The following is a 54,871-nucleotide window of genomic DNA, read 5'->3' on the forward strand; positions in this document are numbered from 1 at the left end:
CGGCGGGCTGGCGCTGGGCGCGGGCTGCTTTTTCGCGTTGGGCGTCGCGCATTTCTTCACGGCGGTTCTTGCGCCAAAGCCAGATTGCCACCCACAGCACCGCGAGAACCAGCAGGTATTTCATGCCGTGCCGCGCGCCAGCACCACTTCGAGCACAAAGCGCGAACCCACATAGGCCAGCAGCAAAAGGGCAGAGCCGGCATACAGCACGCGGCGTGCCGTGCGGCCGCGCCAGCCGAAGCGAATGCGCCCCACCAGGAGCACGGCAAAACTCATCCACGCCAGCACCGAGAACACGGTCTTGTGATCCCACTTCCAGGCGCGGACGGTGGCGCCGTACAGGGTTTCGCTGAACAGCAGTCCCGCGAGCAATGTGGCGGAAAGCAGCACGAAGCCCGCTGTGACAAAGCGGAAGGTAAGCCGTTCAAGCGTGAGCAGCGGCACGCCCGCTTGCGGTTCGGTGGCGAGGCGAATCTGTTTTTCGGCCCGCGTGATCAACCACGCATGCACCACCGCGGCGCCGAACAATCCATACGAGGCGATGCCCAGCGCAAGGTGGAGCGGCAACCAGGGCGACGCCGAAACATGCAGCGGCGTACCGGGAAACATGACCGCCAGCAGCACGGCGGCCGCGCCCAGCCAGGCCAAGACCCGACGAACCTTCAGCTGCGGGTACATACGGCTTTCGACCGCGTAGACGGTGAGCACCAGCCATGCCGTGACCGAGAGAGCCGGCGCAAAGCCGAACCTGGGCTCGCGGCCAATGAGGCCGTGGGCCAGCACCGCGGCGTGCAGCAGCCAGGCGAGCCCCAAGGCCCACTGGGTGGCTTTTCGGCTCAGGCGGGCACCCGCGGCGGCGGCAAATCCGTAGGCAGCCGCGGTGGCGATGCCCAGCGCCACGGCAAGTGGGGAGGGGATCGCTAAAATCATTGCAGGAGTGTAATAGGCTCGCCCCCCGTCTTCGCGCAGTTCGTGGCGCGTCGCCAACCCCCTCCAGGGGACAACGGGGACCACACCTGCGGCCCGGCACTCAAATCAGTTACGACTTTCCAATGACCCGCCGCGGCGGGCAGCAAGGCATCCCTTTCATGGCCACCGCCCTCTCAGAAAAGTTCTCCCGCCTCGTCAAGACGATGAGCGGCCAGGCGCGCATTACCGAAAGCAACGTGCAGGACATGCTGCGCGAGGTGCGAATGGCGCTGCTCGAGGCCGACGTGGCGCTGCCGGTGGTGCGCGACTTCGTTGCCCGCGTGAAGGAAAAGTCGCTCGGCCAGGAAGTGCTGGGTTCGCTCAAGCCGGGCCAGGCGCTGGTGGGCATCGTCAATCGCGAACTCGCCGCCACCATGGGCGAGGGCGTGTCCGACATCAATCTTGCGGCCCAGCCGCCCGCGGTGATCCTGATGGCCGGCCTGCAGGGCGCGGGCAAGACCACCACCACCGCCAAGCTGGCCAAGCACCTGATCGAAAAGCGCAAGAAGAAGGTGCTCACTGTGTCGGGCGACGTATATCGCCCGGCCGCCATCGAGCAGCTCAAGATGGTGACCAGGCAGGCAGGGGCCGAATGGTTTCCGAGCACACCGGACCAGAAGCCGCTCGACATTGCACGCGCCGCACTCGACCATGCCAAGCGCCATTTCTTCGATGTGCTGCTGGTCGACACCGCCGGCCGCCTGGCCATCGACGAAGTGCTCATGACAGAGATCAAGCAGCTGCATGGCGCGCTCGATCCCGTCGAGACGCTGTTCGTGGTCGATGCCATGCAGGGCCAGGACGCGATCAACACGGCCAAGGCGTTCAAGGACGCGTTGCCGCTCACCGGCATCATCCTGACCAAGACCGACGGCGATTCGCGCGGCGGTGCGGCGTTGTCGGTGCGGCAGGTCACAGGCGTGCCCATCAAGTTTGCAGGCACCAGCGAGAAGATCGACGGCCTGGAGGTGTTCGACGCCGAGCGCCATGCCGGGCGCATCCTGGGCATGGGCGACATCGTTGCGCTGGTCGAGCAGGTCACGGCCGGCGTCGACGTGGCGGCGGCGCAGAAGCTCGCGGCCAAGGTCAAGAGCGGCGCGGGCTTCGACCTGAACGACTTCCTCGGCCAATTGCAGCAGATGAAGCAGATGGGCGGCCTCTCCAGTCTCATGGACAAGCTGCCGCAGCAGATGGCCGCAAAGGCGACCGAAGCCGACATGACCCGTGCCGAGCGCGACATCCGCCGCAAGGAAGGGATCATCCAGAGCATGACGCCGCTGGAACGCCGCAAGCCCGAACTGCTCAAGGCCACGCGCAAGCGCCGCATTGCGGCCGGCGCCGGCGTGCAGGTTCAGGAAGTGAACCGCCTGCTCAACGAGTTCGAGCAGATGCAGGGCATGATGAAGAAGATGAAGGGCGGCGGCCTCATGAAGATGATGAAGCGCATGGGTGGCATGAAGGGCATGGGCGGGATGGGTGGCCCGGGCGGGCCCAAGCTGCCGTTCTGAGCCCCACACATATATATAGATAGATAGAAGCCCGCCGGAGGATGCTCCGGCGGCCTTCGTCATTTCAGGTCTGCACGTCGTAGACCGTCGCGTGCGCCTCCACGGGCGCCGGCAGCTCCCAGCGATGCAGCATTCGCTCGATGCCTGCGTTCGACAACGTTGTGTCGCGCTCGCGGTTGCGGCGCATCAGCTCGGGATGCGGCACCTCCAGGTACACCAGTTCGATCCGGGCGTGATACGCCCAGAGCAGGTCCAGCGTCTTGGTACGCATCTGCTGGCTCAGGTGCGTGGCATTCCAGACGAAGCGCTCCTGCTTGCGCAGCAGCGCCTTGGCCCCATCGACTGCATGGTGCGCGGCCAGCCCGTCGTTCTCGCCGTGCTTCAACCCCAGTTCGGCACGTGCATCGTCGAATGACACCACCGGCCAGCCCTTGCGGTGCTGCGCCACCCAGTGGTTCTTGCCGCTCGCGGGCAGGCCGCACATTACCGTTACCTGCGAACCCGCGGTCTGGAACAACGGGTAGTCTGGACTGGTGTCCGCGCCACGGAAGTAAGCCAGCCGCGTATGGGCATCGGCCATCTGGCGAGGGCCTTCCCAGCCGCCTTCTTCCCGGGCCAGTTCCTCGAAAAGCGCGATGTCGGCCATGCTGTCTGCTCGCTTCTCGTAGTGGCGCCCGAGCATGTCGCAGCGGGCCACGCAGCACAGGTCGGGCAGGCTCAGTTCCCACGAGAGCTTGTGCACCAGCCACTCGGGCCGCACCCCCTTGCGCGAGGCAAAGGCATGGAACGGCAGTTGGTGCACCGCGATGATCCGGCATACGGCTTCGCGCAGCGCGAACGGCACGCGGGCCCTCCACATCAGCACGCGCACATCGACCGAACCGCGGCGCGAATGGCCGGGCTGGCCGATGCGGCCGCTGGCTTCGTCGATCACCGTGGTGTCGGGCTTGGCGATGTCGTGCAGCAGGCAGGCCATGAACAGCACGAAACGGCCGTCGGGGCCGGCGCGCTGGTAGTGCGCATCCTGCAGCAGCGCGTCGAGCACCATGCGCGTGTGGATGCCGACGTTGCCTTCGGCGTGGTAGTACGGGTCTTGCGGCGTCTCTTCGAGGCGCAGCAGGGCCGGCAGCAGTTCGCAGCACTGCCGCCAGTCGGTGCCTTTGCCAGGTGCGGGCACCAGGGCGCACAAGTCGTCGTAGGTCATCGCGTCCTCCCGGTAATTGCGAGTTCGGCCGGAGAGTGCAAGGTGCGCAGTCCCAGGTCTTGCCATGTGGTTGTTGGCGTGGGGGCATACGGGTCCACGCCTGCCGCCAGTCGATTGGGCAGCACTGGCCGGCGGCTGTGGTGCGAGCCCGAGTCGAGGATGGTCTGCACGAAATCAGGGCGCACCCACTTGTAGCGGCCAGTCACCTCGCCCTGCGATTCGGTCTTGAGGTACAGGCCCTCGGCCAGGTCGGACAGGTCGGTCTGTTGCCGCACGAGGTCGAGCGGCTGGCCTTCCTGCATCACGGCGTGTTCGAAGGCCGCTTTCCAGTCGGCACTGCGCGCGAGCGATGGTCGTACGAGGGAGCGCAGTGCTTTCGCCTGGCGCGGCATCTCGCCTTCGTAGAGCACCGGCACCGAAATGACCGGGCTGCCGTCGAGCAGCGCGTGCCGCGCCGGTGTCGACAGGAAGCACTGCCGCCGCCGGTGGTAGAGGTCGAACTCCAAGAAGAACGCGGGTAGCCGGTCGTACCAGCAGCTGTGCTTTGCAAAGCACCACTCGCCGTACATCACGTAGCGGTCTTCGAGCCGTTCGAGCAGCGTTGGCTCGTGCGCGGCGGCCCAGTGCTTGAACAGGTTGAACTGGCGCTCGCTGGCGCCGCCCGCGAGATAGTGACCACGCGACTGCAGCAGCAGTTCACCCCCGGAGGTGAACGACACGGCCGCATTGGCGCCATCGAGCTTTTCCTCGATGACCACATGCTGGCCCTGCAGCGCGGACAACGGCGTCTGGCCATCGTCGGCGTCGCCGACCTGCAAGCGCGAGCCTTCCAGATGCGCAGTACGCGGGTACTTGAGCAGTGGAACGGATGAAAGGGAAGAGAGAGGGAACACGTTGTTCTCCAGATGCAAATCAGGAAGAACCGACAACGTGCGGGAGCGAAGCTGGAAGAGAGATCGACTCGGCGGCTGAAGCGGGCCGTGTCTGGTCAGTGAGGGAACGCAGCCAGGCGCCCGACATGACCAGCGAGTGGTGTGTTGTCGGCGTCAGAGGGTGGTGACGGCGAATCGGGGCACTTGGCGCTCCAGGGGATCGAGGGATCCGTAGGTTGAAAAACGAAGGCGCGATTCTAGCCACGCACCATGAAAAAAGCCGGCCTTGAGGCCGGCTTTTTTTCGAGGCTGTGTCTTCAGCGCATCAGGCCGTGGCCAGAGCCGCTGGGCGCGCAAGGCGCACCGCATGCATCCACGCGCGGCGCAGCACGGCCGGCGAACGCGATTCCTCGGGAATCAGCAGGAAGCCGCGGTCACGCAGCGACGTGCCCAGAGCGATCTGGCTGGTCAGCACCGTGAGCGGAATTGCCAGCAGCAGCGGCAGGCCCACTGGCATGAGCCAGATGAGGGCGCTCGGGTCGATCATTGCCACGCCCAGGGCCAGCGCGCCGACCACGATGCTCATGGGAGCGAGTTGCGACACGGCAACCTTCCACGGCACGGCAGCGGCTTCGCGGGGGGGCGACTTCCAGTCGAGCTTGATGCCGGTGAGGGCGACCAGCACGAACAGCGAGTGAGCCAGCATGCGGACCGGCGCTTGCACGATGGCAAGGCCGCTCTCGAGCACCGAGCTCTTCACCAGGCCCCACAGGCCGCCGTACTGGCGTTGCTCGCCGCGCATCAGCACTGCGGCAATGCCGAGCACACGGGGCAGGAACAACAGGCACAGGGTCCAGACCCACAGGCCGGCCAGTTCCGCCGGCAGCACGCTCCAGCTGGAGATAAGGCTGGAGCCGCTCAGCCACAGCGCGGTGCCCAGCGTCAGGAACGCGAGCCACAGCGGTGCCGAGACATACGCCATGGTGCCGGTCACGAACATTGCGCGGTGCACCGGGTGAATGCCGGGCTCGGCCATCAGGCGGGCGTTCTGCAGGTTGCCCTGGCACCAGCGGCGATCGCGCTGCAGTTCGGCCAGCAGGTCTGGCGGTTGCTGTTCGTAGCTGCCGACCAGGTCGGCGCACAGCCACACGTTGTAGCCGGCGCGGCGCATCAGCGCGGCTTCGACGAAGTCGTGCGACATGATGCCGCCCGACATGCCGCCGGTGCCCTTGATGGGGGCCAGCGCGCAATGCTTCATGAAGGGCTCGACGCGGATGATGGCGTTGTGGCCCCAGTAGTGCGATTCGCCCAGTTGCCAGAACTGCATGCCCAGCGTGAACAGGCGGCCGGTCACGCGGGAGGCGAATTGCTGCGCGCGGGCATGCAGCGTCACGTGGCCGATGGCCTGCGTGGCGGTCTGGATGATGCCGGCGGTCGGGTTGGCTTCCATCAGCTTGACCATGGAGGTCAGGCAGTCGCCGCTCATCACGGAGTCGGCGTCCAGCACCACCATGTAGCGGTAGTCCTTGCCCCAGCGGCGGCAGAAGTCGGCCACGTTGCCGGCCTTGCGGTGCGTGCGGCGGGTGCGCAGGCGGTAGTACACCTCGACCTGCGGCTGGTTGGGGCTGTCAGCCAGTGCGGTGCGAAGGTCTTCCCAGGCAGCGCGCTCGGCGGCGGCGGTTTCGGGGTTGTAGCTGTCGGACAGCACGAACACATCGAACTGCTTGGCGTGGCCGGTGGCCGCGACCGATTCGCAGGTGGCGCGCAGGCCGGCGAACACCGTGGCAACGTCTTCGTTGCAGATCGGCATGATGATCGCGGTGCGTGCCTCGGGGTTCATCGGGTGGTTGGCCACCTGCTTGACCGAAAGTGCATGCTTGTCACCGCGCACCGAGACATAAAAGCCCATGAGCGCCGTGACGAAGCCGGTGACGACCCAGCCCGAAAGCAGGCCGTACAGGCCGATCTGGCCGTATTCGAGCCAGATGTTGTCGTAGTCGGGCTGCACGCCGGCAAATAGCGAAGACGCGATCACGGTGCTCAGCAGCGTGAGCGCCATGAAGGCGAAGCGGCGTTGTGCCGCGGCGCGCTGCCACGGCTGCTTGACCTGTGCGCCGGCTTCGGCGGTTTCGGTTTCAGGCTTGCCGCCGGCGCCGAGCTTGACCAGCAAGGCGGTGCCGATGCTGTTCCAGAAGCCGCGCCAGGGGCGCGGCGCCATGGAGCCGCGGTTGACCGGCGGAGCGGTCACGGAATTGGGATGGCGTTCTTCGCGCACCGGGCTGCGGTGCGAAAAGTCGGCTTCGGTCAGCACGTTCAGTTGGGAGAAGTCGTTCGGCTTCATGTGTGATTTACCAACGTTGCTTGTCGAGGGAAGGGGTGTCGCCAATGGCAGGAAAGCGCTTGATCACGCAATCCGGTTCGGCGCCGCCAGCGCTTGCGAGCGCGGCCAGCGAATGACCGGCGGCACGGGGCCGCGCGGGGGAAAACTGCTTTTGACGCAGGCCGTCGCGCTGCTGGCGCAGTGCGAAAGATGGGCTGTTGAGTGCTGTCATGCCTGTACAGGGGCAAACCCTGTGCCAGGTAGAAAAAACCCTTTCAGATCAACAACTTGGAGCGATCTGAACGTGGTTTTCGGGGTTGGAGTCGGCTGGAAGGCCCCGAAACCCCTGTTTTTGTCGCCGAATCCCGACAAGCCTTGTGTGCTGGTGGGAAACGGCCTTTTAAATCAATGACTTAGCAGCGTCGCTACTCGGCGACAGGCTCGCTGCCCGGAGCGACAGCGTCGGCCTTGAAGTGCCCGGGAGTGAGCTCATGCTTCTGCAGCAGGCGGTAGAACTCCGTGCGGTTCCGGTCGGCCAGCCGGGCCGCGTCGGCCACATTGCCGTCGGTGAGCTTCAGCAGCCCGACCAGGTAGTCGCGCTCGAAGCGTTGCTTGGCCTCGGCATAGGTCTGTACCTCGACCGTCGGCACGCGCAGCGCCCGCTGCACCAGCGCCAGCGGAATGAGCGGTGAACTCGACAGCGCGCAGACCTGTTCCACCACGTTGTAGAGCTGCCGCACGTTGCCGGGCCAGGCGGCGGTGGCCAGCGCCTTCAGCGCCTCGGGCGCGAAGCCCGAAAGCCGTTTGCCGTACTTGGTCGACAGCTTCTGCAGGAAGTGGTTGGCCAGGAGCGGGATGTCCTCGCGCCGGGCCGACAGCGGTGGCAGCGTGAGCGTGACGACGTTCAGGCGGTAATAAAGGTCTTCGCGGAACTGGCCCGCCTCCATGGCCGCGTCCAGGTCTCGGTGGGTGGCAGAGATGATGCGCACGTCGACCTCGATCGACTGGCTGGCGCCGAGCGGCCGCACCGCGCGCTCCTGCAGTACGCGCAGCAGCTTGACCTGCAGCGCGGGCGGCATGTCTCCAATTTCGTCGAGCAGCAGCGTGCCGCCGTCCGCCTGCTGGAACAGGCCCTTGTGGTTGGCATGGGCGTCTGTGAAGGCGCCCTTCATGTGGCCGAACAGTTCGGACTCGAGCAGCGCCTCGGGGATGGCGCCGCAATTGACAGCCACGAAGGGCTTGTCAGCGCGTGCACTCGCACGGTGAATGGCGCGGGCCAGCAGCTCCTTGCCGGCGCCGCTGTCGCCGCGCAAAAGCACCGAGGCGTCCGACTTGGCGACCATGCGCGCCTCGGCCAGCAACTCGGACATGCGATTGCTGCGGCTCACGATTTCAGCGCGCCAGCTTTCGTCGCCCGCCTTGGCGGGTGTGCTTGCAGGCGCGCCGAGCGCCAGCGCCTGGGCAATCTTGTCGAGCAACTCGCGGCCGTCGTAGGGCTTGGTGAGATAGGTGAAAACGCCGCGCGCCGTGGCCTCGACCGCATCGGGAATGGTGCCGTGGGCGGTGAGCAGGATTACCGGCAGCGAGGGATGGCGCTTCCTGATTTCGTCGAACAGCTGGAGCCCGTCGCGTCCCGGCAGCCGCACATCGCTGAGCACGAGTTGCGGATGCTCGATCTCCAATTGCGTCAGCGCGGTTTCGGCCGACGTAACAGCCGTGACCTGGTAGCCGACCGAACTCAGACGCATCGAGAGCAGCCGCAGCATGTCCGGATCGTCGTCCACCACCAGCAGGCGCGCACCGGTTGTGCTCATCGATGGAATTCCTTCTGCAACCGCTGGATTTTCATGGGCTGGGCTTGGTGCCGTTGGGTGGGGGCAGGGTGGGCGCCGGCGCGTTTGGCCGCGCAAAGCTGCGTTCGATCGCGCGCAGCGCTTCGATGCGATCGTTCAACTGGTCGATGCGGCGCTGGCTCTCGCGCAGCTGCTGCACCTGCTTGTCGCGGTCGTCTTCAACGCGGCGCTGCTCCACATAGCGCGCGGCCAATGCGCGTGCAAGCGGCTGCAGGGGCTGCGCCTCGGGCGAGGGGTTGGACGCCACGCGCTGCATCAGGCCCAGGGCACGCGCCAGGTCGGCCGGCACGCGCGTCTGGGCAAGCAGCAGCGCCAATTGCATCTGCGCGCTGGGCGAATCGCCCGGATCGCCGGCACGGGTGATTTCAGCCGTCAGCTCGGCACCCCCCAGCGGGCGGACCTTGTCGGCATACGCCAGCATGGCCGCCACGGGGCCTTGAGTCATCAGTGTGAACAGTGATGCCGGCTGCGTGGCGGGCGCCGTGGGCTCGGCCTCCACGGGCATCACGCGCGGCACCGTGGGCGGCGGCGGCAGTGCGTTGGCCTCGGCGGGCGGCTCGGGCTGCGTCGCGCAGGCGGCCAGCAGCAGGACGAAAGGCACGGCCACCGCCCCGGAGAAGGTCGAACTGCGGACGAACGAGAAAGACATGGGTCGGCGGAAAAAAGACAAGAGGCAGTATTTCAGGTGGATGCCCGAAGGCTTCACGATGGATTCGCGACGGGTTCTGGAGGCTGGATCCGGGTTCAGGCCGTACGCGGCAGTTCGATGCGAAAGCGCGCGCCAGGCCCGCTGGGCTGCAGAGTGATGCGGCCCCCATGGGCAGCAATGTACTCCTGCACGATGGAAAGCCCGATGCCGGTGCCCTTGACCGCGTGCTCGGGCTGGCGTTCGCCCCTGTAAAACGGTTCGAAAATACGGTCGCGGTCGCCTTCGGCAATACCTGGGCCCGCATCATTGACATCGATGCAGGCCGAATCCGGCGTGCTCGACACCACGATATTGATGACTCCGCCGCGCGCCGAATAGCGAATGGCGTTGGAGAGCAGGTTGGCAATGGCGGTGCCAAGTTTGGTGCGGTCGACCGTCACCGTGAGCGGTTCGCCCTCGGCGCGCACGCGCAAGCCGTGCGCTTGCCACTGCAGGCGCTGCGCCTCGATCTGTTCTTCGATCAGCGGCAGCAGCTCGGTGCGCTCGCGCCGCAGCTCGCGGGCCTCGAAGGCCGCGGCGTTGAACCGCAGCAGCGCTTCGATCTGGCCTTGCAGAGACACAGTGTTCTGGTTCAGGATTTGCGCAACTTCCAACTGGGCCGGATTGAGCGGGCCAGTCACCCCGTCTTCGAGCAGCGACACACCCTCCCTCAGCGCGGCGAGCGGTGTCTTGAGTTCGTGCGACACGTGGCGCAGAAAGCGCGCCTTGTCTGCGTCCAGCTCAGTAAGGCGCAAGCGCAGCCATTCAAGTTGCTGCGACACGCGCCGGATGTCGGCCGGGCCGCGAATGTCGATCGGTTCGTCGAGCCGGTTTTGTCCAAGGCCGACGATGGCATGCTCGAGCCGCTTGAACGGGCGCGCAAGCCAGATACCGAAAGCCAGCGCCAGCGAAACCGCAAGCACGCTGGCCGCCACCACTTCGCGCATCAGGCGGCGGCGTGCGTTCTCGATGCGCTTGGCCAGCGCGTCGTTCTGTGTCTCGATCAGGAACTGCGCCTGCTGCGCAAGGTTGGTGTTCAGCGAATCGAGTTCGCGGAACTGCATGGCCATGGTGCTTTCTCGCGCGAGAGCGCTGTCCGGGCTTCCGCTCATCAGGCCTTCGATCACGCCGAGCTGGGCGCGCCACATTTCGATGCCTGCGGGCGCAAGGCCGTTGTTTTCGAGCCGCTCGAGCACCTGGTGCGCCTCGCGCGCGGCATCGTCGAAACGGCGGCGCAGCACCGCGTCGTTCAGCACCAGCGACTGGCGCCCGGCGCGCTCCATGGCTGCGCTGCGCTCGGCCAATGACTGGGCCGCGCCCGAGAGCCGCAGTGCACGGGCGGCTGCGTCGCGGCTCTGGCTCATGAGCGCGTCGTACTGGAAAACCGATCGCAGTACCACGCCCACCAGCAGGGCGGTGATGAGCAGGAATGCAAAAAGAAGGAGCTGCTGGAACGAGCCCCGCGTCGATGGCCGCTTCGCCATCAGGCGGCGAGCGCGGCCGGAGCCGGCGCCGTCGTCGACGATTCGCGCGTGGCCACTTCGCCGCGCAGCGTGTAGGCGAGTGAACGCGTGATGCGCAGGTCGGCCATCTGGCCGACGAGCCGCGCGTCGCCTTCGAAGTTGACGACGCGGTTGCATTCGGTGCGGCCCATCAGCTCGTTCGCGTCCTTGCGCGAAGCCCCTTCGACCAGCACGCGCTGCGTGGTGCCCACGAGCGCATCGCCAAAGCGGCGGACATTGCCGTCGATCACGCGCTGCAAGGTTTGCAGGCGCGCGAGCTTCACCGCATGGGGTGTGTCGTCGTGCAGCGCCGCGGCGGGCGTGCCGGGGCGCGGGCTGAAGATGAAGCTGAAGCTGTTGTCGAACTGGCAGTCGTCGATCAGCTTCATCATCTTGGCAAAGTCTTCATCGGTCTCGCCGGGAAAGCCGACGATGAAGTCGCTGGAGAGCGCAAGCTCGGGCCGGATGGCGCGCAGCTTGCGCACCGTGCTCTTGTATTCCATGGCGGTGTAGCCGCGCTTCATGGCCATCAGGATGCGGTCGCTGCCGTGCTGCACGGGCAGGTGCAGGTGGCTAACGAGCTGCGGCACCTTGGCGTAGGCCTCGATGAGCCGCGGCGTGAACTCGTTCGGATGGCTGGTCGTGTAGCGAATGCGCTCGATGCCGGGGATCTCCGCGACGTATTCGATGAGTAGCGCAAAGTCGGCAATCTCGGCCGTATCGCCCATGCGGCCGCGGTAGGCGTTCACGTTCTGCCCCAGCAGCGTGACCTCGCGCACGCCCTGGTCGGCCAGCCCTGCAATCTCCACCAGCACGTCGTCCAGCGGGCGGTTCACTTCTTCGCCGCGGGTGTAGGGCACCACGCAGTAGCTGCAATACTTGGAGCAGCCTTCCATGATCGACACGAACGCCGTCGCGCCCTCCACCCGAGCAGGCGGCAGGTGATCGAACTTCTCGATTTCGGGAAAGCTGATGTCCACCTGCGGGCGGTCGAGCCGCTCGCGGTCTTTCAGCATTTCGGGCAGGCGGTGCAGCGTTTGCGGCCCGAAGACGATGTCGACGTAGGGCGCGCGCGCAATGATGGCCTCGCCCTCCTGGCTGGCCACGCAGCCGCCCACGCCGATCTTCACGCCCTTGGCTTTCAGGTGCTTCACGCGGCCGAGGTCGGAGAACACTTTTTCCTGGGCTTTTTCGCGTACCGAGCATGTGTTGAACAGGATCAGGTCGGCTTCGTCCACGTTCTGGGTGGGTTCGTAGCCCTGCGCGGCGTTCAGCACATCGGCCATCTTGTCCGAGTCGTACTCGTTCATCTGGCAGCCGAAGGTTTTGATAAAGACTTTTTTGCTCATGGAGTGCTCTCTTGGCCCTCCCGAGCGGGAAGGCGAAACGCAGGGTGCTCGTGCGGCGCCCTGCAGCACAGCGGGCGAGGGCCCGCTGGCATTTTTATTGCGTATTGAGGGTGTCGTTCGTGGTGAACGGCCAGATGTTCAAGAACGGCTTGTCGAGCGATTCGCGCCTGGCAACGGCTTCGTCGGGCGTCAGGATCCAGACCTCGCGCAAAAGGCCTGCCGAGTCGCGCGTGTAGTTGACCAGGAATTTCTGGCCGGTGATGGCACCCGACGTGACCAGCATGTTCTGCGCGCTGCGGATGCGTCCGCCGGGCGCCATGCGGTCGGGCTTGCCGTCGAGTTCGACATCGACCCCGTCGATCACCATGAACTTGCCGCGCAGCGTGCCGACCGGGAACGTACGGCCGCCTACCAACGACTCGTTCTGGGTCTGCGGCCGGGGCACGTCGGACTGGGCCGCGGCGTCAACGGAAAAAACGCTTGCAGCTACTGTGCAAAGCGCTATGAAAGTGAGAGCATTCGTGGGTTTCTTGCAGCGGTTCATGGGGTATATCCAGAGGCTGTGGAGCGGCGATTTTAGCGGGGGTGCTGAATCCGCCTTGCGCTTGCCACAGCGGGTTGTGCACGGGCCATTGCGTTGCCGCTTTACTTATCTTTACGGAAGCCGTCGACACTGTGAACTGGCCGCTGATCCAATAGCCGCTGTCAGCCCAAAGTGCACAAAAAATCCATGAAGAAAAAACTCGTCTTCGCCCTTGCAGGTGTGTTGATCGTAGCCGCCGCAGGATGGTGGTGGAGCGGATCCGGCGATCGGCTTGCCGGGGGCAATGCCAAGCCCGCCGCGGGCGCCAAGGGCTCAGCACCTGCCGACGGGGCGCCGGCCGCGCTTGTGACGCTCGCAACCGCCGTGCGGCAGGACGTGCCGGTCACGGTGCAGGTCAACGGCAGCGTGGTATCGCTCAACAGCGTCGACCTTCGGCCACAGGTAACCAACACTGTGGCGGCCGTGCACGTAAAGGAAGGACAGTTCGTCAAGGAAGGCCAGTTGCTCTTTACGCTGGACGACCGCAACGACCAGGCCAACCTGGCCCGCGCCCGCGCGCAGCAAAAGCGCGACGAGGCCACCCTGGCCGACCTGGAGCGCCAATACAAGCGCAGCCAGGAACTGCTGGCGCAAAACTTCATTTCCAAGAGCGCCAGCGACGCCACGCTGTCGCAACTCGAGGCGCAACGCGCCGCCGTGGCCGCCGACCGCGCCGCAGTACAGTCGGCGCAAGTGGCGCTCGGCTATGCCACGCTGCGCGCGCCCATTGCGGGGCGTATCGGCGCCGTCAACATCTATCCCGGCACGCTGGTGCAGCCCACGCTCTCGCTGGTCACCATCACGCAGCTCGATCCCATTGCGGTGAGCTTCCCCGTGCCCGAGGCCAATCTGCAAGACTTGCTTGCCGCCGCGCGCAGCCGGGCCAGGGTCGAGGCCCTTGTTACCGGGCGCCGCGAGCCACTGAGCGGCGTGCTCAACTTCGTCGACAACACGGTCGATCCCCAGATCGGCACCGTGCGCGCAAAGGCAGTGTTCGACAACGCCGATCAAAGCCTGTGGCCCGGCCAATTCGTCGGCACGCGCATCACCGTGCGCACGCTGGCCGGCGCCACGGTGGTGCCTGCCGCGGCGCTCATGATGCTGACGGACGGTGCTTCGCTCTACGTGGTCGACAAGGCAGGCGTTGCCGCCCGCCGCAAGGTCCAGGTGCTCTATACCTTCGGAACGAAGGCCGCTGTGAACGGTGTAGAGCCCGGTGAGCAGGTGGTCATCGAGGGCAGCCAGAACGTGCGCCCGGGCGGCAAGGTCCGCATCGACGCAAAGGCCGCGCCGGCAGGCACGACCGGAGTTACGCCCGGCAGTGCGGCCTCGTCGGACACCAAGACCCCGCGGGAACGCGCATGAACATCTCGGAGCTGTGCATCCGTCGTCCCGCCATGACGGTGCTTTTGTCGGCCGCCGTGGTGGTGGCGGGTATCTTTGCGTATCTCAGCATTCCGGTGGCCGCGCTGCCGAGCTACAACACCCCGGTCATCAACGTCAACGCCCAGTTGCCCGGCGCAAGCCCGGACACCATGGCTTCGTCGGTCGCGCTGCCGCTCGAAAAGCAGTTCTCGACCATTCCGGGCCTGCAGACCATCAGCTCGGTCAACACGCAGGGCGTGAGCTCGATCACGCTCGAGTTCGTGAGCAGCCGCGACATCGATGCCGCCGCCGTCGACGTGCAAGCTGCATTGCTGCGCGCCCAGCGCCAGCTGCCGCAAGAGCTGACACAGTTGCCTTCGTACCGCAAGGTGAACCCGGCCGATGCGCCGGTGCTGTTCATCGCGCTCATTTCGCCGTCGATGAACCCGTCGGAGCTCAACGACTACGCCGAGAACCTGATCTCGCCCACGCTTTCCACCATCGATGGCGTGGCGCAGGTGGCCGTGTACGGCCGCAAGGCATTCGCGGTGCGCATCAAGGCCAATGCCGACTTGCTCAACGCGCGCAACATCACGCTCGACGAGCTTGCCAGGGCGGTGAATTCGGCCAATGCCAACACGCCGGTCGGCACGCTCGACGGCCCGCGCCAAACGCTCACCATCCAGGCCAACCGGCAGCTCACCAAGGCAGAAGACTTTGCCAAGCTCATCATCGGGCAGCGCAATGGTGCGCCGGTTCGGCTCGACGAGGTGGCCACCATTGAAGACAGCTTCGAGTCGGTCAAGACCGCCAGCAGCTTCAACGGCCAGAGCTCCATATCGCTGGCCGTGCAGCGCCAGCCCAACGCCAACACGGTGGAGGTGGTGGACGCGGTGCGCGCGCTCATACCGCGCTTCAAGGCAGAGCTGCCGCAATCGGTCGAGATCCACATGGTGAACGACCGCTCGCTGTCCATCCGCGAGGCGGTGCACGACGTGCAGCTCACGCTGCTGGGCACCATTGCGCTCGTGGTGCTGGTGATCTTCCTGTTCCTGCACCGGCTGGTGGCCACGCTCATTCCGGCGGCCACCATTCCCATTTCGCTGATTGGTGCGGTGGCCCTGCTCTACGCCTTCGGCTACAGCCTGGACAACGTGTCCCTGCTCGGCATCACGCTGGCGGTGGGCCTGGTGGTGGACGACGCCATCGTGGTGCTCGAAAACATCATGCGCTACGTCGAAAAAGGCATGGAACCGTTCGCGGCGGCGCAACGCGGGGCGCGCGAAGTGGGCTTCACCATCATCTCGATCTCGATCTCGCTGGTGGCGGTGTTCATTCCCATCTTCTTCATGCCCGGCGTGATCGGCCTGCTGTTCCACGAGTTCGCGGTGGTGGTGGCCCTGGCCGTGCTGGTGTCGGCCGTGGTGTCGCTCACGCTGGTGCCAATGCTCGCGAGCCGGCTGCTCAAGCATGTGCCGCGCCCTGAAGGCGCCATCGACCACGAAGAAGAGCATCCGGAACCCGGCACCGCCATCGGCCGTGCCTTCGAGCGCGGCTACCGCTGGGTGCACGGCACCTACATGCGAACGCTCGACTGGACACTCGGCCATCGCACGCTGATGCTGCTGATGGCCGGCGCCACCTTCGTTGTCACGGCCTGGTTGTTCATTTCCATCCCGAAGGGGTTCTTTCCCGAAGAAGACATCGGGCAGATCCAGATCACCACCGAAGCGGCCGAGGACATTTCATTCACCGCCATGAACGCGCTGCAAGAGCGCGTGGCCGCTTCGCTCCAGGCCGACCCCAGCGTTGCCTACGTGAGCTCGTTCGTCGGCGTCGGCGGCCCGACCGCCACCCAGAACTCCGGCCGTCTTTTTGCCGTGCTCAAGCCGCGCAGCGAGCGCCCCAAGATGGCCAAGGTGCTCGAATCGCTGCGCCAGCGCTTCCGTGAGATTCCGGGCATTGCGGTCTACATGCAGCCGGTGCAAAACCTGCGCCTGGGCGGCCGCCAGAGCAAGGCGCGCTTCCAGTACACGCTGCAAAGCGTGAACGCTGGCGAAATGGTGCCATGGTCCACGCGGCTCATGGAGCGCATGCGCGCCGACCCGGTCTTCCGCGACGTGACCAGCGACTCGCAGAATCGCGGCCTGCAGGCCACGCTCGAAATCGATCGCGACAAGGCCGGCGTGCTCGGCGTTGCAGTGGGCGACCTGCGCCTGGCGCTCTACAACGCCTATGGCGACCGGCAGATCGGCAGCATCTACGGCGCGAGCAACACCTACCAGGTGATTCTTTCGGCCGCGGACAGCGACCGGCAGTTCGAAGACGATGTTTCGCGCCTCTCGGTGCGCAGCACCACGGGCCGGCTGGTGCCGCTATCGGCCTTTTCAACCGTCAAGCGCACGGTGGGTCCGACCTCGGTCAACCACCAGGGCCAACTGCAGGCGGTGACCGTGTCGTTCAACCTTGCGCCTGACGTGCCGCTGGGCAACGCAACTGCGAAGATCGACCAGTTCAAGGAAGAGCTGAAGATGCCGCAGTCGATCATCACCACCTATGGCGGCGATGCGGCGGTGTTCCAGAGTTCGCAATCGAGCCAGGCCGTGCTGCTGGTGCTGGCCGTGCTGGTCATCTACGTGCTGCTGGGCGTGCTGTACGAAAGCTACATCCACCCGCTGACCATCCTGGCCGGGCTACCGTCCGCGGCCGTGGGCGCGTTGATCTCGCTGAAGATATTCGGCTTCGACCTGACGCTGATCGCGACCATCGGCATCCTGCTCTTGATCGGCATCGTCAAGAAGAACGCGATCATGATGATCGACTTTGCACTCGACGCCCAGCGCACCGAAGGCATGAAGCCGGTCGACGCCATCCGCGAAGCCTGCCGGCTGCGCTTCCGACCCATTCTCATGACCACGCTGGCAGCACTGATGGGCGCGCTGCCGCTGGCGCTGGGGCTGGGTGCCGGCGCCGAGTTGCGCCAGCCGCTCGGCGTGGCCGTGGTGGGCGGGCTGATCTTCTCGCAGGTGATCACGCTCTACATCACCCCTGCGATCTACCTGGCGCTCGACCGCTACAGCGGCACCGGGCCAATGGTCGAGCTGCCGGGCGAGGCAAAGGCCGAGGCCGCCGCGGCGCACACGACCGCGTCGCACGCCTAGGTTGTCGTTTCGTCCAGAACGTCGTCGTCCGCTGCCAGGTGGGCGGTGTCGCTCCAGCCGACCAGGCTGAAGCCCTCCGGTGTCCAGAGCATGCGGTTGATGGCCGCATTGCCGAGCTGCCAGGTGCGCGGCGCCTGCAGCTCCTGCCGGGTGGCGGCGCGGTAGAGCACGTCCATCACTCCGCCATGCGCCACCAGCGTGACCAGCTGGCCCGGATGGCGCGCGGCAAGTGCCGATGCAATGCGCGTCACGCGGTCGCGAAAAACCAGCAGGCTTTCGCCGCCTTCAGGCTCGAACTCGGGATCGCGCTCGCGCCAGCGCCTGGCCTGCTCAGGGAGCGTTGCCTCTATTTCGGCAAAGCTCATGCCCTCGAACCGGCCGAAGGCGCGTTCGCGCAGGCCCGGCTCGGGCAGCACGGTGAGCCCGTGGGGTTTTGCGATTTCCTGCGCGGTCTGCCAGGCGCGCGACAAGTCGCTTGCATAGATCACGCCGATGTCTTCGTCGGCCAGCGCCTGCCCCACGCGCTTGGCCTGCCACAAGCCGGTGGCGTTGAGCCCGATGTCGAGCTGGCCCTGGATGCGCGTATCGACATTCCAGGCGGTTTCGCCATGGCGAACGGCAATCAGGCGGGTAATTTCTTCCATCCGGCGGGATTCTAGAAGCGCGCTATTTCCTGGCTGGCCGCAACTCGATATTCACCCGGCGCTCGCCCTGCGGCGGGTTCGGAAATCCCTGCAGCGCGGCATCGAACATCACGGGCAGGATGGCCGCGCTCGCGTTGTACGGTCCGTCGTTGCGGGCCCGCGTTTCATAGACCACCCGGTTCGAGCCGATGTCGCGCAGCACGATGCTCACCTCGCGCTCGTACCAGGGGTTGGCAGCCGGTGGCATGAAACCCGGGCCGCCGTACCAGCCCCCGCCGTACCAGCGGCGTGCATAGCCGTGATAACCGTAGCCGCCATATCCCCATGGGCCATCGAAGAGCCACGGGTCGGCCCAGGGCGAAAGCCCGAGCGTGACGCGCGCGCCAATCTGCGCGCTGTAGGTCGGGCGGGCATCGTCGCGGCGCAAGCCCACTTTTTCGAGAGCCGCCGCAGCCATTGCCTCCAGCGACTCCTGCCGGGCGGCGTCGGCCTGCTGCGACGGCAGGCGCTCGAAGCGGTAGGTTGCGCCGGATGGCACCGCGCCAATCGAGGAAAAGCTCTTCACATCGCTGTCGACCACCCAGGAGGTGGCGCAGCCGCTCAGTGTTGCTGCTAAAAAGAGAGCAAAGAACGCACGTTTCATGAGGGTCTCCGGGCTCCGCGGCCCAAAATTCCCCTGGGTTGCCGGGTCAGCCCTGAAGAATGCGAAGGGCTGCGGGTGCCTGGGAGAGCAAGTCGAAGGAGGGCGCGTCGAACGCCTTGTCGCCGTCTTCGTCGGCCACGCCCGTCGCCTTCAGACCCTTGAAGTCGTGCCGCGTTCCGTCCAGCAGGTGCGAAGGCACCACGTTCTGCAGCGCGGTAAACATGTTCTCCACCCGGCCTGGGTGCTTCTTGTCCCATTCACGCAGCATTTCGCCGACCTGCTTGCGTTGCAGGTTTTCCTGGCTGCCGCACAGGGTGCACGGAATGATCGGAAATTCGCGGTGCTGCGCCCAGCGCACCAGGTCTTTCTCGGCCACGTAGGCGAGCGGCCGAATGACGATGTGCTTGCCGTCGTCGCTCACCAGCTTGGGCGGCATGCTCTTGAGCTTGCCCGCAAAAAACATGTTGAGAAAGAAGGTCTGCAGCATGTCGTCGCGGTGGTGCCCCAGTGCCACCTTGGTGGCGCCGAGCTCGTCCGCCACGCGGTACAAAATGCCGCGCCGCAGGCGGCTGCACAGCCCGCAGGTGGTCTTGCCTTCAGGAATCACGCGCTTGACGATGCTGTAGGTGTCCTGGTTCTCGATGTGAAAGTCCACGCCAAGCTCGCTCAGGTACTTGGGCAGCACTTCTTCCGGAAAGCCGGGCTGCTTCTGGTCGAGGTTCACCGCGACGATGTCGAAGTGAATCGGCGCGCGGGCCTTGAGCTTGAGCAGGATGTCCAGCATGGCGTAGCTGTCCTTCCCGCCCGACACGCACACCATGACCTTGTCGCCCTCTTCGATCATGTTGTAGTCGACGATGGCGCGCCCCACCTCGCGGCACAGGCGCTTTTCGAGCTTGTGCGTTTCGCGCTCGATCTTCAGGGAATTGGTGGCGGCGGCGCCGGCGACGGGCGCCTCGTCGATCCAGACGGCGTTCATTGGTGGGCTACTTCAGTCAAAACGAGGGGAAGACCCCCGATTTTGCCTTGGATCACCATTCCCCGGCTTCGATGCGGATAGCCACCTCGCAGTCGTCGAAGATTTCGAGCTTGGCAATCTTCACCCGCACGCCCCGCACCCCGGGCAGCTGCAGCAGCCGCTGCGCGAGCTTGCCAATGAGGCTTTCGAGCAGGTTCACATGCTCGGCGGTGCACTCGTCGATGATGATGCGGCGCACCTTGCGGTAGTCGAGCACATGAAAGATGTCGTCGTCCTGCGGCAGCAGCGGCTGCGGGCCGAGGTTGAGCTCGGCGTCGACCAGGATCGGCTGGGGTGCCCGTTTTTCCTGCTCGAGGATGCCAAGGTTGGCGTCGAAGCGCAGCCCCTGGAGGGTGAGTGTCTGGTGGCCGTGCGGTATGGAGGACATGGTGTTTTCCGGGTGCTCACATGAGCGAGAAATCGCGCTCGAATCTCATCAGGTGCTGGCCGCCGTCCACCAGCAGCGTGGTGCCGGTGATCGAGTTGTTTTCCAGCGCAAATTTCACCGTGGCCACCACATCGGCCGGCGTGGACGAGCGGCCCAGCGGCGACAGCTTGTGCAGTTGCGCAAACTTTTCGTCGTCCAGCATGTGGCTCGAAAGCGTGAGGCCGGGTGCCACGCCGACCACTCGCACCCGCGGTGCAAGCGCCAGCGCCAGCATGGGCGTGGCGGCCTCCAGCGCGGCCTTGGAAAGCGTGTAGCTCAGAAAGTCGGGGTTGGGATTCCAGAGCTTCTGGTCGAGCATATGCACCACCGCACCTTGCGCGTCTCGCAGCGCCAGGTGGTCGCGTAGCGCCTGCGCCAGCAGAATGGCCGCGCCCGTGTTGCTGCGGGCATGGCGCTCCATGAGCGCATAGCTGAAGCTGGCGGCGTCGTCATGTTCGAAGAGCGCCGCGCTGTGGACCACCGCATCGACCCCGCCGAAATGTGCCGCCACGCGCGGCAGCAGGGCACGGGTGGCGCCCTCGTCGAGCAGGTCGGCTTCGAAAACCGCCGAGTTGCCCGAAAGGCCCGCGCATTCGGCGGACGTTTGCTCGGCCTCCGCGCGTGAGCTGCGGTAGTGCACCGCCACCTGCCAGCCCCCCGCAGCAAGCGCCAGCGCAATCTCGCGGCCCAGCCGGCGGCCCGCACCCGTGACAAGGACGGTGCGGGGGCCTGAGGAAAGCGGTGCTGTGCTCATGCGGGCAGAGAAGGGAGAATCGGGGGGTGACGACAAAGACGACGAACAGTTTACCCATCGCCCTCGACACCCTGATCGCCCGCGCCGTGGAGCGCGCCGGTGGCTGGATCGGGTTCGACCGCTTCATGGCGCTGGCCCTGTATGCCCCGGGGTTGGGCTACTACGCCAACACCTCGGCCAAGTTCGGCCACATGCCGTCCTCGGGCAGCGACTTTGTGACCGCCCCCGAACTCACACCCATGTTCGGCCAGGCGCTTGCCGCGCAGGTGGCCGAGGCGCTGCAGAAGACCGGCACCGACACGGTCTGGGAATTCGGCGCCGGCTCCGGCGCCCTGGCCGTGCAGTTGCTGCACGCATTGGACGAAATCGGCCGCAGCGACGTGCGCTATCGCATCGTCGATCTTTCGGGCACTTTGCGCGAACGCCAGCAACAGGCGCTTGTGCGCTATGCGGACCGCGTCGATTGGCTGGGCGAGTTGCCGGAGTCGATGCAAGGCGTGGTGATTGGCAACGAGGTGCTCGATGCAATGCCGGTGCAATTGCTGACGCGCGTGGGCGGCCGGTGGTTCGAGCGCGGCATCGTGCGCAATGCGCAAGGCACGGGCTGGACCTGGGCCGACCGCACCACCGCGTTGCGGCCGCCGCTGGAGGTGCCCGGCGAGCACGACTACCTGACCGAAATCCATCCCCAGGCCGAGGCTTTTGTGGCGACCCTGGCAGACCGCCTGACCAAGGGCGCGGCCTTTTTTATCGACTACGGTTTTCCGGAGCGCGAGTACTACCACCCGCAGCGCCACATGGGAACCGTGATGTGCCACCGCGCGCACCAGGCCGATGGCGATCCGCTGTCCGACGTGGGCTACAAGGACATCACCGCGCACGTCAACTTCACGGGCATCGCGCTTGCGGGGCAAGAAGCGGGGCTCGAAGTGCTGGGCTATACCAGCCAGGCCCGGTTTCTACTGAACTGCGGGTTGCTGGCGAGGATGGAGCAGGGCTCTGCTGCGGAGAGGGGAATGGCGGCTCGGCTCATTCATGAGCATGAGATGGGGGAGCTGTTCAAGGTTGTGGGGTTTGCTGTGGGGGAGGCCTGGGAGGCGATGGGGTTTGGGGAGGGGGATCGGAGTCATACGCTCTGAGTCTTTGAAGCTGCTGCTGGCTTGGTTTGGGTTCCGGGGCCGGGATTCCGCCCGGCGGCGGACTCACTTTCTTTTGCTTCGCCAAAAGAAAGTAAGCAAAGAAAAGGCGACCCCACTGTCTGCGACCCCTGCGCTACGCTACGGGGCAACCTGCGGTGCTCAGGTTTCGCGGGGTCCGCAGAACTCGCTTCGCTCAAACAGCTGCGGCCCTGATCCGCGAAACCCTCCGCTCCTCGGCGCATACAGAGGGGAGTGCAGCCCATCCGGGCCTTTGCTTCGCTCGGCCAACAGGCCACTGCGGCTGCGCGCCGCAGTGGTTGGCGTTGGCTGTTGGACTTGGGGCCGAGCGAGAGCGAAGGCTGCCCGCTCCCAGCCCCTTCTGTATGCGCCGAGGAGCGCAGATGGAGGCGGGATCAGGGCCGCAGCTGTTTGAGCGAAGCGAGTTCTGCGGACCCCCGCCGGAGTCGAGCACCGCAGGTTGCCCGTAGCGCAGCGAAGGGACGCAGACAGTAGGGGTCGCCTTTCTTTGCTTACTTTCTTTGGCGAAGCAAAGAAAGTGAGTCGCCCGCCGGGGCGAAACCCGGCCCCGGAACTCAAAAAAACCATAAATAAGTTACCAACAAAGAGTTCGTTGAACAAACACCCCTTCACGCCTACATTGGCGAAATGACCCCCGCCTCACAGCACTTCGAAGTCCGCCCCTTCAACGCCCCCGTAGGCGCCGAAATCATCGGCCTGGACATCTCAAAGCCCATCGACAACGAAGACTTCAAGCGCATCCACCAAGCGCACCTCGACCACCACGTCCTGGTCTTCCGCAACCAACAAATCACCCCTCAAGAGCACATCGATTTCAGCCGCCGTTTCGGCCCGCTGGAAATCCACGTGCTCCACCAGTTCCACCTGAAGAACCACCCCGAGATCCTGATCGTCTCCAACATCAAGGAAAACGGCGAACCCATCGGCCTGGGCGACGCGGGCGCCTACTGGCACTCGGACATTTCGTACAAGCCCCAGCCGAGCCTCGGCTCCCTGCTGCATGCGCAAGAGCTGCCGAGCGAAGGCGGCGACACGCTCTTTGCCGACCAGCACCTCGCATGGGAAGCTCTAAGTCCGCAGCTGCAGCAGCGCATCCTCCCGCTCAAGGCCGAGCACAGCTATCTCGCAAAATACGAAGAGCTGCGCGCCAAAAACCCATGGCGGCCCAAGCTCTCGCAGGCACAGATCGACCAGGTGGCCCCCGCGGTGCAGCCGGTGGTGCGCACGCACCCGGAAACGGGTCGCAAGGCGCTGTTCGTCAGCGAGCATTTCACGACGCGCATCGTCGGCCTGCCGCAGGAAGAAAGCGATGCGTTGCTGGCCGAACTGTTCGCGCACAGCGTGAAGCCCGAGTTCGTGTACCGCCACCAATGGGCGCCGTACGACCTGGTGTTCTGGGACAACCGATCGCTCATGCACCTTGCGGCCGGCACGCCCGACCACCTGCGGCGGCGCCTCAATCGCACCACCATCGTGGGCGACACGCCTTTCTGACGGCGCGCCGCCGGATCAGCCGGTGCCCGTCCTGGCAGGGCCCTTGCGCAGCGTGCGCAGCTCGGCTTTCAGGAACTCGTTGGCGTCCTTCAGCGAACCATTCGGCATCTTGACCTGGTAGGCCTTGCCCGTCATTTCAGAGCGGGAGGCGCAGCGGTCGATGAAGTCTTCCGCCGTGGCGATCTCGTCTTTGAAGTGATCGAACTTGGCCTGCATGTGCTTGGCGGCGTCGTCTGCATCGTGTTCCTTGCCGTTGCGCATGAAGGTGACGGTCTTCATCTGCGAGACGCGCTGGATCAGCGTGTCGATGAGCTTCTGCTCCGACGCGGAAGGGGCGGCCTGGGCCAGCACGGCCATGGAGCCGAACAGAAGCGCCAGCAATGCGGCGCGCAAGAATCGAATGGGGGCCATGCAGTGGTCCGGTGGTCAAGGCGGGTAGTTGCGGACCATGCTAGGCCGCCAACCCCTGGCGTGTCAAACCGGCCCCGGCTCGGGTCTAATCGCAGTTTTGGCACGCGTCACTTCCCTCATGAGCTCCCCGACCCCCGATCTCCTGTCGATTGCCAATGCGCTGGCCGATGCAGCCGCCGCGCAATCGATGCGCTATTTCCGCACGCCGCTCGACATCATCACCAAGGCGGACGAAAGCCCCGTCACGCTCGCAGACCGCGCCGCCGAAACGGCCATGCGCGAGATTCTTGGCGCCCGTGCGCCAGCGGATGGCATCTATGGCGAAGAACACGGCCTGGAGCGGCTCGACGCCGAGCGCGTCTGGGTGCTCGACCCGATCGACGGCACGCGCAGCTTCATTACGGGTTCACCGCTCTGGGGCACGCTGATCGGCGTGCTGCAAGGCGGGCGCGTGGCGCTGGGCATGATCGACATGCCGGTATTGAAGGAGCGCTGGATCGGCCAGGCCGGCAAGGGCGCGACGCGCGACGGCCAACCGGTGCATGCCAGCGGCTGCATTGACGTGGCCAAGGCGCGCATCGTCACCACCTCGCCCGACATCTTTGCGCCGGCCGACTGGCAGGCCTTCGACCGGCTCAGCCGCCAATGCGCAATGCGCCGTTTTGGCGGCGACTGCTACGGCTATGCACAACTGGCGGGTGGCACCATCGATCTGGTGGTGGAAACCGGGCTGCAGCCCTACGACTACCTGGGCCCGGCGGGTGTGATCGAGGCTGCGGGCGGCGTCATCACCGACTGGCAGGGCCGACCGCTGGGGCTGGAGTCCGACGGCAGGGTCATCGCGGCCGCAACGCCCGAACTTCACCGACAAGCCATGGGTGCCCTTGCGGCCTAGACTGTCCCCATGATCCGCTGGCTGATCGTCGTTGTCCTGGCTCTGGTGCTCATGAGCGGCCTCACGGCCTGGCTGCGCCGGTTCGGTTTTGGGCGATTGCCTGGCGACTTCGAATTCCGCGCTTTCGGCCGGGAGTGGCAATTGCCCATCTCCAGCACGCTGGTGCTCAGCATGATTGCCGCGCTGGTTGCTCGCCTGATCTAGCGCAGCCGGAGAAACCCAAGAACCGAAAAGAAAGAGAAGAACCACGCGATGAGAGCCTGCGTTGACATCGGCGGCACCAAGGTGGCCGTGAGCCTTTCCGCATCGAGCGATGCGCCGCTGATCGGCCGCCGCAGCGAACCGACGGCCAAGACCGGCGACAACGATGCCGTGGCCGTGCAGATCATCCGGATGATCGAAGAGATTTGCGCCGAGCAGGGCATTGCCTCCACCGCCATCGACCGCGTCGGCGTGTCATCGGCGGGGCCTTTCGAGCTGCGCGACGGCTTGGTCGAACTGGCCACGCCCAATATCTGCGGCGGCATTGCCGGCCCGGCGCGCGGCTTGCCAAACAACTGGATGACCGCGCTCATCGAGGCACCGCTGGCCAAGCGCTTCGGCAGCGTGCGGGTCGAGAACGACGCCGTGGCGGCCCTCGAGGCCGAGCGCCACTGGGGCGCGCTGAAGGGCCTGGACCACTGCGCCTACGTCACCTGGAGCACCGGCGTGGGCGTGGGCCTGTGCGTCGACGGCCGTCCTCTGCGTGGCAAGAACGGCAACGCCGGCCACGCGGGCCACAGCTTCGTGGTCGACGACGCAAGCGGCGCGCTTTGCGGCTGCGGCAATCTTGGCGACGTGGAGGCGCTGGTGGCGGGCAACTCCATTGCGCGCCGTTTCGGGCAGCCTGCGCCCGACCTGTTCGCCGCTGCTTCGGCGGGCGAGCCGCACGCCAGCGAGATCGTCGATGCGCTGTGCCGAGTCATCGGCCGCATGCTCTACAACCTGGTGGCCACGCTCGATCTGCAGCGCATCAGCCTGGGCGGCAGCGTGTTCTGGCATCACCGCGACTTTCTGCTGCCGCGCCTGCAGGCGCAGATCGACGGCAAGCTGCCGCCGCTAACGCGCGGCGTGATGCTGGTGCCCGCGGGGCTCGGCGAGAAGGTTGGCGACTACGCCGCCCTGGCACTGCTCGACTGAAGCCGGCGCACCTCGGCCGGGCGGGCATGTGCCGGCGCCGCCGGCATGCTGTGCCCGGCCGGCTGGGCCTTTTCCATCGCGCTGGCGCCGCGGCCCAGCGTTTCGATGATCTGCCCCAGGCGGCGCAGCCCGGCATCGATCGCCTCGCCATAGGGCCAGCCGCAGTTGATGCGCAGGTAATGGTCGAACCGCGACGAGTTCGAGAACAGCGTGCCGGGCGCCACCACGATCCGTTCCGCAAGCGCCGCGTCGAAAACCCGGGACGAACAAAGGCGCTCCGGCAGCTCGACCCACAGCTGCAATCCGCCGGGCGGCAGGTTGATGCGCGTGCCCGCGGGAAAGTAGCTGGCAATGGCATCGGCCGTCTGCTCGCGCTGCGCCTTCAGGCAAGTGCGCAGGTGCCGCAGGTGGCGGTCGTAGGCGCCGGTGCCCATGAACAGGCCGGCCGCGCTTTGCGAAAGCCCTTCGTTGTTGCGCGTTTGCGCAAACTTGAGCATTTCGACCCGCGCCTGCCAGCGCCCCGCCGTGATCCAGCCCAGCCGAAGGCCGGGCGCGAGGATCTTGTGCAGCGAGGCGCAATGGATCACGTTGCCGCTGGTGTCCCACGACTTGAGCGCGCGCGGCGGCGTCGGGGCGTCGACGAGCTCGCTGTAGGTGTCGTCCTCGATCAGCGGAATGGCGTGCCGCTCGCACAACTGCGCGAGCCGCGCCTTGTGGGCGTCGGGCATCACACTGCCTAGCGGGTTCTGCAGGTGCGGCACCACCACCACGGCCTTGATGTTGTCGTAGGTGCTGATTGCGAGCTCCAGCGCCTCTATGGAAATGCCGGTTTGCGGGCTGGTCGGGATTTCGAGCGCGCGCATGCCCAGGCTCTCGAGCACCTGCAGCAGCCCATAGAAAGTGGGTGACTCCACCGCCACGGTGTCGCCCGGCTGCGCCACCGCACGCAACGCGAGGTTCAGCGCCTCGATGCAGCCGTTGGTCACCAGGATGTCTTCGGGCGAAATGGCCATGCCCACGCGCAGGCTGCGCTGGGCGAGCACTTCGCGGAACTGGCGCTGCCCCTTCAGCTGCGCCGCGACCGTCAGCAGCTCCGGTTGCTGGCGCAGCATGCGCGTCATTGCATTGCGCAGCGCCTCGGCGGGGTACAGCTCGGGTGCGCCGCGCGCAATCGAGAGGTTGAGCTTTTCAGGGATCTGCCGGCGGCGGGCCACGAAATCGGAAACCTTGGCATGAATGCCCACGTACTGCGCCGGATCGGGCGGCACCCCGGCCGCGGGCTCCTCCATGGGCGCAATGGCCAGCCGCTTGGGCCGGCGCACGAAGTAGCCCGAGCGGTCGCGCGCCTCGACCCATCCATCGCTCTCCATGGTGCGGCACAGCTGCAGCGCGGTCGAAAGGCTGATGTCGTGCAGGCGCATGAGGCTGCGCAGCGACGGCAGCTTGTCGCCCTGCTTGAGCGAGCCGGTGTGGATTGCGTCCACGTAGTGTGCTGCGAGCTGGCGGTAGAGCGGTAGCGAATCCATGGCGTTGATGCTCCCCCTATCGGGCATCTCAAAACAGATGCAGATGCGAAGGAAAACGACCATAACAGATGCGCAGGGGCAACTGCTGTTCCGGTGCGAATCGCCTTGGCGTGTGCCTGTTTTCAGCAGGCGTTAATTCCTACGATGACCACACCAACTCCGGAAGCCACGCCATGTCCCCCGTTACCCTCGACCGACTGCCCGATACCGTCACGCTGCACCCGGGGCAGGCCTTGCGCACCTCGCTCGACCCCGCCAGCTGGCTCGAAATGCTGGAGGGCTGCGCACAGCTCGTGTCGCCGCCCTCATGGTTCGGCGACACGGTGTTTACGGTGAAGACGGTGCTGAACGATGGCGACGTGCATCGCCTGGAGCGCGGCGGCTGGATTGAACTGTCGGCGCTCACGCCGGTGCGGCTGCGCGTGCACGCCCCGCAACAGGCGGCTGTTGCGCCGGCGGCCTCCCGGCCCGTGGAAACGCGGCCGGAAACGTGGGCGGACACGCGGCCGGTGATGCGGCTGGTGAGGCTCCTCACCGGAACCTAGCCAGCCGTTCTCGTTTTAACGCTGGCTTGCGGCCTCGCGCAGTGCATCGAGAAAGCTGCGCCGCCACCAGTGGATGTCTTGCTCGCGAATGCGCGACAGCAGCTTCTGGTGCCGCTCACGGCGTTCTTCGAGCGGCATCTGGAGCGCCTGCTGCACAGTCTCGGCGGTGCCGTGGGTGTCGTAGGGGTTCACCAGCAGCGCTTCCTTCAACTGCTCGGCCGCACCGGCAAAGCGCGAGAGCACCAGCACGCCGGGGTCGGCCGGGTCTTGCGCCGCAATGTATTCCTTGGCGACCAGGTTCATGCCATCGCGCAGCGGTGTTACCAGGCCCACCGCCGCCGCGCGGCAGAGCCCCGGCACGCGCTTGCGGGCCACCATGCGGTGGATGTACCGCACGGGCATCCAGTCGAGCTCGCCGTAGTCGCCGTTGATGGCGCCGCACAGCGACTCGAGTTCGCGGCGGATGTCGCCATACGCATCGACCGTTTCGCGCGTGGGCGATGCGATCTGGATCAGCGTGGCACTGCGGCGGTTCTCGGGGTAGTTGGCGAGCAGTTCGCGAAAAGCGCGCACGCGTTGCGGAATGCCCTTGGAATAGTCCAGCCGGTCGATGCCCAGCAGAAGGCGGCGCTGCGAATACTCGCGCTTCATGGTCTCGAACATGTCGCGCGATTCCTTGGCATGCGTGAGCGCCGCGAACTCGTCGACGTCGATGCCAATGGGAAACGCGCTGCAGCGCACCGTCTGCCCGTAGGCGCGGTACATGTCGTTGCCCAGGTATTCGCCATGCGCCTCGTTGCGCACGTAGTGCTCGAAGTGCTGCACGTCCTGCTGCGCCTGGAAGCCGATCAGGTCGTACGAGAACAGCGAGCGCATGAGCCACTCATGCTGCGGAACGGCCGCAATGATGATCTGCGGCGGCAGCGGAATGTGCAGGAAGAAGCCGATGCGCTGCTTGCAGCCCATGGCACGCAACTCGGCCGCAAGCGGCATCAGGTGGTAGTCGTGAATCCAGATGATGTCGTCGGGCTTGAGCATCGGCATCAGCTTGCGTGCGAACAGCTGGTTCACGCGCCGGTAGCCGCCGATGAAGCCGGCTTCGAAGTGAGCCAGGTCCAGCCGGTTGTGGAACACCGGCCACAGCACGTCGTTGCTGTAGCCCAGGTAGTAGCTGTCGTGGTCTTCGCGGCTCAGGTCGATGGTGGCAAGGGTGACCTTGCCGGCGTGCTGCATGTGCAGTTCGCCTTCGCCCGTGGGGCCGCCCTCCACGATCTGGCCGCTCCAGCCGAACCAGAGGCCGCCGCTTTGCTGAAGGCTTTCACCGAGTGCAACCGCCAGGCCGCCCGCCGCGGGCTTGCGTGGGTCCGCCACGCGGTTCGAAACAACAATCAGTCGACTCATATGCACGAATCCCAAGGCGCCGACAGCCGCACCGCTGCGTTGATGATGCCGACCATCGAATACGTCTGCGGAAAATTGCCCCACATCTCGCCCGTGACCGGATGCGTGTCTTCCGAAAGCAGGCCGAGCGGATTGCGCGCCGCCAGCATGGTCTCGAAGATCTGGCGGGCCTCGGCCTTGCGCCCGATCTTGGCGAGCGCATCGATGCGCCAGAAGGTGCAGATGTTGAAAGCAGTCTCCGGCTTGCCGAAGTCGTCGGCCGCCTCGTAGCGGCGCATGTAGGGACCGTCGCAAAGCGACTTTTCCATGGCGTCGACGGTCGAGATGAAGCGCGGGTCGCGCGCATCGATCAGCCCTACCTCGACCATCAGCAGAATGCTGGCGTCCAGCTCGTGGCCGCCAAAGCTTTCGGCAAAAGCCTGGCGCTCCTCGCACCACGACTTGGCCAGTATTTCTTCTTTCATGCGCGCGGCATGGCCGTGCCAGTAGGCGGCGCGGTCGGGTAGCTCGAGTGCACGCGCAATCTTGGCCAGCCGGTCGCAGGCGGCCCAACTCATCAGTGCCGAGCTGGTGTGCACGCGGGCGCGAGTGCGCAGTTCCCACATGCCGGCGTCGGGCGTGCCGTAGACGCGAATCGCCTGCTCGCCCACCGCCTCCAGGTGCGGAAACTCGGCCACGCCCGCGCGTGCGAGCAGCCGGTGGTCGTGAAAGGCCTGCGCGGCGCCCAGCACGATGTTGCCGTAGACGTCGTGCTGAAAGTGCTCTTGCGCCTGGTTGCCGACGCGCACCGGGCCCATGCCGCGATAGCCCGGAAGGTTTTCGACCATCGACTCGGGCAGTTCACGCTCCAGCCCGATGCCGTAGAGCGGCTGGATGTGCTCGCCGTGCGACCCGATCACCACGTTGCCGAGCCAGCGCAGGTAGTCTTCCATGGTGCCGACTTCGCTCAGCGAATTGAGCGCCCGCACCACAAAGAAGGCGTCGCGCAGCCAGCAGTAGCGGTAGTCCCAGTTGCGCTGGCTGCCCGGCGCTTCGGGAATGCTCGTGGTCATGGCCGCGACGATGGCGCCGGTGTCCTCGTAGAGCGAGAGCTTGAGCGTGATGGCCGCGCGGATCACCGCGTCCTGGTACTCGAACGGAATGGCCAGGCGCTTGCTCCAGGTGCGCCAGTAGGCAATAGTTTCCTGCTCGAAGCTGCGCGCCGTATCGGCAATGCCGTCGAGCAGCGTTTCATCCACGCCGAACATGAAGTTGTATTCGCGCGAGATCACGAAGGGCTGGCGCGAAAGAATGTGCGAAATGGATGCGTCGGTGTTGAGCCGCAGCGTAACGTCCGGCCCCACATAGCGAATGTGGTTGCTGCCGCGCGTGACTTCCACTGGCGCCGATGCTCCCCACTGAAAGCGCGGATCGAGCGCAATGCGAATGCGCGGCGCACCGGCAATCGGCCGCACGCGGCGCACCATCATCAGGGGCCGAAAGTAGCGCGAGCGGCTGTAGAAGCGCGGCGCAAAGTCGGTGATCTCGATGCCCTGGCCCGCGCTGTCGAACAGCTGCGTGCGCAGCACCGCGGTATTGGGCTCGTACCACTGCTTGCTGGAGGCGAAATCTTCGATCTCGATGGCCCAGGCACCTGCGTCCTCACCCGGGTGCAACAGGGCGTTGAATACCGGGTCGCCGTCGAAGCGCGGCAGGCAGCACCACACAGCGCGCCCCCGTGCGTCGATGAGCGCGCTGTAGGCGCAGTTGCCGATGACGCCCACGTTGAGCGAAGGATCGGCCGGGGGCCCAAAGCCGCGCGGCACCGCCGATGCCGCCGCACGCGGATCGACCGGCGCCTGGTCGTCGGGGCCGGCAGCGCCGGAAAGGGAACTGCCCGCGCGGTCTTCGGGTGCCTTGGACAATTGCAGCTCGCTCATCCGGCGCTCCTCGGGGATTCGTCTTTCTTGTGTTCCGATGCGGCCAGTTGATCGCGCAACTGCACCAGCCATTCATAAACCGCGCGCGACGATTCGAGCCGGTGCAGCGCCAGGCTTGGCCCCGAGCCCACCTTGATGCCGATGCCGCCGCGCGGCTGCACCACCGCAAAGCCGCTTTCGTCGGTGGTGTCGTCACCCGCAAAGACGGGCTTGCGGCCGGCAAACGGGGGCTCGTTCATGAAGGCCTCGATGGCAATGCCCTTGTTGATGCCCGCCGGCTTGACCTCGAACACGAACTTGCCGTGCATCAGCTCAAGCTGCGGACGGCCCGCAATGGCGCGCGTCATCGCGTCGCGGCACACGGCCTCCAACTGCGGCGCGAGCCGGTAGTGCAGGGCGATGGCGGCGTGCTTGCGTTCGACCAGCAGGCCTTCGTGCACGCGCGCCAGTTCATTGGCAATCTCGAGAATCGGCACCAGGTCGGGGGCGTTCTGCTCTTGCATATGGCCCTTGAAGTCGCGCCGCTGCACACCGTGTTCGCCCGCTGCAGGCAGCCGCAGCGGCGCCAGAAAACGGTCGATCGCGTCGATCTGGCGGCCCGACACCACGGCCAGGGCGCCGCCGAGCTGGTCACGCAGGTGCTCGAGCAGTGCCACCAACGCGGGAGGAACTTCGACAGCCTCGGGAGTGGGCGCAAGTGCGACCAGCGTGCCGTCGAAGTCTAGAAAAAGAGCGGTATCTCGCCCCAACGGAGGGGGCAATTCGGAGGGCACTTGGGAGGACATTGGCATCGCCGAAAACCATAACACGGGCATAGCAATTCCCGTGTCGGTCAAAGTCGGACGAATACCGCAGCATGGACGCAGTGCCGCCTGCGGTTGAGCGCAACCGGCGCACCGGCGCACCGGCGCGGGGCGTCAGCGTGGCAGCAATACCGCCACCGCATCGACCCGGGCGCGGTGGATCGCCTCGCCGATCTGCGGGCCCGTGGCGCCCGACTGCTGCGCCGCGCGTGCCACCGCATCGGTTGCCACGCCTGCTGCGGCGCGGTGCACCGCCAACAGCCGCTCGCGCTGCGGATAGGGGTGGTCTTCAAACCCCAGCCGGCCGCGCGAGTCGCACTCGCAAGCCAGCAGTACCTCGGCAAAGCGCGCGGGCTTGCGAAACGCATCGCAGCGTTCGAGCAGGCGCACCAGCCCGGTCGCGTCGAGTTCGCTGCTGCCATGGATGTTGCCGTGCTCGCGCGCCACCACTTCGGCCAGCTCGCGGATGTCGACCGGCACGCGCCAGCGGTCGCAAACGGCGTGCAGCAGTTCGGCGCTGCGCTTTTCGTGGCCGGTGTGGCGCGGCAGGAGGCCCGGTTCGGTCGTGCCTTTGCCAAGGTCATGCATCAGGCAGGCAAAGCGCACCGTCAGCGGCGCCTGCAGCTTGGCGCTGGTGTCGACCACCATCATCAGGTGCACGCCGGTGTCCACTTCGGGATGATGTTCCGCGGATTGCGGCACGCCCCAGAGCCTGTCGACCTCGGGCAGCAGCACGGCCAGCGCGCCGCAGGCCCGCAGCACGTCGAACATGCGCGAGGGGCGCGTTTCCATCAGGCCGCGAGCCAGCTCCTGCCAGACGCGTTCGGCTACCAGCGCATCGGTTTCGCCGGCCTGGACCATCTCGCGCATCAGGGCCATGGTTTCGGGCGCAACCGAAAAATCGTCGAAGCGCGCTGCAAAGCGCGCCACCCGCAGGATGCGTACCGGATCTTCGCGAAAGGCGTCGGTCACGTGCCGCAGGAGCTTTTGCTGCAGATCGCGCCGGCCATTGAACGGGTCCTCCAGCTTGTCGGGCGTGGGCTCGAAGCGGCCCTTCGCGTCCACCAGTTCGGCGGGCATTGCAATGGCGTTGACCGTGAGGTCGCGCCGCGCCAGGTCTTGCTCGAGGGTGACGTCTGGCGACGCATGAACGGTGAAGCCGCGGTAGCCGGGAGCGCTCTTGCGCTCGGTGCGGGCGAGCGCGTATTCCTCGCGGGTCTGCGGATGCAGGAACACCGGAAAGTCGCGGCCCACGGGCAGGTAGCCGCGCGCAGTCATTTCTTCGGGCGTGGCGCCGACCACCAGCCAGTCGTGGTCGGACACCGGCCGTCCGAGCAGCCGGTCGCGCAGCGCCCCGCCGACGAGATAGGTTTTCATGCGCCCAGTGTAGGGATACCCCTCAGAGATAAAAATAGAACGGTCGTTCGATAATTGCCCTGCGAACCGGCATTCGTTCGCCGGTTTGCCTCAAAAGGAGCGGTGCTTGCAGCAGGCCCCCTTCGTTGCGAATTTTTAAACCAAAAGGAGCAATCAACGATGAAGAAAACGATGTTTGCGCTGGCCGCCATGGGCGCGCTGGCGTCCGGCGGTGCGTGGGCGCAAAACGCCGGAGACTGGGTGGTGGGCGCGGGTTGGCTCCATTTTTCGCCGCAGGATTCGAGCAAGCCCCTGACGCTGACGGCGCCTGTGCAGAGCGTGCTGGTCGGTTCGGGCGCAGCGGTCAAGGATTCGGACACCCTGGGTTTGAGTGCGGTGTATTTCATCGACAGCCACTGGGCCGTCGAGGGCGTGTTCGGCGTTCCGCCCAAGTTCAAGCTGGAGGGCACAGGCACCTTGGGCCGCCTGGGCGAACTGGGCGAAGCCCGCCAATGGAGCCCCACCATTCTCGGCAAGTACTACTTCAACGAAGGCAACTCGGCCTGGCGGCCCTTCGTGGGCCTTGGCGCCACGTATGTCTGGTACAGCGACGTCAAGCTGACGCCCGAGCTCCAGGGCGCCCTTGGCAGCCAGTTGCGCCAGCGGCCGCTCTCCACCACGACCACGGCCAAGCTCGACAGCTCGTTCGCGCCCGTGCTCAATGCGGGCGTGGCCTATCAGATCGACAAGCACTGGGGCGTGTCGTTCTCGGTTTCCTATATTCCGCTCAAGACGAAGGCCAAGCTCACGACCTCGACCATCACCGGCGTGCCGGTGGGAATCAGCGAAGCCCGGCTGAAGCTGAACCCGATCGTGACCTACCTGTCGGCCACCTACCGCTTCTGAGCCAAAGACCGGAGCGCGCTTCAGCGGCCCTTGCGGTAGGGCTCTTCGAACTGCAGGAAGTCCTTCTCGGCCAAGGCATCGTCGATCCATGCCTTGATGCCGGGCAGGGCCTGCACGCGCTCGATGTACGCCGAGATTTCCGGCGGCACCGGCAACCCATAGGTCTTGATGCGCGTGCCCACGGGCGCAAAGTAGGCGTCTGCATTGGTGAACTCGCCGAACAGCATGGGGCCGCCATGGGCGGCGAGCAGGTCGGTCCACATCTGCACGATGCGATCGACCTCGGCTTGCAGGCCGGGGTTGTCCTTCAGCAACTGCGCGCCGACGTCGGCCAGCGAGGCTTCGATGTTCATGCCGCAAAGGGTGCGAAGGTTGCCGAAGCCCGAGTGCATTTCGGCGCAGATGCTGCGCGCGCGGGCCCGGTCGGCCGCGGCGCGGGGCCACAGCTGCTTTTCGGGAAAGGTCTCGGCCAGGAATTCGGCAATGGCCAGGGTGTCCCACACCACCAGGTCGCCATCGACCAGCACCGGCACCTTGGCAACGGGATTCAGCGTGCTGATGGTCTTCTTGAACTGGGAATTGGCTTCGAAGGAATCGAAGCGCACCTTAACTTCTTCGAATGGAATGCCGGCCTGCTTCATGAGCACCCAGGGGCGCATGGACCAGGACGAGTAGTTCTTGTTGCCGATGTAGAGCTTGCGCATCGTGTGATCCTGCGGTTCAGGTGAAACGTAAACCTTCAATCCTAGCCCGGCCGTGCTTGCAGATTGATGCCGAAGCGCGCGCCAATTGATGCGCTCGGCGCACCTCGCTCTTCTTTTCTTTTTTTCTTTTCTTCAGCGCTGCGGCGGGTCTTCAGGCGAGGCGATCACGCGGGAGGCTTCGCCGTCCTTGTCTTCACCACGCGGCGGGCCGACCAGGCGCTCGATCAGGTTGACGAGACGCGGCACCAGGGAAAGCACCGCCAGCGCGAGCAGCGCGCTCAGCACTGCGGTCACTTCGCGGCCGAGCCCGCAGGCCATGCCAATGGCGGCCGTCATCCACAGGCCCGCGGCGGTGGTGAGCCCCTGCACCTGGTGCTCGTCCTTGCCCTGCTTGAGGATGGTGCCGGCGCAGAGAAAGCCCACGCCCGCCACCAGGCCCTGAATCACCCGGCTCATGTCGGCCGGAACGATGCCCGTCTGCTGGGGAATGAGCACGAACAGCGCCGATCCGATCGCTACCAGCATGTGGGTGCGCACGCCGGCCGCCTTGCCCTGCTGCTCGCGTTCGAAGCCGAGCATGAAGCCGATGACCGCTGCCAGCATCAGGCGAACCACGATGCGCGTGAGCTGGGCGATGTCGCCCACGTCCGAGAACTCGGCCGCAACGGTGTCGAGTACCTGGCCGCCCCAACTCATCTCAGGGAAGGTCCTTGTTGGGCTCGGGCTCGGAAGCGTCGCGCGGGCCCACACGGCCGAGGCGTTCTTTCAGCGACTGAGGGCGACCGGTGATCAGCGCGGCGTAGTTGGTGGTGTTGGCCAGCACCTTCTTCACGTAGTCGCGCGTCTCGTTGAAGGGCACGTTCTCGGCCCAGATTGCGGCTTCCATCACCGGGCCGTTGCGCCAGTTGCGCGGCCGGCCGGGGCCGGCGTTGTAGGCCGCGGCGGCCAGGGCCATGGAGCCGTCGAAGTCGTCGAGCGCCAGCTTCAGGTAGTTGGTGCCGATGGTGATGTTGGTTTCGCGGTCGGTGATCTGCCCCGGCGTGAAGTCGTTCATGCCGATCTTGCGGGCGGTCCACCGGGCCGTGGCGGGCATGACCTGCATGAGGCCCGAGGCACCCACGCCCGAGCGCGCGTCCATGATGAAGCGGCTCTCCTGGCGGATCAGCCCATAGACGTAGGCCGGGTCGAGCCCGATGTCCTGGCTCTTGCGCAGCACCGTGTCGTGAAAAGGCATGGGAAAGCGCTGCTCCGCGTCGATCACGCCCTTGGTGCGCTCGCTGGTGTTGATGCAGCGGTCCCACACCTCGCGCTGGCAGGCGAGGTCGGCTGCGGCCAGCAGCGCGCGGTCGTCCATGCCGCCCTTGTCGTGCAGGTTGGTGGCGTAGTTCCATTCGCGCGTGCCCTCGGGGCGCAGGCCGATGCCGATGGCGTAGAGCGCGCGGCTGAGTGCGGGGTTGCTGCGCGCAGCGTTTTTCTCTTCAGGCGTGAGGGGGGCAGGGCGAGTTGGCGTGACGGTGCGCTGGCCGAGCTCTTCGAGCGCCAGCATTTCATAGAAGCCGCGCGTACCGGCAATGCTCTGGTAAAGGTCCCGTGCCTGCGCGCGGCGCTCGTCGCCGCCCGCGGCGCCGAGTGCGCGTGCTTTCCAGTAGACCCAGGTCGGGTCGAGCTGGGCGGTTTCGCTCATGGCGTTGATGGCGGGCAACACCTCTTTCCACTGGCCGTTGCGCAGCGCGGCGCGCACGCGCCAGCCGAGCATGTCGTCGGACAGGTCGCTGTTCTTGGTGACGTTGCCGAAGTAGCTGCCGGCCATGGGCGACAGCTTGCTTGCCGATTGGCGGCCGATGGTGCCCCAGAGCCAGTTGCGCTCTTCGGCAGAAAGCATGGGCCCCCATTTGCTGTCGAGCTGCGTCGCGGCCTGTTCCGGGTCGGCCATTGCAATCTTGATGAGCGCAAGCACCACCAGCTCCTTGCGCGACTTGGCCGCCACGAAGGCTCGGCCGGTCAGGAACTTGGGTGCGCTGGCGTTGAGCTCTTCGAAGAGCGGCAGCGCATCGGGCGCAGCGATGGTCACGGCGCCGCGTGCGGCTTGCGGGCGATTGGCCTCCATGGCCAAGCGGGCTTTCTTCCAGACATCGTTGGTCGAGATCAGGCGTGCGGCAACCATGCGGTCGGCGGCGGTAAGGCAGCCGTCGTCCGCCTCTTTCTGGCTGAACCAGTTGCGGCGCACTTCGTCGGCCTGGGCCTGGGTGGCGTTGCCGGAGCGCAGGGCTTCTACCAGCACTGCATAGCAGCGCACCTGCGCGTCGTCGCCCATGCGAAAGCCGGCGATGGCGGCGGAAAAGCCGTCCCAGTCGCGGCGCTGGCCCAGCAGCAGCAGCCAGTCGTTGCGCAGGCGGTCTTCCTGGTAGGTGCCGGGGTAGCGAGCGAAGAAGTCTTGCACCTCGTTCGGCGTGGCCTCTTGCAGGCGGGCCTTGAGTTCCCAGTACGCGGCCCAGGGTTCGAGCGCATGGCCGCGCGCCTGGGGCAGCAGGGCGGCAAGGCGGGCCTTGTCTCCGCGCTGGAAAGCCTGCTTCATCTGGATGAGCACGTCGTCATTGCCGTTGTTCTGTGCGGCGGCGGGCTGCTGCGAAAGCAGTGCGGCGGCTGCCAGGACGGCGGAAAAAACGAGTGCGGGTATTGCGCCGCGCGGGCGATGGCGCATGGATGCCAAAATGCTTGGGAACTGCATCGGGGGATTATGGACAAGTCAAAGGATGCCGACACCTCGGCGACCGTGAGTTTTCTCAAGGATCAGCTGCGAAAAGCGCTGATCGAGCAGCGCCTGGCCATGCCCGACAGGCTTGCCAGGGCCGACCTGCTGCAGCGGGTCATGCGAATCTGGCTGGTCGGCCGGCCCGACACCGTGATTGGCGCCTACTGGCCCATCAAGGGCGAGTTCGATCCGCTGCCCGCACTGCACCGCTGGAAGGAAGACGGCGAGCTCATCGACGAGCCGCAGCGCCGCCGCATCGGGCTGCCGGTGATGAACAAGGTGCACAAGACGCTGACCTTTCACGCCTGGTACCCCGGCTGCCAGATGGAAGAAGACGCCTACGGCATTCCCAAGCCCAAGGACACCGAGCTCATCGTGCCCACGCTGCTGTTCGTGCCCTGCGTGGGCTACAGCGCCGGCGGCTACCGCCTGGGCTACGGCGGCGGCTTTTACGACCGCACGCTGGCCGCGCTGGAGCCGCGCCCCTTCACGGTGGGGCTGGGCTTTACCAACGGCTTTCTCGACGAATACGAGCCCGAGGCGCACGACCTGCCGCTGGACGCGATCCTCAACGACAACGGCGTGGTCTGGCCAACCTCCTGAGCCTTGCGGTGCGCCGCTCGTCTCTGGCTTAGTCGATGTTGTCGACCGTGTCCGGGTCGGGCACCTCGCCGATGGTCTCGCGCGTGGTGATGGCCTGGGCCTGCAGCCAATCCCAGAAGGCCCTGATTTCCGGCCGCAGCGCATTGCGCGGCCCCGCGATGAGCCAGTAGCCCATCGGCGAATCCATGCGGTGCTGCGGCAGCACCTCGACCAGGTCGCCGTTGGCCAGGCTTTCGGCAATGAGCGAACTGCGCGCAAGCGTTACGCCCTGTCCGGTAAGGGCGGCTTGCACCATCTGGTAGGCATAGTTGAAGTAGAGCCAGCGCTTGGGCTGCGCCCTTTCCAGGCCGTTCACCTCGAACCAGCGCCGCCACGTCAGCCATTCGAGGTGCGTGCGGTGCGCATCGCCGGCCTCGATCAGCGTAAAGCCCGCAATGTCGGCCGGCGTCTTGATGGGCGGGCTGCTCTTCAATAGCCAGGGGCTCGCCACGGGCGTAAGGGTTTCGCCAAAAAGGCGCACCGCCGTGGCCGGCATGGCTTCGCGCGGGCCATACCGCAGGGCAATGTCCACGTCGGCCACTTCCAGGTCGACCGCCACGTCGCTGGCGTCGATGCGGATGTCGATCTCGGGGTTGTCGCGCTGAAAAGCCTCCAGCCGCGGAATGAGCCACATCGATGCAAAAGATGCAAAAGTGGTGAGCGACACGCTCTTGCGCCCCGCGCTCTGGCGGATCTGGCGCACGGCCGTATCGATGCGCGGAAGCGATTGCTGCACCGCCAGCAACAGCTGCGCCCCGGCGCTCGTGAGCTCTACAGCGCGCGTATGGCGCAGGAACAGCGCCACGCCCACTTCTTCTTCCAGCGACTGGATCTGGCGGCTGACCGCCGACTGGGTGAGCGCCATTTCTTCTGCGGCGGCCCGAAAGTTCAGGTGCCGCGCCACGGCTTCGAAGGCGCGCAGGTGCCCGGCAGAAATGGGGCGGGAGCGCAGATGGGTTTGGGAGTGCTGCATGGACAGGGGCGTGGAGGGCATCGGGCCATTGATGCGGATTCGGAATCAGTAGGCTACTTCGTTTTCATTGGACTGCCAACAGGCCCCGAACGATCATTCATTCCCGAACTGCGCCATTGCCTCCGTCCTGTCATCGCACTTCGGCAAAGTCCAAGGAGTTTCATCATGTCCACAGCCGTCTGCACCAACCAATCGCTCGCTTCCCTGTCGCCCGCCGCGCGCACCGCTTCTGCCGTTCCGCCGGCCGTGCGCCGTGGTGCCTGGCAAATTGCCCCAGGCGAGGCGATGAGCCTGAAGGCGCGTTCGTCCAGCGTGCTGCGGGTAAAGCAGGGCCGGGTGTGGATCACGCCCGACGCCACGGCGGCCAATCCCAGCGAGGACCTGGTGCTGGCACCCGGCGAATCCCTGAACGTGGCTGCCGGCCAGCGCATCGTCATGGAAGCGTGGGATGGCTATGGTGCCACCTACTCGTGGGATCCGGCCGCCTGAGCCGGCCAGCTCCCACGGACGGAAAGGCGGCTTCGGCCGCCTTTTTCGTTTTCAGCCGTTGATGTCGAAGCTGGGCCGCAGCGCCAGGAAATGCTGGAGCGCGGCCTCGCCCTCCAGTGCATGCACCCCGGCCATGAGGTGGGGGCCCTCGCTTTCGGCCAGGCCCAGGCCAAAGCCCGTGTAGCGGCGGGCGGTCAAGGCGCCCTGGTAAACCACCCGCACATCGGTATGCCTCGTGTCCTGGTCGATGCGCTGCATCAGCGCCTTCACAGCCTCTGGCGGGCCTTCGAGGTGCTGGCAGAAGCGCATGCCGTCAAAAACGAGAAGACCGGTGATCTCGTGTTGCGCATTGCGCGCACGCGCCTGGGTCACTATGGCGCCGACCGTAGCGGGCGGCATGTCTTGCGTGAGCACGCTGCAATAAAAAATCTCGAAAAGCGGCTTTACTTCTGTCATGCGAACGGGTGCGGAAAACGTGCGAAGTGTATGGACCCCGGGCACACGCCGAAATGTAAAAAGACACAGGTAAAAAGCCTATAGTGGCGCGTGAAATTCGAGGACCATTTACCTCCCGCGTCGCCGCCCCAGGGGGCCAATCCCTGCGACGACTGTGCGTTGCGCAAGCTCGAAGCCTTCTTGCCTGCGTCTACTGAAGAGCTCAAGACCATCGAGTCGTTCCGGGTGGGCTCTCGCCGCGTGCCGGCCGGCGGCGCCATCGTCGAAGAGCATCGGCCGAGCGCCCAGCTGTTCACTCTTTATTCGGGTTGGGCGTTTCGCTTCAAGACGCTGAGTGACGGGCGGCGGCAGATATTGAGCTTTCTGCTGCCCGGCGATTTCATCGGCCTGCAGGACGAGTTTGCCGACGGCCAGACGCATGGCGTGGAGGCCGTGACCGACGCCACCCTTTGCGCGTTCTCGCGCGAGCGGCTCTGGGAGCTGTTCCATGCCCAGCCCAAGCTCGGCTACGACATCACGTGGCTGGCCGCGCGCGAGGAAAAAATCGTCGACGACAACCTGGTGACCGCCGGCCGCCGCAATGCGAGCGAGCGCGTGGCCATGCTGCTCATGCACCTGTACCGCCGTGCCGAGCGCGTTGGCATGGTGCGCGACGGCTGGGTCGAGTTTCCGTTCAACCAGCAACACCTGGCCGATGCGCTCGGGCTCTCGCTGGTGCACACCAACAAGACGCTGCGCAAGCTGCAGGGGCTGGGGCTCTACAAGCTCGATGCGGGCTGGCTGCGCATTCTCGAGCCGCATGCGCTCGAAACGCTGGGCGACTACTTCGAGCGCCCGATGCGGCCCACGCCCCTTATCTGACCGTGCTGCGCCTCGCGGCGCTGCATGCTCAGGGCGCGGCCGACAGTTGCCGAAGATCGTCCTGGTAGGCCAGCAGCCGCCGCACGGCCTGCTCGCGCTGGCTGGCGCTGGTGGCGTTGTGCAGTGCTGCCAGATTGCGGCAGCCTTCCTGCAGCAGTGCCTGTTGATGATCGCGCCACGGTCCAGGCGGCGGATCGGCAACGCGCATCACATAGGCGTGGATGGCCGCGCGCGCCTCGGGTGCCGGCGGCTTGGCCGTGTTGAAGCCGCGCAGCAGCACCAGCGCCTCTTGCTGCCGCTGGCGGCGCTCGGCGGCGGCCATGCGCGGATCGAACACCGATTGCGCCACCTGGCGCCGGATCAGCTCGCGCTGCTCCGGGCTCAGCCGGCCATAGAAATCTTCCAGGCGCTCGAGAAACTTTTCGTAGCGCTTCTCTTGCACTTTCGCGGGGCTGCGGTCGAGCCACTCCTTGCGGTATTCGGCGTTGTTCTTTGCGTACTTGCGCTCCAGCTGCTGCAACTGCGCCTCGGACAGGCTCAGCGCCAGTTCGGTGCCGGCGGGTTCCGCGTGCTCGGCCACCGCCAGCAGGCGTTCGCGGATCTGGTCCGCCATGCGGCATGCCTCGGCCGCGGTCACGTCGCGCGGCGCCAGGGCCTGCGCCTCTTGCAGCAGGCCAAGCACCCGGGGCAGTTCGTTCTGCCGGTGCCAACTCAGCAGTTGCGCCAGACCGTCGCGCACCTTGGGCGTTTGCGAACCGTCGAAGTCGACGTAGGCGTCGAGCCACCAGTAGCTCAGCTCGGGCAGGTTGTTGTAGGCCAGCTTGATCGTGCTGCACGCGCCGAGCGCGGCGGCCACGAGCAGCACGCCGATAATTCGCGCCAACTTGGCGCAACGCATTCGGGTAGAAAGAAGCATGAATCAGATTCCGCAAGACAACCAGGGCCCGGTCGACGTGGTCATCATGGCGGCCGGCAAAGGCACGCGCATGAAAAGCAGGCTGCCCAAAGTGTTGCATCGTTTGGCAGGGCGTGCACTGCTCGCCCATGTGACCGGCACTGCGGCGCGCATTGGCGCCCGCCATGTGGTGGTGGTTACCGGCCACGGCGCGGCCGAGGTCGAGGCCGCCATGACTTCCGCCAGCACGGCCGGCACCGGCCTGCAGTTTGCGCGGCAAGAGCCGCAGCTGGGCACCGGCCATGCCGTGCAGCAGGCGGTTCCGCTGCTGCCCGACGATGGCACCGTGCTTGTGCTGTCGGGTGACGTGCCGCTCATTGCCGAGCAAACACTGCGCGCGCTGATTGCCGCAAGCGCCGGCCAGCGGCTTGCACTGCTGACCATCGAGTTCGACAACCCGACGGGCTACGGCCGCATCGTCCGCGCGGAAGGCCAGGAAGGTGAGGTCACCGCCATCGTCGAAGAAAAGGACGCCACCGAGGCGCAGCGCCAGATCCGGGAGATCTACAGCGGCATGATGGCCGTGCCCGCGGCCCTGCTCAAGGGCTGGCTGGCCCGGCTGGACAACCGAAACGCGCAGGGCGAGTACTACCTGACCGACATCGTCAAGCTGGCCGCCGCCGATGGCGTGCCGGTGGTTGCGCATGTCACGACCGATGCGCTCCAGGTGGCCGGCATCAACAGCCCCACGCAGTTGGCGGCGCTGGAGCGTGCGTGGCAGCTGCGGCAGGCCGAAGCGCTCATGACGCAAGGCGTGCGGCTTGCCGACCCGGCCCGGTTCGACCTGCGCGGCACGCTGTCTTGCGAGGCCGATGTCGAGATCGACGTCAACTGCGTGTTCGAAGGCTCGGTGTTCCTGGGCGAGGGCGCGCGCATCGGCGCCAACTGCGTCATTGCCAATGCGCGCATCGAGGCGGGCGCGGTGATCCATCCCTTTACCCACATCGAAGGCGAAAAGGCGGGCGTGACGGTTGGCGAAAGGTCGCTCATCGGCCCCTTTGCCCGGCTGCGGCCCGGCGCGCAACTGGGTGCCGAAGTGCACATCGGCAACTTCGTCGAGGTCAAGAACTCGACCCTGGCCGAGGGCGCCAAGGCCAATCACCTGGCCTATCTTGGCGACGCCACCGTGGGCCAGCGCGTCAACTACGGCGCAGGCAGCATTACCGCCAACTACGACGGCGCCAACAAGCACCGCACCGTCATCGAGGACGACGTTCATGTGGGCAGCAACTGCGTGCTGGTGGCGCCCATCACCATTGGGGCGGGCGGCACCATCGGGGGCGGCTCGACCGTGAACAAGTCGACCGAGCCCGGCGCACTTACCGTGGCGCGGAGCAAGCCGGTGAGCTTTCCCAACTGGAAGCGCCCGCAGAAGAAGCCCAAGGCCTGAACAGGCGCGGCTTTATTCCAGCGGCAACCGGGGCTCGAACTTCGCGCGCTTCAGGCTGAAAAAAGCCTTGACGTTGCGCACGTTCGCGTCGGCGTTGAATAGCCGCTGGGCGAGGGCGCCGTAGCCCGGCATGTCGCGGGTGGCCACCACCAGCACAAAGTCGGGGCCCGGCGAAACGCGCCAGCATTGCTGCACGGCGTCGTCTGCAATCACGCGCGCCTCGAAGGCATCGAGCGCCGCCGCGTCTTGCCTGTCCAGCGAAATTTCGACCACCGCCTGCAGGCCGTGGCCGAGCGCGGTTGCCAGGCGGTCTGGCGAGAGCAGCGCGACTTGCCGCTCGATGAGCCCCTCTTGCCGCAGGCGTTGAACCCGCCGCAGGCAGGTAGGCGGCGAAATGCCTGCGTCTTCGGCCAGCCGCTGGTTTGTCTGCGAGGCGTCGCGCTGGAGCGCATCGAGCAAGCGGAGGTCTATTGCATCCAGCGAGATTGATTCCATATATTGGTGAATTATGGAAGAAAAATCCAAGTCACCGGTGCGGTGAAATTAATTCTCAAAATAGAGCGTCATTTTGAACGCATATTTTTCGATCTGATCTCTAACATCAGGTCTCCTCTTCATTCAAAGGCAGCTCACCATGTGCGGCATCGTCGGCGCAGCGTCTCATCGCAATATCGTTCCGGTCCTCGTCCAGGGGCTTCAAAGGCTCGAATACCGCGGCTATGACTCCTGCGGCGTGGCGGTTCATGCGGGCGGCCTCACGCGTGCCCGCACCACATCGCGAGTGGCAGACCTCGTCACCCAGGTGCGCGAAGACCGTGTCGAAGGCCTCACCGGCATTGCCCACACCCGCTGGGCCACGCACGGCGCACCGGCGGTGCACAACGCGCACCCGCACTTCAGCCATGGTCCTGGTGCCGACGCACAGGGCGCGCGCCCGGGCCGTATCGCGCTGGTGCACAACGGCATCATCGAAAACCACGAAGCCCTGCGCGCCGCGCTCGAAGCCAAGGGCTACCTGTTCGAGAGCCAGACCGACACCGAGGTGATCGCCCACCTTGTCGACAGCCTGTACGACGGCGACCTGTTCGAAGCCGTGAAGGCGGCGGTGCTGCAGCTGCACGGCGCCTATGCCATTGCCGTGATCTGCCGCGACGAACCGCAGCGCGTGGTTGGTGCGCGTGCGGGTTCGCCGCTCATCCTTGGCGTGGGCAAGGAAGGCGGCGAGAACTTTCTTGCAAGCGACGCCATGGCCCTGGCCGGTGTCACCGACCAGATCGTCTACCTCGAAGAAGGCGACGTGGTCGATCTGCAGCCCGGCAAATACTGGATCGTCGACCGCGGCCACAAGCCCGTCGAGCGGCAGGTGCGCACCGTGCAGGCCCACAGCGGCGCGGCCGAACTCGGCCCCTACCGCCACTACATGCAGAAGGAAATCTTCGAGCAGCCGCGCGCCATTGGCGACACCCTTGAAGGCGTGGCCGGCATCGTGCCCGAGCTGTTCGACGGCATCGGCCAGGACGGCGCCACCGGCGCCAGCGCGCACCGCGTGTTCAAGGACATCGACAAGATCCTCATTCTTGCGTGCGGCACAAGCTACTACAGCGGCTGCACCGCCAAGTACTGGCTCGAAGGCATCGCAAAGATCTCGACGCAGGTCGAGATTGCGAGCGAATACCGCTACCGCGATTCAGTGCCCGACCCCAAGACGCTCGTCGTCACCATCAGCCAGTCTGGCGAAACCGCCGACACCCTGGCCGCGCTCAAGCATGCGCGATCGCTTGGCATGGAGCAGACGCTCACCATCTGCAACGTGGCTACCAGCGCCATGGTGCGCGAATGCAAGCTTGCCTACATCACCCGCGCCGGCGTCGAAATTGGCGTGGCCTCGACCAAGGCCTTCACCACGCAGCTGGCCGGTCTTTTTCTGCTGACGCTCGCCATTGCGCAAAGCAAGGGCCGCCTGAGCGAAGCCGACGAGGCTCGCTACCTGAAGGAAATGCGCCACCTGCCCGTTGCACTCCAATCGGTGCTAGCGCTGGAGCCGCAGATCATCGGCTGGGCCGAAGACTTTGCGCGCAAGGACAACGCGCTCTTTCTCGGCCGCGGGCTGCACTACCCGATTGCGCTCGAAGGCGCGCTCAAGCTCAAGGAAGTGACCTACATCCACGCCGAGGCCTATGCCGCCGGCGAGCTCAAGCACGGCCCGCTCGCGCTGGTGACCAGCGAAATGCCCGTGGTGGCCGTAGCGCCCAACGACGCCCTGCTCGAAAAGCTCAAGAGCAACCTGCAGGAAGTGCGCGCGCGCGGCGGTGTGCTCTATGTGCTGGCCGACGGCGACACCAGGATCAAGGGCAGCGAAGGCCTGCACGTCATTCGCATGCCAGAGCACTACGGCGCGCTGTCGCCGTTGCTGCACGTGGTGCCGCTGCAGCTGCTGGCGTATCACACGGCCTGCGCGCGAGGGACCGATGTGGACAAGCCGCGCAATCTTGCAAAGAGCGTGACTGTGGAGTGATCGGGTGCTGGTGGGGGTAGTAGCGCGGTCGGCAGCAGCATCGACTACAGCCCAGGCCGTGGTGCCTTTTGCAGCAGCTCCGAAAGCTGCGCCTTCCACAACGCTGCCTGCCCCGTGGTTCCGTGTCCGGCGGTCCGGTCGCTGGCCGGAATCAGGTAGTAGCTGCCGTTTTTCACGCGCTTCATTTCGCGTTCCATGATGCCGGTCTCGGGCGGGTTGCGCTCGTCGTCCGCGGCATTGATGGCAAGCACGGCGGCCTGTATGCGCTCCAGCCCGGGGGAGGGGTTGTAGTCGGCGGACGCTTCCCACTGGTAGAGGATGTCGTTGGCGTCCGCGGTGAACGGCCCATTCAGGCGACTCTCCAGCAGCTTGTCGGCCTGCGCGCGCGTCGGCGCGGCCTTGTACATCGCCAGATTGCCGCCGCTGGTGGCGGTGCCGAAGAACACGGAGGCAAACTGCGCGCTGCGAGGCTGTGCGGTGTAGTTGCCGTTCTTCCATTCCGGATCCCGGCGGATGGACTCCGTGAGCAGGCGCCGCATCATCCAGTTGCGGCTGGACATCTCGGTGGGCTGGCACGCCATCGGCACCAGCGCGTCCATGGCGTTCGGGTACTTCACCCCCCACATCCATGCGTGCATGCCCCCCATCGAATTGCCGATGATCGCCCGCAGGTGCTTGACGCCAAGGTGCTCCGTAACGAGCCGGTATTGCGCCTGCACCATGTCGTCGTAGTTGTAGCGCGGAAAGTTGGCGCGCAGGCCATCGGATGGCCGGGCCGACTTGCCCGTTCCCAACCCGTCGGGAATGATGATGTAGTAGCGGGTGGCATCCAGTGGCTGGCCCACGCCGAACAGCTCGCCGGCAAATGCGGGTGTGAGCATGCTTGCGGCCGAGCCGGCGGTTCCGTGCAGGATCAGCACCGGCTCGCCGCTGGGTGCGCCAACGGTGACGTAGTTCAGGCGCAGTTCCGGCATGACCTGGCCGGTATGAAAGCGAAAGTCCCTGGCCGTCCAGCTGCCCTCCTGGGGTGCCGGGTAGTCTGCGGCCTGGCTGCTCAAGGCGAGCATCGCCAGGCACGCGTACAAGGCAGCCCGTAAGCCGAAGGGGTTGAAGTGCGGACGCGTGGGCATGGTCTGTCTCCTGTGGTTTGGGCGCAATTTATCGCGAAAGCCACATTCGCGGCGCCCCCTTGGGCGCTCAGTCGGCGTATTCGCCAGCGTCCTTGATGACCTTCGACCAGCGGAGCTTCTCTGATTCGACGAACTTCCTGTGGCCGGCCGGGGTCAGGCGGTCGTCGTTCACCACGGTAAGGCCCAGCGCCTCTTCGCGCTTGATGAGTTCCGGGTCCTTCAAGGCGCTGCGAAGCGCCGCATTCAGCTTGTCGAGCACCGCAGGTGGCGTTCCCTTTGGCGCATACAGGCCGTGCCAGACCTGCACGTCGAAGTCCTTGAGCCCGGACTCCGACAGCGTGGGGGTGTCCTTGAGCGACGGCAGCGGCAGGCGCTTGAGGCTTGTTATGCCATAGACCTTGACCTTCTTGCCCTCGATTTGCGGAACCGCGTTGGTGGCCTGCTCGCACATGAGATCGACCTGCCCGCCGATGAGGTCAGTCATGGCTGGTGCGGTTCCCTTGTACGGCACGGCAGTCATGCTGGTCTTCAACGCGCTCTGGAACATCAGGCCGCACAGGTGAGACGCGGAGCCCAGCCCTGCATGGGCCAGGTTGACCTTTCCGCCGTTGGCAGCAATCCACTTGCGCAGGTCTGCGAAGTTGCTGGCCTCCAGGCCCGGCTTGCTGATCACCACCGAAGGGGCCTCGTTGATCAGGCCCAGCATTTCGAAGTCGTCAGGCACCTTGTAGGAGAGCTTGCGATACAACGCAGGCGCGGTCGCCATGCCGATGTGATGCACCAGCAGCGTGTAGCCGTCCGGCGCGGCGCGCGCCACTTTCGCCGAACCGATGGTGCCGCCCGCACCCACGGCGTTGTCGACGACCACGGTCTGCCCGAGCGGCTTGCGAAGTGCCTCTGCCAGGTCGCGGGCTATCTTGTCGGTCGGGCCGCCGGCCGCGAACGGAACAACCAGCGTAACCGGCTTGTCGGGAAAATCTGCACAGGCCAGCGTGGCAGATGCGATCAGGCCGATGCCGGCGGCGTAGCGCCAGATGTTTTTCATTGTGTTGTCTCCTTGGTGGGCATCTGCTTCAGGCTGAGAGCGCCTGCATCTCGCGGTACAGGTCGGCCTTGCCCTCGAAGCCGATCCCCGGCAAATCGGGCAGGGTCACAAAGCTGTTCTCGACCTTCACGCCATCCGGGAACCCGCCGAACGGCTGGAACAGGTCGGGGTAAGACTCATTGCCGCCAAGGCCCAGGCCGGCCGCGATGTTCAACGACATCTGGTGCCCGCCATGCGGAATGCAGCGGCTGGCCGACCAGCCGTGTTCCTTCAACATATCCAGTGTGCGCAGGTACTCCACCAGGCCGTAGCTCAGCGCGCAGTCGAACTGCAGCCAGTCGCGGTCCGGGCGCATGCCGCCGTAGCGAATCAGGTTGCGCGCGTCCTGCATCGAGAAAAGGTCTTCACCCGTGGCCATCGGGTTCTTGTAGAAGTTGCGAAGGGCCGCTTGCAATTCGAAGTCCAGCGGATCGCCCGGCTCCTCATACCAGAACAGGTCGTACTGCGACAGCGCCTTGGCATAGGCAATGGCGGTTTCCAGGTCGAAGCGGCCATTGGCATCGACGCAGAGTTTCTGGCCGTCCTGGAGCACTTCCATGATCGAGTCGATGCGGCGAAGGTCTTCATCGAGAGAGGCTCCGCCGATTTTCTTTTTCACGACCGTATAGCCGCGGTCGATGTAGCTGCGCATCTCGTCCTTCAGCTTGCCGTGGTCCTGCCCCGGGTAGTAGTAGCCGCCCGCCGCGTAGACGAATATCTTGCGGTTGGGCTTGCCGTTGCCGTAGCGGTCCGCCAGCAACTGGAACAGCGGCTTGCCTTCGATCTTGGCCACTGCGTCCCACACCGCCATGTCGATGGTGCCGATGGCCACCGAGCGCTCTCCATGGCCGCCCGGCTTCTCGTTGGTAAACATCGTGTTCCAGATCTTGTGCGGATCGAGGTTGTCGCCGCTGTCGTCGACGAGGGACGCCGGATTCGCCTCCATGATGCGGGGAATGAACCGCTCGCGCATCAGCTTGCCCTGGCCGTAGCGGCCGTTCGAGTTGAAGCCGTAGCCGACCACCGGCTTGCCGTCCCGGATCACGTCGGTGATCACTGCGACAAGGCTCAACGTCATCTTGCTAAAGTCGATGTAGGCGTTGCGAATGGGCGAGCTGATGGGGATGGTCTTCTCGCGGATTTCGACGATCTTCACGGGGGTCTCCAGGACGGGTAAGTGGAGACCGGATGGTCGGCCTTGCCGCCTTTTCGGGCCAATGTTCAATTTCTCAACTTCTATGCGCTGGACGAACCGGACATGAACCTGATCTGGCTTGACGACTTTCTGGCGTTGGCAGCAACGGGGAACTTCTCGCGCGCGGCAGACGAGCGCCATAGCTCCCAACCCGCATTCAGCCGCCGCATTCGCGCGCTGGAGGAGTGGATCGGCGCCGACCTGTTCGACCGCAGCACGCAGCCCGCCACGCTCACTGAAGTTGGCGAGTGGTTTGCCGGCGTGGCGCAGGAGTTGACCGCAAGGGTGGCACGCGTGCCGGGCGACGCCAGGAAGATTGCGGAGGCCAGTTCGGTCACCTTGCGCATTGCATGCACGCATGCGCTTTCCATGACCTTTCTGCCGCGGTGGATTCGCAGCCTCGAGTCGAGCATCACGCTCGGGCCTGTGCAACTCATGTCCGACGTCCTCCAGCGTTGCGAATCGCTGATGCTGCAGAGCAAGGTGCAGTTCGTACTGAGCCACGCGCATTCCGACGCGCATGGCGCGCTCGATGCGGCCCCCTACCGGTCGGCCCGGATCGGCGAAGACATGCTGGTGGCCGTGTCCGCGCCCGATGACTCCGGCAAGCCGCTGCACCAGCTTTCACGCAAGGGCGCTGCGGCCGTGCCGGTGCTCTCGTACAGCGAAGAATCGGGGCTGGGCCGCATCATGCGTGCGCTGGTCAGCCGACGGTTGGAGTCGCTGGCTGTCCAGGTCGTTTTCACGGCCCATCTCGCTTCGGTCCTCCGGACGATGGCACTCGACGGCAGGGGAATCGCATGGCTGCCGCAAACCCTCGTCGAAGAAGACATCAGCCAAGGGCGCCTTGTCGCCGCAGCGAGCGCCGAGTGGGCCGTTCCGCTGGAGATCAGGCTCTACCGGGACAGCGATCTCCTGGGAAAGGCGGCCAATGAATTCTGGAGCGCTGCGATCAGGGGGTGAGCGGGCGGCCGGCGCGGCCTTCTTCTAGAGCGGCGAGATCCTTGCACTCTTCATCATCTGCGCCGTCAGCTCGACTTCATGCCGGATTACCTGCAGATAACCCTCGGGTGTCGAAGGCGCAACCTGGCTACCCAGTTCGGTCAACGATGCGATCACCTGGGGGTCTTTGAGCATTTGACTGAAGACCTCGTAAACACGCGCCGCTATAGGGTCGGGCGTGCCCGCGGGCAGCGAGAGCCCGCCCCACGACGTTAGCTCGACACCCTGCAGGCCTTGCTCGGCCAGCGTAGGCACGTCGGGCAGGCTGGCATTGCGCCGCGTACCTGCAACGCCCAGTGCCTTGAGCTTGCCGGCCTTCACCTGCGGAAAGGCCACCGCGAAGATCGGCATGCCGAAGCTCACCTGCCCGCCCAGCACGGCGTTGACCAGCTCCGACGCGCCCTTGTACGGCACATGCGTGGCGCTGACGCCGGCGGCATTCAGGAACAGCTCCACGCCAAGATGCGATGGCGTGCCCACGCCGCCGGAGGCGTAGTCCAGCTTGCCGGGGGCTGCACGCGCTTTGGCGACGAGGTCTTGCAGCGTCTCGATGCCCGACGCCGGATTGACCACCAGCAACACGTCCGACGTGGTGAGCCGCATGACGTGGCGGAAGTTCTTCATCACGTCGTAGCCGGGGCTGCGGTACATCAGCACGTTGGCCGCCATGGGCGCGGCGGAGTAGATCCACGTGTACCCGTCGGGCGCAGCACGGGCCACCTGGCGCGCCCCGATGTTGCCGGCCGCGCCGCCCTTGTTTTCGATGATGACCGGCTGGCCAAGCAAGCGGCTGGCCGCCTCGGCGAGGATGCGCGCGCCGGTGTCGGGGCCGGTGCCGGCCAGGTAGGGCACCACCCACTTGATGGGGCGGCTGGGCCATGGGTCGGCGGCGGCCTTCGCGATGCCTGCGAGCGGCAGCAGGGGCGATGCAGCCAGTGCGCGGCAGAGCGCGCGGCGTGATTGGTCGATGCAATCGACAGGTTCGTTGTTCAATTTCGCTTGTCTCCGGATCATTCTGTTTTGCGATTGGTGCGGGCCGGCCTACGGCGCCTCGCCGAGCAGCTCGCGCGCGATGATGTTCTTCTGTATCTCGCTGGTGCCCGTGAGCACGCGGTACATGCGCAGCATGCGAAACAGGAACTCCACACGCCGGCCCTGCACGATGCCTTCGCCGCCATGGATCTGCACCGCCGCATCGGCAATGCGAAAGGCCGCTTCCGAGCAGAAGAGCTTCGCCATCGACGCATCGGCCCGCGCATCGCCGCCTGCGTCGAGCTGGCGCGCGGTCGAGATCATCAGCGCGCGCGCCGCCGCCAGTTGCGTGGCCATGTCCGCCAGCGAATGCTGGATGGCCTGGAACTGCGCGATTGGCCGGCCGAACTGGCGGCGCGTGCGCGCGTAGTCGCGGGCATCCTTCAGGGCCACCGTGGCCAGGCCCACCATGCCGGGGCAATGCAGCAGCCGGTTCACGGTGATGCGGCCCAGCGCCAGCGCCAGCCCGCGGCCCGGCTCGCCGATGAGGTTGGCGGCGGGCACGCGGCAATCGGTCAGCAGGATGTCGCCAGTGGTCGACTGCCCGGCCATGGTCTTGTAGCCGGCCTTCACCTCCACGCCGTCCTGCCGCAGGTCGACGAAGAAGGCCGAGATCTCGCGGCGTTCGGGGCTGTCCGACGTGGACGCCATCAGCACCGCGTAGTCCGCGAAGGGCGAGCCCGAGATGAAGCGCTTGCGCCCGTTGATGACGTAGGTGTCGCCCTCCAGGCGTGCCTGCGTCTGCAGCGCGCCGGGGTCCGAGCCGGCCTCGGCCTCGGTGAGCGCGAAGCAGATGGCCTTTTCGGCCTGTGCCACCGGCACGATGAAATTCGCGAGCTGCATCGGCGTGGCGTAGCGCGCCAGCGCACCCACGCGCGGCGGGCCGCTGAGTTCGCCGAACACATGCGGTGCCAGCGGTGAGCCGCTCGCGTAGATCGATTCCTTGATCAGCACGTGGTCGAGCAGCGAGAGCCCGAGGCCGCCCATCTTCGTGGGCAGCGTCATGCCGTAGAAGCCCAGTTCATGCGAGCGGCGCCACACGCGCTGCAGCGTGGCCTTGTCGGCGCCGTGTTCATGGTCGATGCCTTGCTCGCGCACCAGCGCGGCCAACTCGCCGTTGATGAAGTCGCCGATGCGGGCAATCAGTTCGGCCGCCCGCTCCGAACCTTCGAAAGGCCCGTCGAACAGCGGAGAGCGAACGCCGGCAGCGGCGGTGGCTGTACTCGTGGGCCCGGATTCAATGGCTTGCGTTGTCATGGTTTTGCGGCTCCTCAGTTCACGCGGCGGTCGTGGCCCGCCCAGTACGGCGACTGGATGACCTTGCGCGCGATTTTTCCGTTGGCGTTCTTCTGCAGCGCCTCGACAAACTCGATGCGGCGCGGCCGCTTGAAGCCGGCAAGCCGTTCGGCGCAGAAGGCGTCGAGCGCAGCCGCGTCCGCAGCCGCTCCGGCCTTCAGCACGATGTGCGCGGCCACGGCCTCGCCCCACTTGTCGTCGGGCACACTGAACACACACGCTTCATCGACCGCGGCGTGCTGGTACAGCACCGCCTCCACCTCCGACGGGTACACGTTGAAGCCTCCGCTGATCACCATGTCCTTCTTGCGGTCGACAATGTAGATATAGCCATCGTCGTCCGCGCGCGCCAGGTCGCCTGTGTGGTAGCGGCCGTTCTTCAGCACCTCGGCCGTGAGCTCGGGTGCGCGCCAGTAGCCCGCAAAGACATCGGCGCCGCCCACCACGATCTCGCCGATCTCGCCGGTGGCCACGGGCTGGCCTTCGTCGTCCACGATGTCCACCTGCGACTCGAGAAACGGCCGTCCGCACGACGCCAGCCGCCCGGGCATGGCGGCCCTCGCGAACAGGTGGTCTTCAACGCTCAGGCCGCACACGCCCGAGGTCGTCTCCCCTGCGCCATAGCCTTGCGAGAGCACCGGGCCGAAGACGTCCATGGCCTGCATGATGCGGGCCGGCGCCATCGGTGCGGCGCCGTAGCCCAGGCGCCGGAGGTCGGGCAGGGGGCGGTAGCGGCCCTGCACCTCGGCCAGCAGCATGTTGATCATGGTCGGCACCATGAAGGTGTGGGTCACGCGTTCGCGATTCATCTCCGCGATGAACCGGCCGGGGTCGAAGCCGCTGAAAAGCCGGATCGTGGCGCCGCTGCACAGCGCCGGCACCAGTTGCATGCCCGATGCGTGCGTGATCGGACCCACCAGCCCCAGCAGGTCGCCGGGCTGCAGGCTGTCGGCGCGCATCAAAAACTTGCGCAGTTGCGCGAGCCGGTTGCCGAAGGTCTGCATTGCGGCCTTGAGCACGCCGCTGGAGCCCGAGGTGTAGTGCAGCACCGCAAGCTCATCGGCGCTCACCCGCGCTGGAGTGAACCGGTCGCTGGCGCGAGAGAGCACGCCTTCGTATGAAGCGGGAGAGCCCTCCGCGGCATCGAGAAGCAGCAGGCGCGGCGCGCCCTTGAGCTGCGGCAGAAAGCTCTCGGCGCGTTCGGCGGTGGTGACGATCAGTGTTGCCTCGCTGTTCGCGATGACCTCGGCCACCTCGACCGGGGCCAGCCGCGCGTTGATGGGCGCCTTCACCAGCGCAGCCTTGTAGCACGCCAGTTCGAGTTCGACGATTTCGATGCAGTTCGGCAGGTACACGCCCACCCGGTCGCCGCGCTGCAGGCCGAGGCCGCACAGCGCGTTGGCCAGGCGGTTGGAGCGCTGCTCGAGTTCCTGGTAGGTGACCGAGCGCTGCGCGCTGGTAACGGCAAGCCGCTTCGCGTGAATGCGTGCGGCACGGGATGTGAGCTCGCCGACGTTGGCGATGTCGGGGGTTGTGGTTTGCAAGTTGTCTCCTGGATGCCCGCGCCACGGCACGGGATGAAGACAACTTTGGCAGCGGAAGGCGCGCAACAACAAATACCGATTGCTGATGCGCGGCCATCAAAAGCGTTGATGGCCCCGCCGGCCCGGAACGCCCGGCGCTATGGCCTGGCCGGCGCCGCCGGCTTTTCTCCCAGCAGGAACTCGGCCTCCCAGCGGCCCGACGCGATCATGCGGCGGGTCTCTTCGACCAGCACGCTCATCACCGCCCGGGTCGCGGGGTCGGGCTCGCGCGCCGAAGGGGTCGCAAGAAAGTAGGAGCGCGTCAGGTCGGGCTGCACCACGCGCGCCACCAGCCACTGCCTGCCGCCCGCTGGCGCATCGCCCAGCGCGCAGGCGGGC

The 54,871-nt window shown here is 65.9% G+C and carries 52 protein-coding genes (2 of these 52 running past the window's edge); 16 read left to right on the forward strand and 36 right to left on the reverse strand.

Annotated features, from left to right (window positions below):
* On the reverse strand, positions 1-124 hold the start of the coding sequence (locus J2X67_RS14660) for a PP0621 family protein (protein ID WP_309954015.1). It extends 134 nt beyond the left edge of the window; only the first 124 of its 258 coding nucleotides appear in the window; the start codon lies at positions 122-124; its stop codon lies beyond the left edge, outside the window.
* On the reverse strand, positions 121-930 hold the full coding sequence (locus J2X67_RS14665) for a cytochrome c biogenesis protein CcsA (RefSeq protein ID WP_309954016.1): 810 nt from the start codon (positions 928-930) through the stop codon (positions 121-123). Before J2X67_RS14665 ends, J2X67_RS14660 begins: the two co-directional genes overlap by 4 nt.
* A 158-nt stretch (positions 931-1,088) precedes the next feature.
* On the opposite strand from J2X67_RS14665, the gene ffh reads away from it, so the two are divergent.
* Positions 1,089-2,477 carry a signal recognition particle protein gene (gene ffh / locus J2X67_RS14670; RefSeq protein WP_281147958.1) on the forward strand — a complete coding sequence of 463 codons (1,389 nt, stop codon included), beginning with the start codon at positions 1,089-1,091 and terminating at the stop codon, positions 2,475-2,477.
* Positions 2,478-2,541: 64 nt separating this feature from the next.
* Here the strand turns inward: ffh and J2X67_RS14675 are convergent, their stop codons facing one another.
* The 9 genes from J2X67_RS14675 to J2X67_RS14715 form a co-directional block, all read right to left on the reverse strand.
* On the reverse strand, positions 2,542-3,681 hold the full coding sequence (locus J2X67_RS14675) for an AAA family ATPase (protein ID WP_309954017.1): 1,140 nt from the start codon (positions 3,679-3,681) through the stop codon (positions 2,542-2,544).
* Positions 3,678-4,574, reverse strand: a complete 897-nt coding sequence (locus J2X67_RS14680) for an RNA ligase family protein (RefSeq protein ID WP_309954018.1) — start codon at positions 4,572-4,574, stop codon at positions 3,678-3,680. Before J2X67_RS14680 ends, J2X67_RS14675 begins: the two co-directional genes overlap by 4 nt.
* Before the next feature lie 304 nt (positions 4,575-4,878).
* Positions 4,879-6,894: a glucans biosynthesis glucosyltransferase MdoH gene (gene mdoH / locus J2X67_RS14685; RefSeq protein ID WP_309954019.1), complete on the reverse strand. Its 2,016-nt coding sequence runs from the start codon at positions 6,892-6,894 to the stop codon at positions 4,879-4,881.
* 7 nt (positions 6,895-6,901) lie between these two features.
* Complete coding sequence (locus J2X67_RS14690) at positions 6,902-7,105, reverse strand: hypothetical protein (protein ID WP_157612076.1); 204 nt, start codon at positions 7,103-7,105, stop codon at positions 6,902-6,904.
* Positions 7,106-7,298: 193 nt separating this feature from the next.
* Positions 7,299-8,687: a sigma 54-interacting transcriptional regulator gene (locus J2X67_RS14695; protein WP_281147962.1), complete on the reverse strand. Its 1,389-nt coding sequence runs from the start codon at positions 8,685-8,687 to the stop codon at positions 7,299-7,301.
* Positions 8,688-8,718: 31 nt separating this feature from the next.
* Positions 8,719-9,375, reverse strand: a complete 657-nt coding sequence (locus tag J2X67_RS14700; protein WP_309954020.1) for a hypothetical protein — start codon at positions 9,373-9,375, stop codon at positions 8,719-8,721.
* 95 nt (positions 9,376-9,470) lie between these two features.
* The gene (locus tag J2X67_RS14705) at positions 9,471-10,898 is read right to left on the reverse strand and encodes an ATP-binding protein (RefSeq protein WP_309954021.1); all 1,428 of its coding nucleotides are present in this window, start codon (positions 10,896-10,898) and stop codon (positions 9,471-9,473) included.
* A complete protein-coding gene (miaB, locus tag J2X67_RS14710; protein ID WP_309954022.1) occupies positions 10,898-12,265 on the reverse strand; it encodes a tRNA (N6-isopentenyl adenosine(37)-C2)-methylthiotransferase MiaB in 1,368 nt (455 codons plus the stop codon). The genes J2X67_RS14705 and miaB overlap by 1 nt, the downstream gene beginning before the upstream one ends.
* Positions 12,266-12,359: 94 nt before the next feature.
* A complete protein-coding gene (locus J2X67_RS14715; protein WP_309954023.1) occupies positions 12,360-12,809 on the reverse strand; it encodes a hypothetical protein in 450 nt (149 codons plus the stop codon).
* A gap of 186 nt (positions 12,810-12,995) precedes the next feature.
* Here J2X67_RS14715 and J2X67_RS14720 point away from each other — a divergent pair, with 186 nt between their 5' ends.
* Both J2X67_RS14720 and J2X67_RS14725 read left to right on the forward strand, forming a co-directional pair.
* Positions 12,996-14,213 (forward strand): efflux RND transporter periplasmic adaptor subunit, encoded by a 1,218-nt coding sequence (locus tag J2X67_RS14720; protein ID WP_309954024.1) that lies wholly within the window; start codon positions 12,996-12,998, stop codon positions 14,211-14,213.
* Positions 14,210-17,374, forward strand: a complete 3,165-nt coding sequence (locus J2X67_RS14725; protein ID WP_309954025.1) for an efflux RND transporter permease subunit — start codon at positions 14,210-14,212, stop codon at positions 17,372-17,374. Before J2X67_RS14720 ends, J2X67_RS14725 begins: the two co-directional genes overlap by 4 nt.
* Here the strand turns inward: J2X67_RS14725 and J2X67_RS14730 are convergent.
* From J2X67_RS14730 to J2X67_RS14750, 5 genes are read right to left on the reverse strand one after another with little or no spacing between them, the layout of a single operon-like run.
* Complete coding sequence (locus tag J2X67_RS14730) at positions 17,371-18,018, reverse strand: histidine phosphatase family protein (RefSeq protein WP_309954026.1); 648 nt, start codon at positions 18,016-18,018, stop codon at positions 17,371-17,373. The genes J2X67_RS14725 and J2X67_RS14730 overlap by 4 nt on opposite strands.
* Positions 18,019-18,040: 22 nt before the next feature.
* Positions 18,041-18,661: a DUF4136 domain-containing protein gene (locus J2X67_RS14735; protein WP_309954027.1), complete on the reverse strand. Its 621-nt coding sequence runs from the start codon at positions 18,659-18,661 to the stop codon at positions 18,041-18,043.
* A 46-nt stretch (positions 18,662-18,707) separates the two neighbouring features.
* Positions 18,708-19,640, reverse strand: a complete 933-nt coding sequence (gene ttcA, locus J2X67_RS14740) for a tRNA 2-thiocytidine(32) synthetase TtcA (protein ID WP_309954028.1) — start codon at positions 19,638-19,640, stop codon at positions 18,708-18,710.
* 52 nt (positions 19,641-19,692) lie between these two features.
* A complete protein-coding gene (locus tag J2X67_RS14745; RefSeq protein ID WP_126747977.1) occupies positions 19,693-20,067 on the reverse strand; it encodes a dihydroneopterin aldolase in 375 nt (124 codons plus the stop codon).
* Between the two features lie 16 nt (positions 20,068-20,083).
* On the reverse strand, positions 20,084-20,860 hold the full coding sequence (locus tag J2X67_RS14750) for an SDR family oxidoreductase (protein WP_309954029.1): 777 nt from the start codon (positions 20,858-20,860) through the stop codon (positions 20,084-20,086).
* A gap of 26 nt (positions 20,861-20,886) precedes the next feature.
* Here J2X67_RS14750 and J2X67_RS14755 point away from each other — a divergent pair, with 26 nt between their 5' ends.
* Positions 20,887-21,999 carry an SAM-dependent methyltransferase gene (locus tag J2X67_RS14755; protein ID WP_309954030.1) on the forward strand — a complete coding sequence of 371 codons (1,113 nt, stop codon included), beginning with the start codon at positions 20,887-20,889 and terminating at the stop codon, positions 21,997-21,999.
* A gap of 666 nt (positions 22,000-22,665) precedes the next feature.
* A complete protein-coding gene (locus J2X67_RS14760) occupies positions 22,666-23,532 on the forward strand; it encodes a TauD/TfdA family dioxygenase (RefSeq protein WP_309954031.1) in 867 nt (288 codons plus the stop codon).
* A gap of 15 nt (positions 23,533-23,547) precedes the next feature.
* On the opposite strand, the gene J2X67_RS14765 is transcribed toward J2X67_RS14760, so the two are convergent.
* The gene (locus J2X67_RS14765; protein WP_309954032.1) at positions 23,548-23,943 is read right to left on the reverse strand and encodes a DUF5329 family protein; all 396 of its coding nucleotides are present in this window, start codon (positions 23,941-23,943) and stop codon (positions 23,548-23,550) included.
* A 118-nt stretch (positions 23,944-24,061) separates the two neighbouring features.
* Here J2X67_RS14765 and hisN point away from each other — a divergent pair, with 118 nt between their 5' ends.
* Genes hisN through J2X67_RS14780 form a run of 3 tightly spaced genes read left to right on the forward strand, consistent with a single transcriptional unit; the run spans position 24,062 to position 26,017 of the window.
* Positions 24,062-24,838, forward strand: coding sequence for a histidinol-phosphatase (gene hisN, locus J2X67_RS14770; RefSeq protein WP_309954033.1), 777 nt, complete (start codon positions 24,062-24,064; stop codon positions 24,836-24,838).
* 9 nt (positions 24,839-24,847) lie between these two features.
* The gene (locus tag J2X67_RS14775; protein ID WP_309954034.1) at positions 24,848-25,042 is read left to right on the forward strand and encodes a DUF2905 domain-containing protein; all 195 of its coding nucleotides are present in this window, start codon (positions 24,848-24,850) and stop codon (positions 25,040-25,042) included.
* A gap of 48 nt (positions 25,043-25,090) precedes the next feature.
* Complete coding sequence (locus tag J2X67_RS14780; protein ID WP_309954035.1) at positions 25,091-26,017, forward strand: ROK family protein; 927 nt, start codon at positions 25,091-25,093, stop codon at positions 26,015-26,017.
* Here the strand turns inward: J2X67_RS14780 and J2X67_RS14785 are convergent.
* Positions 25,990-27,543: a PLP-dependent aminotransferase family protein gene (locus tag J2X67_RS14785; protein ID WP_309954036.1), complete on the reverse strand. Its 1,554-nt coding sequence runs from the start codon at positions 27,541-27,543 to the stop codon at positions 25,990-25,992. The genes J2X67_RS14780 and J2X67_RS14785 overlap by 28 nt on opposite strands.
* Before the next feature lie 173 nt (positions 27,544-27,716).
* On the opposite strand from J2X67_RS14785, the gene J2X67_RS14790 reads away from it, so the two are divergent.
* Positions 27,717-28,088 carry a hypothetical protein gene (locus tag J2X67_RS14790; RefSeq protein WP_309954037.1) on the forward strand — a complete coding sequence of 124 codons (372 nt, stop codon included), beginning with the start codon at positions 27,717-27,719 and terminating at the stop codon, positions 28,086-28,088.
* Positions 28,089-28,103: 15 nt separating this feature from the next.
* Here J2X67_RS14790 and otsA read toward each other — a convergent pair whose 3' ends face one another.
* From otsA to J2X67_RS14810, 4 genes are all read right to left on the reverse strand, one after another.
* Positions 28,104-29,489, reverse strand: a complete 1,386-nt coding sequence (gene otsA, locus J2X67_RS14795; RefSeq protein WP_309954038.1) for an alpha,alpha-trehalose-phosphate synthase (UDP-forming) — start codon at positions 29,487-29,489, stop codon at positions 28,104-28,106.
* Entirely contained in the window at positions 29,486-31,408 is a 1,923-nt protein-coding gene (locus J2X67_RS14800) for a glycoside hydrolase family 15 protein (RefSeq protein WP_309954039.1), read from the reverse strand. The genes otsA and J2X67_RS14800 overlap by 4 nt, the downstream gene beginning before the upstream one ends.
* On the reverse strand, positions 31,405-32,199 hold the full coding sequence (gene otsB / locus J2X67_RS14805) for a trehalose-phosphatase (protein WP_409050498.1): 795 nt from the start codon (positions 32,197-32,199) through the stop codon (positions 31,405-31,407). The genes J2X67_RS14800 and otsB overlap by 4 nt, the downstream gene beginning before the upstream one ends.
* Before the next feature lie 126 nt (positions 32,200-32,325).
* Positions 32,326-33,588 carry a multifunctional CCA addition/repair protein gene (locus tag J2X67_RS14810; RefSeq protein WP_309954041.1) on the reverse strand — a complete coding sequence of 421 codons (1,263 nt, stop codon included), beginning with the start codon at positions 33,586-33,588 and terminating at the stop codon, positions 32,326-32,328.
* Positions 33,589-33,747: 159 nt separating this feature from the next.
* Between J2X67_RS14810 and J2X67_RS14815 the strand changes: the two genes are divergently transcribed.
* Entirely contained in the window at positions 33,748-34,473 is a 726-nt protein-coding gene (locus J2X67_RS14815; RefSeq protein WP_309954042.1) for an OmpW family outer membrane protein, read from the forward strand.
* A gap of 20 nt (positions 34,474-34,493) precedes the next feature.
* Here J2X67_RS14815 and J2X67_RS14820 read toward each other — a convergent pair whose 3' ends face one another.
* From J2X67_RS14820 to J2X67_RS14830, 3 genes are all read right to left on the reverse strand, one after another.
* Positions 34,494-35,177: a glutathione S-transferase family protein gene (locus tag J2X67_RS14820; protein ID WP_309954043.1), complete on the reverse strand. Its 684-nt coding sequence runs from the start codon at positions 35,175-35,177 to the stop codon at positions 34,494-34,496.
* A gap of 132 nt (positions 35,178-35,309) precedes the next feature.
* Positions 35,310-35,873 carry an MgtC/SapB family protein gene (locus J2X67_RS14825; protein ID WP_309954044.1) on the reverse strand — a complete coding sequence of 188 codons (564 nt, stop codon included), beginning with the start codon at positions 35,871-35,873 and terminating at the stop codon, positions 35,310-35,312.
* 1 nt (position 35,874) lies between these two features.
* Positions 35,875-37,878: a transglycosylase SLT domain-containing protein gene (locus J2X67_RS14830; protein WP_309954045.1), complete on the reverse strand. Its 2,004-nt coding sequence runs from the start codon at positions 37,876-37,878 to the stop codon at positions 35,875-35,877.
* Positions 37,879-37,914: 36 nt separating this feature from the next.
* Between J2X67_RS14830 and J2X67_RS14835 the strand changes: the two genes are divergently transcribed.
* A complete protein-coding gene (locus J2X67_RS14835) occupies positions 37,915-38,532 on the forward strand; it encodes a 5-formyltetrahydrofolate cyclo-ligase (protein ID WP_258504104.1) in 618 nt (205 codons plus the stop codon).
* 28 nt (positions 38,533-38,560) lie between these two features.
* Here J2X67_RS14835 and J2X67_RS14840 read toward each other — a convergent pair whose 3' ends face one another.
* A complete protein-coding gene (locus J2X67_RS14840; protein ID WP_157612102.1) occupies positions 38,561-39,544 on the reverse strand; it encodes a LysR substrate-binding domain-containing protein in 984 nt (327 codons plus the stop codon).
* Positions 39,545-39,709: 165 nt separating this feature from the next.
* On the opposite strand from J2X67_RS14840, the gene J2X67_RS14845 reads away from it, so the two are divergent.
* Positions 39,710-40,033 (forward strand): DUF2917 domain-containing protein, encoded by a 324-nt coding sequence (locus tag J2X67_RS14845; protein WP_281147614.1) that lies wholly within the window; start codon positions 39,710-39,712, stop codon positions 40,031-40,033.
* A 51-nt stretch (positions 40,034-40,084) separates the two neighbouring features.
* On the opposite strand, the gene J2X67_RS14850 is transcribed toward J2X67_RS14845, so the two are convergent.
* Positions 40,085-40,489: a BLUF domain-containing protein gene (locus tag J2X67_RS14850; protein ID WP_309954046.1), complete on the reverse strand. Its 405-nt coding sequence runs from the start codon at positions 40,487-40,489 to the stop codon at positions 40,085-40,087.
* A 159-nt stretch (positions 40,490-40,648) separates the two neighbouring features.
* On the opposite strand from J2X67_RS14850, the gene J2X67_RS14855 reads away from it, so the two are divergent.
* A complete protein-coding gene (locus tag J2X67_RS14855) occupies positions 40,649-41,350 on the forward strand; it encodes a Crp/Fnr family transcriptional regulator (RefSeq protein ID WP_409050499.1) in 702 nt (233 codons plus the stop codon).
* Positions 41,351-41,378: 28 nt separating this feature from the next.
* On the opposite strand, the gene J2X67_RS14860 is transcribed toward J2X67_RS14855, so the two are convergent.
* Entirely contained in the window at positions 41,379-42,266 is an 888-nt protein-coding gene (locus tag J2X67_RS14860; RefSeq protein WP_309954048.1) for a DUF6279 family lipoprotein, read from the reverse strand.
* Between J2X67_RS14860 and glmU the strand changes: the two genes are divergently transcribed.
* Positions 42,265-43,695 (forward strand): bifunctional UDP-N-acetylglucosamine diphosphorylase/glucosamine-1-phosphate N-acetyltransferase GlmU, encoded by a 1,431-nt coding sequence (gene glmU / locus J2X67_RS14865; RefSeq protein ID WP_309954049.1) that lies wholly within the window; start codon positions 42,265-42,267, stop codon positions 43,693-43,695. The genes J2X67_RS14860 and glmU overlap by 2 nt on opposite strands.
* A 12-nt stretch (positions 43,696-43,707) precedes the next feature.
* Here the strand turns inward: glmU and J2X67_RS14870 are convergent, their stop codons facing one another.
* The gene (locus J2X67_RS14870) at positions 43,708-44,190 is read right to left on the reverse strand and encodes an Lrp/AsnC family transcriptional regulator (protein ID WP_309954050.1); all 483 of its coding nucleotides are present in this window, start codon (positions 44,188-44,190) and stop codon (positions 43,708-43,710) included.
* Between the two features lie 139 nt (positions 44,191-44,329).
* On the opposite strand from J2X67_RS14870, the gene glmS reads away from it, so the two are divergent.
* Positions 44,330-46,210, forward strand: coding sequence for a glutamine--fructose-6-phosphate transaminase (isomerizing) (gene glmS / locus J2X67_RS14875; RefSeq protein ID WP_309954051.1), 1,881 nt, complete (start codon positions 44,330-44,332; stop codon positions 46,208-46,210).
* Between the two features lie 44 nt (positions 46,211-46,254).
* On the opposite strand, the gene J2X67_RS14880 is transcribed toward glmS, so the two are convergent.
* From J2X67_RS14880 to J2X67_RS14890, 3 genes are all read right to left on the reverse strand, one after another.
* On the reverse strand, positions 46,255-47,340 hold the full coding sequence (locus J2X67_RS14880; protein ID WP_309954052.1) for an alpha/beta fold hydrolase: 1,086 nt from the start codon (positions 47,338-47,340) through the stop codon (positions 46,255-46,257).
* A gap of 67 nt (positions 47,341-47,407) precedes the next feature.
* A complete protein-coding gene (locus J2X67_RS14885; protein WP_309954053.1) occupies positions 47,408-48,385 on the reverse strand; it encodes a tripartite tricarboxylate transporter substrate binding protein BugD in 978 nt (325 codons plus the stop codon).
* A gap of 28 nt (positions 48,386-48,413) precedes the next feature.
* Positions 48,414-49,580 (reverse strand): mandelate racemase/muconate lactonizing enzyme family protein, encoded by a 1,167-nt coding sequence (locus J2X67_RS14890; protein WP_309954054.1) that lies wholly within the window; start codon positions 49,578-49,580, stop codon positions 48,414-48,416.
* A 102-nt stretch (positions 49,581-49,682) separates the two neighbouring features.
* Between J2X67_RS14890 and J2X67_RS14895 the strand changes: the two genes are divergently transcribed.
* Positions 49,683-50,582, forward strand: a complete 900-nt coding sequence (locus tag J2X67_RS14895) for a LysR substrate-binding domain-containing protein (RefSeq protein ID WP_409050503.1) — start codon at positions 49,683-49,685, stop codon at positions 50,580-50,582.
* A 24-nt stretch (positions 50,583-50,606) separates the two neighbouring features.
* Here J2X67_RS14895 and J2X67_RS14900 read toward each other — a convergent pair whose 3' ends face one another.
* The 4 genes from J2X67_RS14900 to J2X67_RS14915 form a co-directional block, all read right to left on the reverse strand.
* Positions 50,607-51,614, reverse strand: a complete 1,008-nt coding sequence (locus J2X67_RS14900) for a Bug family tripartite tricarboxylate transporter substrate binding protein (protein ID WP_409050500.1) — start codon at positions 51,612-51,614, stop codon at positions 50,607-50,609.
* Positions 51,615-51,662: 48 nt separating this feature from the next.
* Entirely contained in the window at positions 51,663-52,910 is a 1,248-nt protein-coding gene (locus J2X67_RS14905) for an acyl-CoA dehydrogenase family protein (protein WP_309954056.1), read from the reverse strand.
* Between the two features lie 14 nt (positions 52,911-52,924).
* Positions 52,925-54,493, reverse strand: coding sequence for an AMP-binding protein (locus J2X67_RS14910; RefSeq protein ID WP_309954057.1), 1,569 nt, complete (start codon positions 54,491-54,493; stop codon positions 52,925-52,927).
* Between the two features lie 137 nt (positions 54,494-54,630).
* Positions 54,631-54,871, reverse strand: the 3' end of a protein-coding gene (locus J2X67_RS14915) for a LysR family transcriptional regulator (protein ID WP_309954058.1). 779 nt of this gene lie beyond the right edge of the window; only the last 241 of its 1,020 coding nucleotides appear in the window; its start codon lies off the right edge, out of view; it ends in the stop codon at positions 54,631-54,633.

The organism is Variovorax sp. 3319, assembly GCF_031456585.1.
Lineage (GTDB): Bacteria > Pseudomonadota > Gammaproteobacteria > Burkholderiales > Burkholderiaceae_C > Variovorax > Variovorax paradoxus_P.

What these genes read in the sequence shown, in the direction of transcription:
- J2X67_RS14895 (WP_409050503.1), top strand. Translation starts at nt 49,683, where the DNA reads ATGAACCTGATCTGGCTTGACGACTTTCTGGCGTTGGCAGCAACGGGG.
- J2X67_RS14745 (WP_126747977.1), bottom strand. Translation starts at nt 20,067, where the DNA reads ATGTCCTCCATACCGCACGGCCACCAGACACTCACCCTCCAGGGGCTG.
- glmU (WP_309954049.1), top strand. Translation starts at nt 42,265, where the DNA reads ATGAATCAGATTCCGCAAGACAACCAGGGCCCGGTCGACGTGGTCATC.
- J2X67_RS14815 (WP_309954042.1), top strand. Translation starts at nt 33,748, where the DNA reads ATGAAGAAAACGATGTTTGCGCTGGCCGCCATGGGCGCGCTGGCGTCC.
- J2X67_RS14725 (WP_309954025.1), top strand. Translation starts at nt 14,210, where the DNA reads ATGAACATCTCGGAGCTGTGCATCCGTCGTCCCGCCATGACGGTGCTT.
- hisN (WP_309954033.1), top strand. Translation starts at nt 24,062, where the DNA reads ATGAGCTCCCCGACCCCCGATCTCCTGTCGATTGCCAATGCGCTGGCC.
- J2X67_RS14835 (WP_258504104.1), top strand. Translation starts at nt 37,915, where the DNA reads ATGGACAAGTCAAAGGATGCCGACACCTCGGCGACCGTGAGTTTTCTC.
- J2X67_RS14730 (WP_309954026.1), bottom strand. Translation starts at nt 18,018, where the DNA reads ATGGAAGAAATTACCCGCCTGATTGCCGTTCGCCATGGCGAAACCGCC.
- otsA (WP_309954038.1), bottom strand. Translation starts at nt 29,489, where the DNA reads ATGAGTCGACTGATTGTTGTTTCGAACCGCGTGGCGGACCCACGCAAG.
- J2X67_RS14690 (WP_157612076.1), bottom strand. Translation starts at nt 7,105, where the DNA reads ATGACAGCACTCAACAGCCCATCTTTCGCACTGCGCCAGCAGCGCGAC.
- J2X67_RS14715 (WP_309954023.1), bottom strand. Translation starts at nt 12,809, where the DNA reads ATGAACCGCTGCAAGAAACCCACGAATGCTCTCACTTTCATAGCGCTT.
- J2X67_RS14840 (WP_157612102.1), bottom strand. Translation starts at nt 39,544, where the DNA reads ATGCAGCACTCCCAAACCCATCTGCGCTCCCGCCCCATTTCTGCCGGG.
- J2X67_RS14880 (WP_309954052.1), bottom strand. Translation starts at nt 47,340, where the DNA reads ATGCCCACGCGTCCGCACTTCAACCCCTTCGGCTTACGGGCTGCCTTG.
- J2X67_RS14735 (WP_309954027.1), bottom strand. Translation starts at nt 18,661, where the DNA reads ATGAAACGTGCGTTCTTTGCTCTCTTTTTAGCAGCAACACTGAGCGGC.
- otsB (WP_409050498.1), bottom strand. Translation starts at nt 32,199, where the DNA reads ATGCCAATGTCCTCCCAAGTGCCCTCCGAATTGCCCCCTCCGTTGGGG.
- J2X67_RS14720 (WP_309954024.1), top strand. Translation starts at nt 12,996, where the DNA reads ATGAAGAAAAAACTCGTCTTCGCCCTTGCAGGTGTGTTGATCGTAGCC.
- J2X67_RS14905 (WP_309954056.1), bottom strand. Translation starts at nt 52,910, where the DNA reads ATGACAACGCAAGCCATTGAATCCGGGCCCACGAGTACAGCCACCGCC.
- mdoH (WP_309954019.1), bottom strand. Translation starts at nt 6,894, where the DNA reads ATGAAGCCGAACGACTTCTCCCAACTGAACGTGCTGACCGAAGCCGAC.
- J2X67_RS14765 (WP_309954032.1), bottom strand. Translation starts at nt 23,943, where the DNA reads ATGGCCCCCATTCGATTCTTGCGCGCCGCATTGCTGGCGCTTCTGTTC.
- J2X67_RS14810 (WP_309954041.1), bottom strand. Translation starts at nt 33,588, where the DNA reads ATGAAAACCTATCTCGTCGGCGGGGCGCTGCGCGACCGGCTGCTCGGA.
- J2X67_RS14830 (WP_309954045.1), bottom strand. Translation starts at nt 37,878, where the DNA reads ATGCGCCATCGCCCGCGCGGCGCAATACCCGCACTCGTTTTTTCCGCC.
- J2X67_RS14760 (WP_309954031.1), top strand. Translation starts at nt 22,666, where the DNA reads ATGACCCCCGCCTCACAGCACTTCGAAGTCCGCCCCTTCAACGCCCCC.
- J2X67_RS14870 (WP_309954050.1), bottom strand. Translation starts at nt 44,190, where the DNA reads ATGGAATCAATCTCGCTGGATGCAATAGACCTCCGCTTGCTCGATGCG.
- J2X67_RS14845 (WP_281147614.1), top strand. Translation starts at nt 39,710, where the DNA reads ATGTCCACAGCCGTCTGCACCAACCAATCGCTCGCTTCCCTGTCGCCC.
- J2X67_RS14750 (WP_309954029.1), bottom strand. Translation starts at nt 20,860, where the DNA reads ATGAGCACAGCACCGCTTTCCTCAGGCCCCCGCACCGTCCTTGTCACG.
- ffh (WP_281147958.1), top strand. Translation starts at nt 1,089, where the DNA reads ATGGCCACCGCCCTCTCAGAAAAGTTCTCCCGCCTCGTCAAGACGATG.
- miaB (WP_309954022.1), bottom strand. Translation starts at nt 12,265, where the DNA reads ATGAGCAAAAAAGTCTTTATCAAAACCTTCGGCTGCCAGATGAACGAG.
- J2X67_RS14675 (WP_309954017.1), bottom strand. Translation starts at nt 3,681, where the DNA reads ATGACCTACGACGACTTGTGCGCCCTGGTGCCCGCACCTGGCAAAGGC.
- J2X67_RS14780 (WP_309954035.1), top strand. Translation starts at nt 25,091, where the DNA reads ATGAGAGCCTGCGTTGACATCGGCGGCACCAAGGTGGCCGTGAGCCTT.
- J2X67_RS14825 (WP_309954044.1), bottom strand. Translation starts at nt 35,873, where the DNA reads ATGAGTTGGGGCGGCCAGGTACTCGACACCGTTGCGGCCGAGTTCTCG.
- J2X67_RS14850 (WP_309954046.1), bottom strand. Translation starts at nt 40,489, where the DNA reads ATGACAGAAGTAAAGCCGCTTTTCGAGATTTTTTATTGCAGCGTGCTC.
- J2X67_RS14775 (WP_309954034.1), top strand. Translation starts at nt 24,848, where the DNA reads ATGATCCGCTGGCTGATCGTCGTTGTCCTGGCTCTGGTGCTCATGAGC.
- J2X67_RS14790 (WP_309954037.1), top strand. Translation starts at nt 27,717, where the DNA reads ATGTCCCCCGTTACCCTCGACCGACTGCCCGATACCGTCACGCTGCAC.
- J2X67_RS14700 (WP_309954020.1), bottom strand. Translation starts at nt 9,375, where the DNA reads ATGTCTTTCTCGTTCGTCCGCAGTTCGACCTTCTCCGGGGCGGTGGCC.
- J2X67_RS14695 (WP_281147962.1), bottom strand. Translation starts at nt 8,687, where the DNA reads ATGAGCACAACCGGTGCGCGCCTGCTGGTGGTGGACGACGATCCGGAC.
- J2X67_RS14665 (WP_309954016.1), bottom strand. Translation starts at nt 930, where the DNA reads ATGATTTTAGCGATCCCCTCCCCACTTGCCGTGGCGCTGGGCATCGCC.
- J2X67_RS14800 (WP_309954039.1), bottom strand. Translation starts at nt 31,408, where the DNA reads ATGAGCGAGCTGCAATTGTCCAAGGCACCCGAAGACCGCGCGGGCAGT.
- ttcA (WP_309954028.1), bottom strand. Translation starts at nt 19,640, where the DNA reads ATGAACGCCGTCTGGATCGACGAGGCGCCCGTCGCCGGCGCCGCCGCC.
- J2X67_RS14785 (WP_309954036.1), bottom strand. Translation starts at nt 27,543, where the DNA reads ATGGATTCGCTACCGCTCTACCGCCAGCTCGCAGCACACTACGTGGAC.
- J2X67_RS14885 (WP_309954053.1), bottom strand. Translation starts at nt 48,385, where the DNA reads ATGAAAAACATCTGGCGCTACGCCGCCGGCATCGGCCTGATCGCATCT.
- J2X67_RS14820 (WP_309954043.1), bottom strand. Translation starts at nt 35,177, where the DNA reads ATGCGCAAGCTCTACATCGGCAACAAGAACTACTCGTCCTGGTCCATG.
- J2X67_RS14860 (WP_309954048.1), bottom strand. Translation starts at nt 42,266, where the DNA reads ATGCTTCTTTCTACCCGAATGCGTTGCGCCAAGTTGGCGCGAATTATC.
- glmS (WP_309954051.1), top strand. Translation starts at nt 44,330, where the DNA reads ATGTGCGGCATCGTCGGCGCAGCGTCTCATCGCAATATCGTTCCGGTC.
- J2X67_RS14705 (WP_309954021.1), bottom strand. Translation starts at nt 10,898, where the DNA reads ATGGCGAAGCGGCCATCGACGCGGGGCTCGTTCCAGCAGCTCCTTCTT.